Origin of the sequence: Methylocaldum sp. GT1BB (assembly GCF_051027545.1) — a bacterium.
Lineage (GTDB): Bacteria > Pseudomonadota > Gammaproteobacteria > Methylococcales > Methylococcaceae > Methylocaldum.
The window spans coordinates 5,167,664-5,224,885 of record NZ_CP194902.1 but is presented as its reverse complement, the minus strand read 5'-3'; the positions used below and the strand labels follow the sequence as shown (position 1 = coordinate 5,224,885).

Annotated in this window: 49 protein-coding genes; 20 read left to right on the top strand and 29 right to left on the bottom strand. The window is 59.2% G+C overall.

From position 1 onward, the window contains the following. Positions 1-200: 200 nt before the first annotated feature. On the bottom strand, positions 201-2,603 hold the full coding sequence (locus ACR2TX_RS24400; RefSeq protein ID WP_086133121.1) for a DNA translocase FtsK: 2,403 nt from the start codon (positions 2,601-2,603) through the stop codon (positions 201-203). 84 nt (positions 2,604-2,687) lie between these two features. Here ACR2TX_RS24400 and trxB point away from each other — a divergent pair, with 84 nt between their 5' ends. Both trxB and ACR2TX_RS24390 read left to right on the top strand, forming a co-directional pair. Beyond that, positions 2,688-3,647: a thioredoxin-disulfide reductase gene (gene trxB / locus ACR2TX_RS24395; RefSeq protein WP_434130893.1), complete on the top strand. Its 960-nt coding sequence runs from the start codon at positions 2,688-2,690 to the stop codon at positions 3,645-3,647. 102 nt (positions 3,648-3,749) lie between these two features. Then, positions 3,750-3,920, top strand: a complete 171-nt coding sequence (locus ACR2TX_RS24390) for a rubredoxin (protein WP_077729473.1) — start codon at positions 3,750-3,752, stop codon at positions 3,918-3,920. Between the two features lie 175 nt (positions 3,921-4,095). Here the strand turns inward: ACR2TX_RS24390 and ACR2TX_RS24385 are convergent, their stop codons facing one another. Further along, positions 4,096-5,775 carry a GTPase gene (locus ACR2TX_RS24385; RefSeq protein WP_086133122.1) on the bottom strand — a complete coding sequence of 560 codons (1,680 nt, stop codon included), beginning with the start codon at positions 5,773-5,775 and terminating at the stop codon, positions 4,096-4,098. Positions 5,776-5,778: 3 nt separating this feature from the next. Next, entirely contained in the window at positions 5,779-7,686 is a 1,908-nt protein-coding gene (locus ACR2TX_RS24380; RefSeq protein WP_434130891.1) for a GTPase, read from the bottom strand. A 566-nt stretch (positions 7,687-8,252) separates the two neighbouring features. On the opposite strand from ACR2TX_RS24380, the gene ACR2TX_RS24375 reads away from it, so the two are divergent. Both ACR2TX_RS24375 and ACR2TX_RS24370 read left to right on the top strand, forming a co-directional pair. After that, positions 8,253-9,704 carry an alginate export family protein gene (locus tag ACR2TX_RS24375; protein ID WP_434130889.1) on the top strand — a complete coding sequence of 484 codons (1,452 nt, stop codon included), beginning with the start codon at positions 8,253-8,255 and terminating at the stop codon, positions 9,702-9,704. 262 nt (positions 9,705-9,966) lie between these two features. Further along, on the top strand, positions 9,967-12,339 hold the full coding sequence (locus ACR2TX_RS24370; protein ID WP_434130887.1) for a tetratricopeptide repeat protein: 2,373 nt from the start codon (positions 9,967-9,969) through the stop codon (positions 12,337-12,339). Between the two features lie 266 nt (positions 12,340-12,605). Here the strand turns inward: ACR2TX_RS24370 and ACR2TX_RS24365 are convergent, their stop codons facing one another. Both ACR2TX_RS24365 and ACR2TX_RS24360 read right to left on the bottom strand, forming a co-directional pair. Continuing rightward, positions 12,606-14,066, bottom strand: a complete 1,461-nt coding sequence (locus ACR2TX_RS24365) for an arylsulfatase (protein ID WP_077729479.1) — start codon at positions 14,064-14,066, stop codon at positions 12,606-12,608. Positions 14,067-14,239: 173 nt separating this feature from the next. Beyond that, a complete protein-coding gene (locus tag ACR2TX_RS24360) occupies positions 14,240-15,934 on the bottom strand; it encodes a sulfatase-like hydrolase/transferase (protein ID WP_086133967.1) in 1,695 nt (564 codons plus the stop codon). A 251-nt stretch (positions 15,935-16,185) separates the two neighbouring features. Here ACR2TX_RS24360 and ACR2TX_RS24355 point away from each other — a divergent pair, with 251 nt between their 5' ends. The 4 genes from ACR2TX_RS24355 (at position 16,186) to ACR2TX_RS24340 (ending at position 20,840) form a co-directional block, all read left to right on the top strand. After that, complete coding sequence (locus ACR2TX_RS24355; protein ID WP_434130885.1) at positions 16,186-18,633, top strand: arylsulfatase; 2,448 nt, start codon at positions 16,186-16,188, stop codon at positions 18,631-18,633. Positions 18,634-18,818: 185 nt separating this feature from the next. Then, complete coding sequence (locus ACR2TX_RS24350) at positions 18,819-19,649, top strand: substrate-binding domain-containing protein (protein WP_434130883.1); 831 nt, start codon at positions 18,819-18,821, stop codon at positions 19,647-19,649. Positions 19,650-19,777: 128 nt separating this feature from the next. Continuing rightward, on the top strand, positions 19,778-20,029 hold the full coding sequence (locus tag ACR2TX_RS24345; protein WP_156880661.1) for a GlsB/YeaQ/YmgE family stress response membrane protein: 252 nt from the start codon (positions 19,778-19,780) through the stop codon (positions 20,027-20,029). A gap of 220 nt (positions 20,030-20,249) precedes the next feature. Further along, positions 20,250-20,840, top strand: coding sequence for a hypothetical protein (locus tag ACR2TX_RS24340; RefSeq protein ID WP_434130881.1), 591 nt, complete (start codon positions 20,250-20,252; stop codon positions 20,838-20,840). 360 nt (positions 20,841-21,200) lie between these two features. On the opposite strand, the gene ACR2TX_RS24335 is transcribed toward ACR2TX_RS24340, so the two are convergent. Together ACR2TX_RS24335 and ACR2TX_RS24330 are read right to left on the bottom strand one after the other, a co-directional pair. Continuing rightward, complete coding sequence (locus ACR2TX_RS24335; protein WP_434132545.1) at positions 21,201-22,625, bottom strand: amino acid permease; 1,425 nt, start codon at positions 22,623-22,625, stop codon at positions 21,201-21,203. Positions 22,626-23,045: 420 nt separating this feature from the next. Beyond that, entirely contained in the window at positions 23,046-23,495 is a 450-nt protein-coding gene (locus tag ACR2TX_RS24330; protein ID WP_077729339.1) for an SRPBCC family protein, read from the bottom strand. A gap of 768 nt (positions 23,496-24,263) precedes the next feature. Between ACR2TX_RS24330 and ACR2TX_RS24325 the strand changes: the two genes are divergently transcribed. Then, complete coding sequence (locus ACR2TX_RS24325; protein WP_434130879.1) at positions 24,264-24,557, top strand: GNAT family N-acetyltransferase; 294 nt, start codon at positions 24,264-24,266, stop codon at positions 24,555-24,557. A gap of 174 nt (positions 24,558-24,731) precedes the next feature. Next, positions 24,732-25,175 carry a hypothetical protein gene (locus ACR2TX_RS24320; protein WP_434130877.1) on the top strand — a complete coding sequence of 148 codons (444 nt, stop codon included), beginning with the start codon at positions 24,732-24,734 and terminating at the stop codon, positions 25,173-25,175. Between the two features lie 143 nt (positions 25,176-25,318). Here the strand turns inward: ACR2TX_RS24320 and ACR2TX_RS24315 are convergent, their stop codons facing one another. From ACR2TX_RS24315 to ACR2TX_RS24270, 10 genes are all read right to left on the bottom strand, one after another. Continuing rightward, positions 25,319-25,597 (bottom strand): hypothetical protein, encoded by a 279-nt coding sequence (locus ACR2TX_RS24315; RefSeq protein ID WP_156880665.1) that lies wholly within the window; start codon positions 25,595-25,597, stop codon positions 25,319-25,321. A gap of 122 nt (positions 25,598-25,719) precedes the next feature. Continuing rightward, positions 25,720-26,829, bottom strand: a complete 1,110-nt coding sequence (locus ACR2TX_RS24310; protein ID WP_077729344.1) for a CgeB family protein — start codon at positions 26,827-26,829, stop codon at positions 25,720-25,722. A 2-nt stretch (positions 26,830-26,831) separates the two neighbouring features. Next, on the bottom strand, positions 26,832-28,016 hold the full coding sequence (locus tag ACR2TX_RS24305) for a glycosyltransferase family protein (protein ID WP_156880666.1): 1,185 nt from the start codon (positions 28,014-28,016) through the stop codon (positions 26,832-26,834). Between the two features lie 11 nt (positions 28,017-28,027). Further along, positions 28,028-29,164 carry a CgeB family protein gene (locus ACR2TX_RS24300; protein ID WP_434130874.1) on the bottom strand — a complete coding sequence of 379 codons (1,137 nt, stop codon included), beginning with the start codon at positions 29,162-29,164 and terminating at the stop codon, positions 28,028-28,030. A gap of 21 nt (positions 29,165-29,185) precedes the next feature. After that, positions 29,186-30,346 (bottom strand): glycosyltransferase family 4 protein, encoded by a 1,161-nt coding sequence (locus ACR2TX_RS24295; protein WP_205780697.1) that lies wholly within the window; start codon positions 30,344-30,346, stop codon positions 29,186-29,188. Beyond that, positions 30,343-31,371 (bottom strand): Gfo/Idh/MocA family protein, encoded by a 1,029-nt coding sequence (locus ACR2TX_RS24290; RefSeq protein WP_434130872.1) that lies wholly within the window; start codon positions 31,369-31,371, stop codon positions 30,343-30,345. Before ACR2TX_RS24290 ends, ACR2TX_RS24295 begins: the two co-directional genes overlap by 4 nt. Continuing rightward, entirely contained in the window at positions 31,368-32,279 is a 912-nt protein-coding gene (locus ACR2TX_RS24285; RefSeq protein WP_133717463.1) for an MDR/zinc-dependent alcohol dehydrogenase-like family protein, read from the bottom strand. The genes ACR2TX_RS24290 and ACR2TX_RS24285 overlap by 4 nt, the downstream gene beginning before the upstream one ends. 964 nt (positions 32,280-33,243) lie before the next feature. Further along, the gene (locus ACR2TX_RS24280; RefSeq protein WP_434130870.1) at positions 33,244-34,404 is read right to left on the bottom strand and encodes an NAD-dependent epimerase/dehydratase family protein; all 1,161 of its coding nucleotides are present in this window, start codon (positions 34,402-34,404) and stop codon (positions 33,244-33,246) included. Beyond that, positions 34,401-35,516, bottom strand: coding sequence for an NAD-dependent epimerase/dehydratase family protein (locus ACR2TX_RS24275; protein WP_434130868.1), 1,116 nt, complete (start codon positions 35,514-35,516; stop codon positions 34,401-34,403). Before ACR2TX_RS24275 ends, ACR2TX_RS24280 begins: the two co-directional genes overlap by 4 nt. A 114-nt stretch (positions 35,517-35,630) precedes the next feature. Further along, a complete protein-coding gene (locus tag ACR2TX_RS24270; RefSeq protein WP_077729354.1) occupies positions 35,631-36,623 on the bottom strand; it encodes a UDP-glucuronic acid decarboxylase family protein in 993 nt (330 codons plus the stop codon). A gap of 557 nt (positions 36,624-37,180) precedes the next feature. Here ACR2TX_RS24270 and ACR2TX_RS24265 point away from each other — a divergent pair. After that, positions 37,181-38,053 carry an SDR family oxidoreductase gene (locus ACR2TX_RS24265; protein WP_077729355.1) on the top strand — a complete coding sequence of 291 codons (873 nt, stop codon included), beginning with the start codon at positions 37,181-37,183 and terminating at the stop codon, positions 38,051-38,053. Positions 38,054-38,342: 289 nt separating this feature from the next. Here ACR2TX_RS24265 and ACR2TX_RS24260 read toward each other — a convergent pair whose 3' ends face one another. The 10 genes from ACR2TX_RS24260 to ACR2TX_RS24215 all read right to left on the bottom strand — a co-directional run bounded on the left by ACR2TX_RS24260 (position 38,343) and on the right by ACR2TX_RS24215 (position 46,061). Next, positions 38,343-38,765 (bottom strand): CBS domain-containing protein, encoded by a 423-nt coding sequence (locus tag ACR2TX_RS24260; protein WP_434130865.1) that lies wholly within the window; start codon positions 38,763-38,765, stop codon positions 38,343-38,345. A 59-nt stretch (positions 38,766-38,824) separates the two neighbouring features. Continuing rightward, the gene (locus ACR2TX_RS24255; RefSeq protein ID WP_434130863.1) at positions 38,825-39,847 is read right to left on the bottom strand and encodes a YihY/virulence factor BrkB family protein; all 1,023 of its coding nucleotides are present in this window, start codon (positions 39,845-39,847) and stop codon (positions 38,825-38,827) included. Positions 39,848-40,029: 182 nt separating this feature from the next. Beyond that, positions 40,030-41,247, bottom strand: coding sequence for a DUF3618 domain-containing protein (locus tag ACR2TX_RS24250; RefSeq protein WP_077729359.1), 1,218 nt, complete (start codon positions 41,245-41,247; stop codon positions 40,030-40,032). 129 nt (positions 41,248-41,376) lie between these two features. Next, positions 41,377-41,826 (bottom strand): DUF2383 domain-containing protein, encoded by a 450-nt coding sequence (locus ACR2TX_RS24245; RefSeq protein WP_077729361.1) that lies wholly within the window; start codon positions 41,824-41,826, stop codon positions 41,377-41,379. A gap of 48 nt (positions 41,827-41,874) precedes the next feature. After that, entirely contained in the window at positions 41,875-42,297 is a 423-nt protein-coding gene (locus ACR2TX_RS24240; RefSeq protein ID WP_077729363.1) for a phage holin family protein, read from the bottom strand. A 91-nt stretch (positions 42,298-42,388) separates the two neighbouring features. Further along, positions 42,389-42,847, bottom strand: coding sequence for a hypothetical protein (locus tag ACR2TX_RS24235; RefSeq protein ID WP_086134271.1), 459 nt, complete (start codon positions 42,845-42,847; stop codon positions 42,389-42,391). A 620-nt stretch (positions 42,848-43,467) separates the two neighbouring features. After that, positions 43,468-44,499, bottom strand: a complete 1,032-nt coding sequence (locus ACR2TX_RS24230; RefSeq protein ID WP_077729366.1) for an SDR family oxidoreductase — start codon at positions 44,497-44,499, stop codon at positions 43,468-43,470. A gap of 136 nt (positions 44,500-44,635) precedes the next feature. Beyond that, positions 44,636-45,076, bottom strand: a complete 441-nt coding sequence (locus tag ACR2TX_RS24225; protein ID WP_077729367.1) for a DUF2383 domain-containing protein — start codon at positions 45,074-45,076, stop codon at positions 44,636-44,638. 43 nt (positions 45,077-45,119) lie between these two features. Next, positions 45,120-45,638 carry a hypothetical protein gene (locus ACR2TX_RS24220; protein WP_077729368.1) on the bottom strand — a complete coding sequence of 173 codons (519 nt, stop codon included), beginning with the start codon at positions 45,636-45,638 and terminating at the stop codon, positions 45,120-45,122. 231 nt (positions 45,639-45,869) lie between these two features. Further along, a complete protein-coding gene (locus tag ACR2TX_RS24215) occupies positions 45,870-46,061 on the bottom strand; it encodes a CsbD family protein (RefSeq protein ID WP_077729369.1) in 192 nt (63 codons plus the stop codon). 273 nt (positions 46,062-46,334) lie between these two features. Here ACR2TX_RS24215 and ACR2TX_RS24210 point away from each other — a divergent pair, with 273 nt between their 5' ends. From ACR2TX_RS24210 to ACR2TX_RS24175, 8 genes are all read left to right on the top strand, one after another. After that, on the top strand, positions 46,335-46,493 hold the full coding sequence (locus ACR2TX_RS24210; RefSeq protein WP_077729371.1) for a DUF1674 domain-containing protein: 159 nt from the start codon (positions 46,335-46,337) through the stop codon (positions 46,491-46,493). Positions 46,494-46,590: 97 nt separating this feature from the next. Then, entirely contained in the window at positions 46,591-46,959 is a 369-nt protein-coding gene (gene sdhC / locus ACR2TX_RS24205) for a succinate dehydrogenase, cytochrome b556 subunit (RefSeq protein ID WP_077729372.1), read from the top strand. Positions 46,960-46,979: 20 nt separating this feature from the next. After that, a complete protein-coding gene (gene sdhD / locus ACR2TX_RS24200; RefSeq protein ID WP_210024001.1) occupies positions 46,980-47,360 on the top strand; it encodes a succinate dehydrogenase, hydrophobic membrane anchor protein in 381 nt (126 codons plus the stop codon). Between the two features lies 1 nt (position 47,361). Next, entirely contained in the window at positions 47,362-49,149 is a 1,788-nt protein-coding gene (sdhA, locus tag ACR2TX_RS24195; RefSeq protein WP_347258325.1) for a succinate dehydrogenase flavoprotein subunit, read from the top strand. Between the two features lie 10 nt (positions 49,150-49,159). Continuing rightward, positions 49,160-49,942 (top strand): succinate dehydrogenase iron-sulfur subunit, encoded by a 783-nt coding sequence (locus ACR2TX_RS24190; RefSeq protein WP_156880676.1) that lies wholly within the window; start codon positions 49,160-49,162, stop codon positions 49,940-49,942. Between the two features lie 90 nt (positions 49,943-50,032). Next, entirely contained in the window at positions 50,033-50,317 is a 285-nt protein-coding gene (locus ACR2TX_RS24185; protein ID WP_240502445.1) for a succinate dehydrogenase assembly factor 2, read from the top strand. Between the two features lie 25 nt (positions 50,318-50,342). After that, complete coding sequence (locus tag ACR2TX_RS24180) at positions 50,343-50,696, top strand: protein YgfX (protein WP_133717410.1); 354 nt, start codon at positions 50,343-50,345, stop codon at positions 50,694-50,696. Positions 50,697-51,144: 448 nt separating this feature from the next. After that, the gene (locus ACR2TX_RS24175) at positions 51,145-51,837 is read left to right on the top strand and encodes a 2OG-Fe dioxygenase family protein (protein ID WP_077729379.1); all 693 of its coding nucleotides are present in this window, start codon (positions 51,145-51,147) and stop codon (positions 51,835-51,837) included. 478 nt (positions 51,838-52,315) lie between these two features. Here the strand turns inward: ACR2TX_RS24175 and ACR2TX_RS24170 are convergent, their stop codons facing one another. After that, a complete protein-coding gene (locus tag ACR2TX_RS24170; RefSeq protein WP_434130861.1) occupies positions 52,316-54,055 on the bottom strand; it encodes a hypothetical protein in 1,740 nt (579 codons plus the stop codon). A gap of 288 nt (positions 54,056-54,343) precedes the next feature. Between ACR2TX_RS24170 and ACR2TX_RS24165 the strand changes: the two genes are divergently transcribed. Then, complete coding sequence (locus tag ACR2TX_RS24165; RefSeq protein WP_156880679.1) at positions 54,344-55,597, top strand: cysteine desulfurase-like protein; 1,254 nt, start codon at positions 54,344-54,346, stop codon at positions 55,595-55,597. Between the two features lie 176 nt (positions 55,598-55,773). Here the strand turns inward: ACR2TX_RS24165 and ACR2TX_RS24160 are convergent, their stop codons facing one another. Continuing rightward, complete coding sequence (locus ACR2TX_RS24160; protein ID WP_143735104.1) at positions 55,774-56,889, bottom strand: hypothetical protein; 1,116 nt, start codon at positions 56,887-56,889, stop codon at positions 55,774-55,776. Positions 56,890-57,222 lie beyond the last annotated feature (333 nt).

Genomic DNA, 57,222 nt, shown 5'->3' with positions numbered 1-57,222 from the left:
GGTGGGTTAGGCGCGCATCGCACCGACTCTGGAAAGTTCCTTTGGTGTTTCCGCGCGCCGAAACCCACCGGTTCCGCGGCCTTGCCCGGTGGGTTACGGCGCGCAGAGAATCCAGCAGCGACGGCATGGTTGATGGCTGCGCGCGCCTAACCCACCCTACATCTGATACATGCATCGGAACTCTGGCTTCGGCGAGGTGCTCAGACGTCGGGCGGCGGCGGAGCCAAAACCTCGCGGCTTCCGTTGGTTTCGGCGGGACCTACGACGCCGGCCTTCTCCATGTCCTCGATCATCCGGGCCGCGCGGTTGTAGCCCACCTTGAACCGGCGCTGGACGCTGGAGATGGACGCCTTGCGCGATTCGGTGACGAAGCGCACGGCTTCGTCGTACAGCGCATCCAGCTCTTCTCCGTCTCCGCCGCCGGGGGACTTTGCACCGGAAAAATCGCCGCCATCCTCGGAGAAGCGGGTAATCTCGTCGATGTAATTGGCGCGCCCGGTCCGTTTCAGGAACTCGACGACATTATGCACTTCCTGGTCGGACACGAAGGCGCCGTGCGCCCGCATCGGCAGTCCGGTGCCGGGAGGCAGGTAGAGCATGTCGCCGTTGCCGAGCAAGGCCTCGGCGCCGCCCTGGTCGATGATGGTGCGCGAATCGATGCGCGACGACACCTGGAAGGCGATACGGGTCGGGATGTTGGCCTTGATCAGGCCGGTGAGGACGTCCACGGAAGGCCGCTGGGTGGCCAGAATCAGATGCAGTCCGGCGGCGCGCGCCTTCTGCGCCAGGCGGGCGATCAGTTCCTCGACCTTCTTGCCCACGATCATCATCATGTCCGCCAGTTCGTCGATGACGATGACGACATAGGGCAGGGGCGTTAGGGTAGGGGGCTCTTCGCCCTCCAAGGCTTGGTCGGCGGACCACATGGGATCGCGAATCGGTTGACCGGATTCGATGGCCTCGGTGACCTTTTGATTGAACCCCGCGAGATTGCGGACGCCGAGCATGGACATCAGCTTGTATCGCCGCTCCATTTCCGCCACGCACCAGCGCAGGGCGTTGGCGGCTTCCTTCATGTCGGTCACCACCGGCGTCAATAGATGGGGAATGCCCTCGTACACCGAGAGTTCCAGCATCTTGGGATCGATCATGATCAGGCGGATCTCGTCCGGCCGTGCCTTGAACAGCATGCTGAGGATCATGACGTTGACGGCGACCGATTTGCCGGAGCCGGTGGTGCCGGCCACCAGAAGGTGAGGCATGCGGGCCAGATTCGCCACCACCGGCTGGCCGCTGATGTCCTTTCCGAGAACCAGGGTCAGGGGCGAGCCGGAGTGCTGGTAAGGTTCGGACGAAAGCACCGAATGGAGCAGTACGGTTTCGCGCTCCTCGTTGGGGATTTCGAGGCCGATCACGGATTTGCCGGGAATGATTTCCACCACCCGGACGCTGGTGACGGACAAGGCCCGCGCCAGGTCTTTCGCCAGTCCGCTGATCCGGCTCACCTTGACGCCGGCCGCCGGCTGGATTTCGAATCGCGTGATGACGGGGCCGGGATGGACCTCGGTGACCTGGACCTCCACGCCGAAATCCGCGAGGATCGTCTCCACCAGTTGGGACATTTCCTCCAGCGCCGCGTCGGAGTAGCCCCTGACCTTCGGAGCGACATTGTTGAGCAAATCGAGCGGAGGCAGTTCGCCCTCGTTCGGCAAAGGCGTGCTAACCGGCTTCGCAGCTTTTCGGAACCGGAACGGTTCCCTGGGTTCCTTGGGCTCTTTGGTGTCTTTGACTTCCGGGGGCTGAGGTTTGCGTTTGACCGTGGGCTCGATTCGCTTGGGCTTGACCTTATCTCTCGGTGCGTCGATCCGAGGCTCGCTTTCTTCGCGCTGCCGTTCCGGTCGGAATGTTCCGGCAAGCGCTCGGAACGCGGCGAAAAAGCCGTTGGCGACCATCAAGCCGCCTTTCCCCACCGCGTCCAGCAAGCCCAGCCAGGAAAGGCTGGTATAAAGCGATACGCCTGCCAGAAAAAACGAGATGAGCAATATGGTGGCGCCGGTCGTGCCGAACGCGCCGGTCAATAGTCCGGCCGCTTCCTGGCCCAGGATGCCGCCGCTGGTCACGGGAAGAGGAAACGGCAGACGCAGTACGTGAATATCGGCCAAAGCGGAGCCTGCCGCCATCGCGGTCCCGAAACCGAACCAGCGAAACAGGTAGTTCGCGGCGCCGGAGGGTTCTTTCGAGGCGGGGCCTTTGTAGATAGCGTAGCCGTAACCGGACAGCAAAAAAGGAAACAGGAAAGCCGGTATTCCGAACAGGGAAAGGGAGAAATCCGCGAGCCAGGCCCCGACCGCGCCGCCGCCGTTGGCGATGGGATGGCCCGTGCCGGTATGCGACCAGCCCGGATCACTCGAGTCGAAAGTCATCAGGGAGATCAGGAAAAACAACGAAATAGCCAGGTAAATCAAAAAGGCTGCTTCGCGCAGCCCTCTGACCAGTACCGAGCCCAGATCCTGACCGATCGTGAGCTTTTTGTAAAACTGCGACAAAATTCTCACCAAATCAAATAAATAAATGACCGGGGTATTGTTCAAAATCGGCGTCATTTAATCAAGAGCCGGGGTTTACGCCCCAAAAACTTATCGTCATACTTGGTATTTTGTTGTTGCGATAACCCAACCGAGGAGCACATGACCGAACAAAGACATTGCCGGTTGTTGATCTTGGGATCCGGTCCGGCTGGATACAGCGCCGCCATATATGCGGCGCGCGCCAATCTGAACCCGGTCCTCGTCACCGGTATCCAAATGGGCGGACAATTGACCACGACCACGGAGGTGGACAATTGGCCCGGCGACCCCGAGGGACTGCTAGGGCCCGATCTCATGGAGCGCATGCGCCGTCACGCCGAACGCTTCGAGACCGAAATCATCTTCGATCACATTCATACGGCCGATCTGTCGTCCAGGCCGTTCCGGCTGAGCGGCGATTCCGGCGTATATACTTGCGATGCCCTGATCATCGCCACGGGTGCTTCCGCCCGCTATCTGGGCCTGCCGTCGGAGGAAGCGTTCAAGGGCAGAGGCGTATCGGCGTGTGCGACCTGCGACGGATTTTTCTATCGGAACAAGCCCGTGGCGGTCATCGGCGGCGGAAATACGGCGGTGGAAGAGGCCCTTTATCTCGCCAACATCGCATCCCACGTCACCGTCGTGCATCGGCGCGATAAGTTTAGATCGGAAAAGATTCTTTCGGAAAAATTGCTGGAACGTGCGCGATCCGGCAACGTGACCATCGAATGGAATCATGTGGTGGACGAAGTGCTGGGCGACGACTCGGGCGTCACCGGGTTGCGCATCAAGAGCGCACAGGACGGCTCGACCAAGGATTTGAGGCTGGATGGTGTCTTCGTCGCAATCGGCCATACGCCTAACACCGAAATATTCGCCGGGCAATTGGAGATGCGCGACGGTTACATCATCGTGAAGAGCGGACTCGAAGGCAATGCGACGGCGACCAGCGTGCCGGGCGTATTCGCCGCTGGCGATGTAGCCGATCCCGTTTACCGCCAGGCGGTCACGTCTGCCGGTTCGGGATGCATGGCGGCGCTGGATGCCGAGAAATACCTGGACGGTATCGGAGGCGGCTGATCGCCGTCTCGCTTAACTCTTGAAAAAAATGCGAGCGGCCGGACACGTCGGCTGCCCGCAGGATTGCTCGAATAAGAAGATCAATTAATGGAGCCGTTATCCATGTCCCAATATCGAAAGTTCATTTGTTCCGCTTGCGGTTATGTTTACGACGAGGAACTGGGCGATCCCGATTCCGGCATCGCGCCCGGCACGCGTTGGGAAGACATTCCGGACGACTGGGTATGTCCCGAATGCGGGGTGGACAAAAGTTACTTCGATGCCATGGAGTAAGCCGGGCGAACTCGGGCACTTCGTCGGCAAAGGACTGTCGACCTACGAGTTAGCTGTAGTAGGTCGGGAATCCTTTCCCGACATGACGAGGCGGGAAACATGACGGGTCGTCGGCAACGGATTGCCGACCTACAACCTTCCCGATCCACACTGCTAAACCTTGATGAACAACGTTCTAGCCGACGGTCTTCTGGCGCTTTCGGACGGACGCCGGGAGAACCCGTTCCAGCAGTTTCGAACCCTGAACGGCTTCGGGAGCTTGGGTTGGCGATGAAAGGCTGGCGATCCGGCGGCCTTCTTCCATCAAGGCCTGACGTTCTTGCTCCATCTCCCGGAGCAGTTCCGTCACCCTATCGCCGCTCAGATCCAAAGCCAGCCCGATGCCGTCTCTCAGTCCCTTGATCGCGGTGCGTTCGGCCGAGGGCTTCAGCTTTCGATAAAGAAAATAGGGCAGCAGCCAGGACAGGGCGATGAGCAATACGCTGTGTATCGCGAAATCGGTTCCCAGATAGCCCAGGTGGTAAAGCGCGCTTTCGTAATAGCCTTTGACGACTTGGTAGGAAACCCATCCGATCGCGATCAGCGGTAGGAAAACCGTCAGGAAGCCGGAAAGTTTCAGGAAGAAACGTTGCAGCGCGTTTCCCGGATTGGCCAATGCCAGCCGCAGCGACCGCTGCCCCTCCGAGAGAACGGTGCGGCCCACTCCGCCCGCCAACTGGTCCAGCCGCGTCTTGAGCGGGACCACGGCAAGTCCCCGTTCGCCGGCTTCGACAATCAAATGATCCAGCGCGTCCCGATACCGACTTTCCGCCCAGTCATCCCACAAGATCGATTCGGGCGGCGCTTTTTCGGATCGGGGTTTCTCGTCGGGAGATTTGGTCAAATCGATGCGCCGGCGGAGCAAGCTGGTTTCATGGGTGACGAACGCGCGGGAGACCTCTTGGATCGGCCATTCCAAGCCCTTCATCAAATCATCGTGCATTTCCTGCCAGATCCCGGACCAATTCGGTTCCAGGCCGGCGTAACCGTCGCGGTTGCCGAGTTTTTCGAGACAATCGTGCAAAGCGTCCCGAAGCGCATCGAGGCGCAAGGTTTCCGCCCGCATCTCCAACTGATGGATGACATGGCGGTCGGCCATGTCCTGGAGGATGGCCTGCAAAGTCTCGAAATCGTCGGGTTTTCGCTCTCCTTCGATTTCGCGGCTGTCGGTTCGGAGCAAGATGGGATTCCTGAAACCGGCCTTGGTCAGCAGTTTAGCGAAATCTTCGATCTGAGCGGGGTGGCCGTGGTCCCACTGGTTCATGACGAACAGCCAGGCGTGCTCGCCGCCGTGGGCCTGCAGCAGGCGCCAGCCTTTATCGTCGCGATAGCGCTCGGGGCTGACCACGTAAATCAAAACATCGATGTGAGGCAGCCAGTCCAGCACGAGTTCCCGGTTGCTCTGTTCGATGCTGTCGATGTCGGGCATGTCGATCCAGAGGATTTGCCGGCGCCGGTCGTCGTGGTGATAGGCCGTGCGCACCCGGTCGATGGGAAAGTTCTTCGGGAGGTGTTGGATTTTCACCGAATCGTGGAGATAAAGGGACACCTCCCTAGAAGTAGGGCGCTCGACGCCGGTTCGGGCGATACCCTGGCCGGCAAGCCGGTTCAGCAGGGTGCTCTTGCCCACGCCGGTCCCGCCGAAAAAAGCCGCAACCAAGGGGCGGTGTGCGCCGGCTTCGAACAGGGCCGCCGGCGTTCCGATGTCCACTTCGTTTAGGGCGTGGATGTCCCCTGACGTGAGCCATCCTTCGGCTTGGGCTTTTTCCGCCCAGCCCTTTGCAGTCGTCAGCAGTTGTTCGAAGGGTATTTGCATGGCTTAAACCAGTTGCGCTTCGGCCGACTCGATGGCCTCGGGGGAAATGTTGAACTGACGGGAGGTGTCCATCTGCCCCGGTAGACCGTTCAAATAGGCATGAACGGTTCTGTCGAATAATGCTTCCACGGCTTTGAACTGCTTCTGCTTGAGGTCGGCCGCCGCTTTGCTCATGTAACGCCCCAGCGCGCTCTCGGCGAGCATGGTCGTCAGCGAGAGCATGGCCGGTGCGATGATGAAATCCTGCACGCCGATGCCGCCGGTATGCAGGGCCACGGCCAGTGCTGCAGCGTCGGTGGTGACGCGGGTGGCCCTGAGGCCATTCAAGACTGCGGGATGTTCCCGCAGGCGATCGTACAGACTGTGCGCGGTTTTCTCGATCTCCGGTTGAAACGCCCGAATATATTGGTCGACAGCCAATTCGTAGCGGTTCGTCAGGACCGGTCTCGTGGTTCTGAGCAGTCCTGCCATCTCTTTCCACCAGGCTTGCCGGGACGGATCGTCGTCGCGTTTCAGAAGAATGGTTTCGCTGATGCGTATGAACAGGTGTTCGGCGGCTTGGTGCAGGATCGCAGCCTCGCCGCTGATGCTCTGCTGGCGGCGGCCGCCGACGGCCTGGCCGAGTTTTACGATCTGCCGCACCGGCCAGGTCACGATCTTGCGTGCCGTGAGCAGCGTGCCCGCGAGGCCTGGAATTTCCAGCAGCGTCAGGAGTTCTGCCAGCGCTCGCTGGAATGTCTCGTAATGGTGGGGATGGTTGAGATAATCCCGCTTGTAAAGATTCAGGCTGTCGCGGACGGCCTCATCGACCAAGCTGTGCCATTCGGTCTTGAGGCTGTGCTCGGCCTTGACCGGCGCCAGCCAGTCGCGCCAATGAACCTGGACAAAATGCTTCGCATTCTTCGCGTGCCGCTCGCGACGGACTTCCCGGATCGCCCGATCTACGGCGCCGAGAAGTTGTGTGCGCTCGCTGTGCAGCAGGGCAAAGTCGTCGACCTGAATGTTTTCCAGATAAGGGACGGTAATGATGGGCGGAGGCGGGTCCCGCCGGGCGTTTCGCCACTTCTCTTGGAGCGATCCGACCAAAGTCTGGTAGGACGTTTTCTCGATTTTATTCAAGCAGATCACGGTCGGCTGAGACAACGGCTCCAATAGATCGATCAGTTCCCAGACCGACAAGTCGGCGTACTTGTCCTTGCTCAATATTAGCAAGACCACGTCGGCCAAGGCCGCCACGCGCAGGACGGCTTGCCGGTACTCTTCGGCATCGACGGAATCGAAATCCGGCGTATCCCAGAGTACGGACCCGCTCAAGGCATGACGCGCATCGGCTGCGGTCTCCAGTAGCGCGAAGCAGTCGTAGCGGTCGGACGGAAGCACATCCCGAGGGCAGCGCTGGTATTGCCGGAAATAGCCGTCGATCCATTCCACGCGGTCGGGCGGGAGATTGATGCAAAACCCCTGCGGATGAACGGTAAAACCGGCGAGCGGACTGACTTCGGCAAGCTTCTTCTCGAGCAGCCAGTTGATGACCGAGCTTTTTCCCGCTTGCGTGGGGCCTAAAACGGCAATCTGTAGCGGATGATCCTTCCTCGACCGATTCAATTCTCCCTTTTCCAGTACCGCCTCGCCGAAGCTTATGGATTGCAAGTTTCTTCGCAATTCGAGGAAGCGTGCCTCATCGTCCGGCGGGACGTGCTTCGAGACACTTTCATAGCTCTGCTTCAAGCGGCGGATAAAGGAAAGCATGGTCTGGGGAGCTAAAGAGACATCCACGTTGCTGAAAGGCAGATTGTACACGATGGCATTGCGCACGCGCTGGTCCTGAAATTGGAAGGCGCTACCTTCCCGATTGCTGGAGGACATGGGCTGTGTCAGGAAATTGTAGTTCTGTTGGTGAAAGCGTTGCATGTCCACACTATTTTGGCCGAGGAAAACTGTAAGAGTTCGGCTGGTTTCGCGTGGAGACGCATCTCTAAGAAGCTGTCTTCAAACTACTGCGCGCCGCCATGCCGGCGTTGCTCAAGGGCTCAAAATGCTGATGAAAAACATCCCTGTTTTTCACTCACCACATCCCTGTGGTTCGCCCCTACGGGCGGCCGAGCCGTGCAAATCGGCTATCCTGCCGATTTGTCACCCTACCGGGCGCGCTACCGCGCGTCCCATTTCTCTCCTGGAGAAATGGTCATGTACTCCTCGGTACACTCCGGTTTTGACTCGCCCCATCCCTGGGGCTCGCCCTGCGGGCCAGCCTAACGGCTGTTCCCTCCGCGGGTCCCGTGGCTTCGGGTCGCCCTTTCGCGCCTTGGCCTGACGTCGCTCGTGACGTTTGAAGACCGCTTCTAAGCATTCGATTTTACACGTTATTTCGGCGCTGCTCCGATGTTGGTCGTATTGCATCTTTATGTTGTAATTTCATAACAAATTTTGTGCTGGGGCCATTCGTGAAGAGAAGCATAAAAATAGCATGCGGCGTTGTGCTGATCGCAGCATCCCTTCAAGGTCAGGCTGCCGTCGATCAAAAAGAGGAGAAGCCGAAGACGGGCGGTCGTCCGCCGTTCAGTTGCTTCGGCAGCCAAATGAACGATTATTTGGCCGGTGTGGTGCCGGCGCGCCCCGCTCATAATGCGCACGATATGTTGGGTTTGCCGGGCTGGTTGAACTTCAGCATAGAGCATCGCACCCGCTATGAAGTACTGGACGGACAATTCCGTGCCGGAGCCTCGGGCGGCGACCAGCAGATTCCTATGCAAACTTGTGTGTTTCTGGAGGCGAATTTCGAGCCTTTCAGAATCGGCGCAGAATTTTTGGATGCACGGGAATACGGGGCCGACGAAGGCTCGACGCTCAATAACACCCATGTCAACGAAGCGGACTTTTTACAGATCTACGGCGCCTGGTCCGACGAGGACGTGCTGGATTCGGGACTCGGAATGGAAGTCAAGGCGGGACGGCAGACCATGAATTTGGGCAGCCGCCGTCTGGTCGCCCGCAACGTTTTCCGCAATACCATCAATGCCTTTACCGGCGTGACGTTCCGATTGAGGGATGGCGAGGGGAAATGGCAACTGCGCGCTTTCGCCACTCAGCCGGTCAACCGGCTACCCGCCAGCCAGGCCGATCTGCTGGATGGGGTACACGAATTCGACGAGGAAGAATACCGTACCTATTTCTCCGGCTTGTTCTTCGAGGCCTCCGACTTTATTTGGGGCATCAACGGTGAGGCCTACTTATTCCACTTGCACGAAGAGGACCGGCCCAACGGCGCCACCACCAACCGCCGTTTGTTCACGCCCGGCGTGCGCTTAATCAGGCCGCCGCGAAAAGGACAATGGGACATGCAGGTGGAGACCATCGCCCAGGTCGGCGAATCTCGGGCGACGATCGGCCGCAACGACACGCGGGATCTGTCCCATGAAGCCTGGTATCAACACGCCTCCTTGGGCTATACCTTCGATATGCCCTGGTCGCCCCGGTTCTTAGCCCAGTACGACTACGCCACGGGCGATGAAAATCCCAACGACGGCAAGAACCAGCGTTTCGACACGCTATACGGGGCGCGCAGGTTCGAGTTCGGTCCCACCGGGATTTTCGGCGCCTTCGCCCGCAGCAATATCAATTCGCCCGGTTACCGGCTTTTCGTCAATCCGCGCAGCGATTTGTCGGCGTTCGTGTCCCACCGGATGTTCTGGCTCGCATCGGACAAGGATCAATGGACGCCGGCGAGACTACAGGATAGAACCGGCCGCTCCGGCGATTTCATCGGCCATCTGGTGGAAGTCTCGGCGCGCTGGGATGCGTTTTCCAACGTGTCGTTCGAATCCGGCTGGGCGCGCCTGATCAAAGGCGAATTTGCGAAAGATGCTCCGAACGCGCCGGATCCAAAGGACGTGGATTACTTTTACGTACAAACTTTGCTGCGGTTCTAATCCGACGCGTTTGTCGGCTACGGATTGTTTAGCTACGACATCGTATTCGGGTCTATCTCTCGGTCCATGGAAGCCTTGTGCGGAGCGCCCCCCGCTCTAAAATCATTGGTGCGGCGGTCTAACTGACCGTTAAGGAACGGCAATCATAGTGGAGCAAGGAATGCGAAAACGGAGCGACAAACACCGATCAGGCCGGAATGGCCAATCCCACCGAACCCAGTCCCCCGGTCGAACGGTCAAGAACGGATCTTTGATATCCCCAATGAAACCGCGACGCGCGATGTTTCTGCGGGCGCTGGCCGTCGCTGGCACAGTCGCGGTGATCGGCATTGCGCTTTGGCAGGGACGGCCCGAGCAAACCGTTCCGGAACGCTCGAGGAAAACCGTGGAGAAGGCCGTTGCGCCGGCGCCGACTTACGTCGGGGAACAGGTCTGCGCGGATTGCCATCAGGAAGAGAATCGGCTCTGGCGGGGCTCTCATCACGAGCTGGCCATGCGTCCCGCCAGCGAAGAGACGGTTGCCGGCGACTTCGACAATGCCTCGTTCACCTATGCCGGGGCGACTACCATCTTTTTTCGCCGCGATGGCCGCTTCATGGTTCGCACCGACGGACCCGACGGGCAGCTTTGCGACTATGAAATCCGGTACACCTTCGGCGCGACGCCGCTGCAGCAATATCTGATTCCGCTGCCGGGCGGCCGCCTGCAGGCATTAGGGATCGCCTGGGACACCCGGCCCAAGGCGGAAGGCGGGCAGCGCTGGTTTCACCTCTACCCGGATCAGAACGTGACCCATAGCCATCCGCTGCACTGGACCGGCCTAAACCAGAACTGGAACTACATGTGCGCGGAGTGCCATTCGACGAACGTGAAGAAGAATTACGAGCTCAAGGCGCGGCACTATTCGACCACGTTCTCGGAAGTCAACGTGTCTTGCGAAGCCTGTCACGGCCCCGGTTCGAATCACGTCGCGTGGGCAAAGAAGGAAGGCGACGGACAGCACCACGGCGATGGGAGCAAGGGTTTGGTCATTGCGCTCAACGAGCGCAAGTCCGTTCAATGGATGCCGAATCCGGAAAGCGGCAATGCCGTGCGCTCGGCGCCGCGTCGGTCTACGCGGGAAATCGAAATGTGCGCTCGCTGCCATTCGCGGCGTGGTCCGATTTCCGAAGACTATGGTCATGGTCGTCCGCTGGGCGACACCCATCGGTTGGCGCTGCTGGAGGACGGTCTTTATTACCCGGATGGGCAGATGCGCGACGAGGTGTATGTCTACGGCTCGTTTCTGCAGAGCAAGATGTTTCGGCACGGTGTGACCTGTAGCGATTGTCACGAGCCGCACAGCCTTGGGTTGCGTGCTCCCGAGGGCGAGGTGTGTCTCCAGTGCCATGAGGCTGGGAAGTACGAAAGCCCCAAGCACCATTTTCATCCGCTGAATTCCCGCGGCGCGGACTGCATCGAATGCCATATGCCGGCGACGACCTACATGATCGTCGATCCGCGACACGATCATGGCTTTCGCGTGCCGCGGCCGGATCTGTCCGTCAAATTGGGAACGCCGAACGCCTGCAACCGATGCCATGCAGACCATTCGCCCGCTTGGGCGGCGAAGCGGGTAGAGCAGTGGTACGGGCATACGCCCGAGGGCTATCAGCGATATGCCGAAATACTGCACGACGGTTCCACGGGAGCGCCCGGCGTGGTCGAGCGCTTGCTCGGCCTCGCCGAGGATAAAAGTCAGCCGGCGATCGCCAGGGCGAGTGCGCTGGCTCGCCTGGACCGTGTTCCGAATCCTCGCTCCCTCTCGGTAATCGGCAGGCAGTTGCGCGACGACGACCCGCTGGTTCGCGAGGCGGCGGCCGGTGCGTTGGAAGGCGCGGAACCACAAACCCGTTTCCGGTTTCTGGCAGATTTACTCCGGGACCGGGTCCGCGCTGTGCGCATCGAGGCGGCACGGGTGCTGGCCGATGTTCCGGCGGAACACCTGATGTCCGAACAGCGGACTGCGTTGACTCGGGGTATCGCCGAATACATGGCGGCACAGCGGCTCAATGCGGATCGTCCTGAAGCGCACCTCAATCTCGCGCAGGTGCATGCGGCCCAGCGCCGGTTCGATCGGGCCGAGGCGGCCTTGCGCACCGCTCTGGAGCTGGACCCGGGCTTCGTGCCGGCATCGGTCAACCTGGCGGATCTTTATCGCGCGCTGGGCCGCGATACGGAGGGGGAATCGGTGTTGCGGGAGGCGTTGCGACGCAGTCCCGAAAGCGCCGCCCTGCACCATGCGGTCGGATTGCTGCGGGTGCGCCAGAAGCGCATGTCCGAAGCCTTGGCGGAGTTGAAACTGGCGGTTAGCTTCGACCGCGGCAACGCCCGCTATGCCTACGTCTATGGCGTAGCCCTGAACGGCGTCGGGCAGGCGCAAAAGGCCATTGCGATGCTTCAGAGCGCACTCCGGCAACACCCTTTCGATCGGGATTTGCTTTTTGCGCTCGCGAGCATCTACCGAGACAACGGGCAGCCGCACAAAGCGCTCTCCTACGCGCGGACTCTCGCCGAATTGGAACCCGAGAATCCGGAGAGGGCAGCCCTGGTAGCGGAGCTCCAAGAACAGGGGCGGCGCAAGTCGAGGGATTGAGCGGTGGCTTGTTTTTACACACTTTAGGAATATATCGAGACGCTTCCGTCGGCAAAGGATTGCCGACCTACGCCGCTGGTGGAGGTGTTGCGAAAACAGGTTCAACCAAAGCCGAGCGATTGATCTGCGGCCTGTGACTACACACTTGGAAAATGTTTAGTGTTGTCGTCGGCAAGGGATTGCCGACCTACAATCGCTGAGTAGGTCGGCAATCCCTTGCCGACAAATGCGCCTCTTCGTGCGCATTCGAGGCCCTCCCAGCCGAATTACCTCGATACTCCCCCCAAGGCGCATGAGGGAGGCGGTTTGTAGGAGTCCAGGGAGCCCACCGGCACGTTCGGACACTGTTCGACGCTGCGTCGGAAATCGGTCGTGATGGTGTTCGCATAAAAGATCCAGGTGTTGTAGGGCTCGGCGGCCTGCCGCTCTTCCCGCGGATCGCGGGTCAGGTCGACTACCTTCGGCGCGGTCGAGAAGCGCTCGACCGGACTGTATTTCGTCTCCTGCCAGGCGTAGTGGATTTTCCAGTTCCGCCACTTCACCGCCCTCAGGTCGTCGCCCACATAGATCACGAAACCCTCGCGGCCGGAGTCTTCCCGTTTTCCCAGAAAGAAATCGGCCATGTCGATGCCGTCGATGGGGCGGTCATCGGGAACCTTGGCTCCGGCGAACGCCGCCAGCGTCGGGAAGATATCCACCAGGTGCACGATCGCGTTGTTGACGGCGCCGGCAGGCACTTTGCCCGGCCAACGCATGATGAAGGGCACCCGTATGCCGCCCTCCATCGCCGTGACGTAGGTGCCGGCCCAAGGTCCGCTCCAGCCGCTGAATTGGCCGTCTCCGGCATCGGGGTCCTCCACCCCGTTATCGGAGGCGAAGATCACCACCGTGTCGTCCTCGACGCCGAGTTCGGTGAGGGCATCGAGCATTCGGCCGACGTAGTGGTCGGTCTGCACCAGCATATCCGCATAGTCGCCGTGGCCGCTCTTTCCCGCGAAGTCGGGATGCGGGAGAGTGGGATAATGGGTCGCCGTGAGCGGCACATACGCGAAGAACGGCTTTCCGCTTCTGACGTTGCGTTTCATGAAATCGATCGCCCGCCGGGTGAGTTCGGCGTCGATCAGCCGGCGCTCGTTCAGATCGTAGAGCTTGACCCGCTGAGGCTCGCTTCCCTTGCGGCCCTCCATGATCCAGGGCTGGTCGGCTTCCGGAACCTGGGCGTCCGCCGGGACCGAATACTCCTGAAGCACTTCAGGCGTCGTCCAGACGGCTTCGTCGGTACTGTTGGGGATGCCGTACCATTCGTCGAACCCCTGATCGGTCGGCCAGCGTCCGGGCGTGCGGCCGAGGTGCCACTTGCCGAAGGCGCCGGTGGCGTATCCGGCGTCGGACAGCGCCTCGGCAAGAGTCACCTCCCATGGCACGAGGCCGTAGAAGGAAGTCCCGATCGGCACATTCTGCGCGCCGCTGCGGACGGCGAGCCGCCCGGTCATCAGCGCCGCGCGGCTCGGCGTGCACTGGGCCTCGGCGTTGAAATTCTCGAGCCGCATGCCTTCCGCGGCGAGCTGGTCGATCCGCGGAGACGGCGCCCCGCGCAGCGCTCCGCCGCCATAAGCGCCCCAGTCCCCCCAGCCGGTGTTATCGGTGAGAATCAGCAGAACGTTCGGCTGGGCGGCCTGTGCCTCCGCGCAGATGAGGGGCTGGAGCAGAGCAAGGCAAAACGCCATCAGCAGCGGTCGCCTTGTGAGTGGAAACGTGTGGCGTTCAATCATTCGATGCCTCTTATCGGTCGTAGGGCGGCGCCGTTCATCCCCTCGAGAGTGTGGCCGCGACGCCGCCCGTATCGGGAAAAGACCGCTCCCGCCGCATTGTGGCGGGACGCTTCACTATCGAGCCACCTTCAGAAGCCTATCTTGATGTTGGGCGGGTACTTTTCCAGGACGGCTTCGTAGCGTTCGGCTTCCTGGCTTATCACCGTCGTGACGGGGAGGTGCCTGATGCCTTCGCCGACATCTTCGCCCGGGTTGGTGTAGAGATTGACGACCGCGCCTCCGGGGATCGTTTCGACGATGGCACCGGTGAACCCGCCAGTATAGCCCCGGTCGAAGACCGCCTGCTCGAGCTCGACGACCATATACATTTTGAATTCATCGAGGCGAATCGCGGACATTTGATCACCGAGGGTATAGATGATACTGCGGCGATTCGATTCGCCCTCGTCGGCCAGCAGGAACGAGGTCTGGTCGATGCCGTCGATATAGTACCCGGTCGCGGGCACGTACTTGGCCACCTCGGCGCCGGGCGCTCCGGCCAGAGATGCCGCGGTGTTGAAGAGGTCGGTCAGATCGAACAAGCCGTCCGAGATTCTGGGCTTGATCACCCCTTTCCAGTAGGCGAAAGTCGGTACCCGTACGCCGCCTTCCCAGGTCGAGCCCTTGCAGCCGCGGAACGGGGTGCGGCCGTGGGGCGGCACTTCGCATTCGGGTCCGTTGTCGGAGCTCAGGATAATCAGCGTGTTTTCGATTTGCCCACTGTCCTCCAGGGCCTTGTACAAGCGGGCCAAAACATCGTCCATTTCCACCATGCAGTCGCTGTAGACGGTGCGCGCCGGGGACTTGCCCGCGTACTCCTCGTTGGGATAGTTGTCGAAGTGACAGCCTCGGGGCGCATGATAGAGGAACCAGGGCTGGTCGTTGTCGGCTCTATCCCGGATGAATTTTTCGCTGTAGGCGGCCCAGTCCTGATCCAGGTTCTTGATCGTCGTCAGGTTGATCTCGTAGGTGTTTTCGCACTGTTTCTGACCCTTCACGCAGTGCACGTTGTTGCGGTTGAAGGGCAGTTTTTCCATCATCTCGGTCCGCGAAGGACTCAGGGCGATTTCCGGGTTGAAGTACACGTCCCGCCACTCTGTGTACATGTCCGACACCGACAGGAAGCCGTAATAGTCGTCGTAACCCACATTTTGAGGCAGGGACCCTTCGTTCTCGCCCATGTGCCACTTGCCCACGCCCTGGGTGAAATAACCCAAATCGTCGAGCACGTCGGCGATAGTCACCGCCCCGTCCAGTCCGCCGGGTTCGGCGTACAGGGCCGGCCGCAAGAGCCCGTGGTGCAGGGGGTTCTGACCGGTATGAATGCTCGCTCGGGTCGGGGTGCAACTCGGCGTCGAATAGGCCGAGGTCAGGATCAGACCTTCCCGGGCCAGCTTGTCCATGTTCGGGGTGGGGTTGCCGACCGCGGTGCCGCCGCCGTTGAACCCTGGGTCCATCCAGCCCACGTCGTCCATCAGGAAAATAAGGATATTCGGCTTCTTACCGAATTTCTGTTCCAGTTCGTCGAGCTTCTGCCGGGCTTCCCGCTCCTGGTCGGCGTGCGGGATCACCGGTTCCATGTTTTCCGCGATGCTTTCCGCCTGAACGTGAAGGTATTGGTTGGGATGGTCGTACCCCGGGGCGTCGGTTTGGCCCGTGGTCGATCCGCGGGTAATGTCTGCGGCAGTCGCAGCCCCGGCAGTCAGCATCACGCTCGCCGCGAACGCGCATGTCAGCACGATCGAGTTGCCGCCGCTGGGACGTGGTGGTTTCCTACCGTACATGCTGTGCCTCCTTGTCGGCGTGTCATGCTCGTTCGACTCTCTCGCCGCTCAAGAACGATCGAGAGCCAGCCGACGATGCGCAAGATAACGCCTATTTGACAAGGGACGCGGACAACGATTCACATTTGAATCACGTTGTCGAACTTCGAAGGCGAAATCATCCTTGAGAGGAACGCACAGGATCGTTCTTCCGAGGCAATTCCTGTCTAATTGAGGAAGGAAAGGAAGCGAAACCACGAAAGGAGATCGAAATGGACGCACCCCGTTTTCAGAAGCGGCGCTTGGGCATGTTCCCCTGGTTGCCGTTCAGGGTGATCATACTGCTGGCGTTCTCGCTTGCCGCCGCATGGGCAGAGGGCCCGCGCGGCACGGTGCTGCCCGCGCCGGAGCCTGCCTTCAAGGGCAAGATCGGACGCACTTACAAGGACTCTCAGCCGGACAAGATTCCGGTTGTCAAAGCGCCGGCCGGTGCTCCGAACGTCCTGGTGGTTTTGATCGACGATTCCGGGTTCGGCCAGTGGGGCACCTTCGGCGGGCAGATTCCGACGCCCAATCTCGACCGGCTGGCGAAGGCCGGGCTAAGCTACACGCGTTTCCACACCACGGCTCTCTGTTCGCCCACCCGCGCGGCTCTTCTGACCGGACGCAATCACCACTCGGTCGGTACCGGCACGATCACGGAGACCGGCACCGCCTATCCCGGCTACACCGGCCAGATTCCCAAGAGCGCCGCGATGGTCTCCGAGATTCTGCGCCAGAACGGCTATAGCACCGCGTTCTTCGGCAAGAACCACAATGTCCCGGACTGGGAGACCAGCGTATCGGGCCCCTATGACCGCTGGCCGGGACTGCAAGGCTTCGATCATTTTTACGGCTTCCTCGGCGGAGAGGCCAACCAGTGGGCGCCGGCGCTCTACCGCGACCATCAGCGGGTGGAGATGCAGGTTCCGAAGGGCCGAGAAGGGCGCTACACGCTCAACGACGCGCTGGCGGACGAGGCCATCGACTACATCTTTCAGCAACAGTCGGTCACGCCCGACCGGCCGTTCTTCGTCTATTACGCTCCGGGCGCGACGCACGCCCCACATCATGTGCCGAAGGAGTGGCTCGACAAGTTCAAGGGACAGTTCGACCAGGGCTGGGACAAGTACCGCGAAGAGACCTATCAGCGCCAGCTCAAGCTGGGCGTGATCCCGCCGGATACCAAGCTCACACCCAGGCCGAAGGAAATACCGGCCTACGACTCGCTGACGCCCGACCAGAAGCGGGTGGCCGCGCGGCTGATGGAAGCCTTCGCGGCCTACACCGCCCAGACCGACTACGAGGTGGGCCGCGTGCTCGACGCCATCGAGCAGGTCGGCCAGTTGCACAATACCGTCGTCTTCTGGATCATCGGCGATAACGGCGCCTCCATGGAAGGCACTCTCTACGGCGCTTTCAACGAAATGGCGGCCATCGGCGGTTTATCCGAAGATCCGGCTTTGCTGGTGCAGCACCTGGACGAAATCGGCGGGCCCAACGCTTACAACCATTACCCGGTGGGCTGGGCCTGGGCGATGAACACGCCGTTTCAATGGGGCAAGCAGGTCGCCTCGCACCTGGGCGGCGTACGCAATCCGATGGTGGTTGCCTGGCCGGATCGCATCAAGGACAAAGGCGGCATTCGCACGCAATTCCACCACGTCATCGACATCGTGCCGACCATTTTGGAAGCGGCCAAGATCCCGATACCCACGGAGGTGAACGGCGTCAAGCAGAAGCCGATGGAAGGCGTCAGCATGCTGTACGGCTTCGATAATGCGAACGCAAAAGGCACGCGGCAGGTACAGTATTTCGAAATGTTCGGCAACCGGGCGCTGTACAGGAACGGCTGGATCGCCGCCGCCCGTCACGGCCGGCTGCCGTGGACCACCGGGACCTTCGATTTCGACGAGGATCAATGGGAACTTTACGACCTGGATCGCGATTTCAGCGAAGCCGACGATCTGGCCGCGAAACATCCCGACAAGCTCAAGAAGCTTCAGGACGAGTTTTGGGTGCAAGCCAAGAAGTTCCAGGTTCTCCCACTGGACGATCGCTTGACCGAGCGTACCGATCCCGGCTTGCGGCCCAGCCTGATCGAGGGACGGACACGGTTCACCTACTACCCGGGAGGTGCGCGCATTCCGGAAGGCTCGGCCGCTCCGGTCAAGAACCGCTCGCACATCATTACGGCAGAGATAGAAGTGCCCCAGGGCGGAGCGGACGGCGTACTCGTTGCCGAGGGCGGCGTGGTGGGAGGCTTCGCCCTCTACGTCAAGGACGGACGGCCGGTTTACGAGTACAACTACGTCACCCAGGCCCGTTACAGCGTAACCGGCTCGGAGCCGCTGTCTCCGGGACCGAATACCATACGCATGGAGTTCCGCTACGACGGTGGCGGCATAGGCAAGGGCGGCACGGCGGCGCTTTTCGTCAACGACAAGAAGGCCGGCGAAGGCCGGATCGAACATACCACCTGGGGACGTTTTTCCGCCGACGAAACCTTCGACATCGGCGAAGACTCGGGATCTCCGGTAAGCGCCGCCTACGCTTCGCCCAATCGGTTCACCGGCACCTTGAAGAAGGTGGAAATCGATGTTCAGCCCGCGAACCTGAGCGCCGACGATCGGGAAAGACTCCGAAGCATGGCGTCAAAGGCGAGGCAAGTCATGGACTAAGGGCCGGGGAAGGCGGGTCTTGCGATACCCACCCTCGGGGAACGTCATTTGGTCGTTTCAGGCTGGGCGATATTCGTCTGACTTTTGCGTTTTCGCGATGATGAGCAAAAATAGCCGGGACGTGGATGGTGCTCGTCCATGAATTTACCTACGTTTCCGATCGGCTCTTCAAAAAAGGATTCAACATGCTAAGAAATCGTCTTGTTGTTCTCGGCCTGATCGCCTCGGTTGTTTTTACCCCCCTGGCCCTGGCCGAACAGGTGCTGAAAATGGCGACCACGACGAGTACCGAGAACACGGGGCTCTTGCCGGTGCTTAATGCGCCGTTCGAGAAAAAGCACACGGCCAGGATAGACGTGATCGCCGTAGGCAGCGGCAAGGCGATGAAACTGGGCGAAAGCGGCGATGTCGATATCGTCTTCGTGCACGATCCCGATGCGGAAGAGAAATTCATGGCGGCGGGAAACGGTGTGGACCGCAAGCCCGTGATGCACAACGACTTTGTCGTCGTCGGCCCGGAAACGGATCCCGCCGGTGTCAGGAACGCAAAGACCGCGGACGAAGCTTTCAAGAAAATCGCCGCGGCCAAGGCGGGCTTCGTTTCCCGCGGCGACGAATCGGGAACCCATGTCAAGGAAAAGACTCTTTGGCGGAAAGCGGGGCTGCGGCCGGAAGGCGAATGGTATCTTTCGGTAGGGCAGGGCATGGGAGCCGTGCTGCGAATGGCCGACGATAAGGCGTATTACGCGCTGACCGACCGGGGAACCTTTCTCGCGAGCAAGGACAAATTGACCGTGAAGCTTCTATTCGAGGGAGATCCGGCACTGTTCAATCCCTATCATGTCATGGCCGTAAATCCGAAGAAGCATAAACACGTGAATTACGAGCTGGCCAAGAAATACATCGACTACGTCACGGGCACGGAGGGGCAAAAAACCATTGCCGACTTCAAAGTCGCCGATCAGCCGTTGTTTTACCCGGACGCGATCTCGAACGCAGAAAAATCGAAGAAATAGTTCGGAGGAACCAAAACCCTGAAAATGTGCCCAATTTAGAGGATTATCCGAATCCGGATACCGATATCGCGGGAACAGTTGCGCCACTGATGTTCCCGATTTTGTTATCGTAACAGGGAGATATCGATATGTTGCTTTGGATTATTTTCGGCGGGATCGCCGGCTGGGTAGCAAGCCTGATCGTCGGTCGGGGAGACGAGATGGGAATGCTGGGTAATATCGCCGTGGGTATCATAGGCGCCTTTCTCGGCGGCTGGATTGCCGACCGTTTGGGATTCGGAGGAAAGCCGGGTGTGGAGCGTCCGACATCTTTGATAAGCTTCGCGACAGCGGTGCTCGGTGCCGTTATTTTTTTAGCCATTCTCAATGCCTTGATTTAGTGCGGAGTTCCGGAGAATCCGGTGTGTCTTGCCCGCCGATCGTAGGCGGTGGAGTTCTCCAGGACGATGTCGTTTTGGGGCGAGTACGAGAAACGGCTAAGGCGATCGTTGCAACCGGAAGTCTTGATGATTCCGAAGGCGGTGTAAACCGCTGAGCGAGGCAAAGGCCTCATGCCCGAATAGAGAGGCAGACTCGCATAGATTTTCGCGGGGGATGATAGTGAACAATTGGTCAAAGAATGCTTTGGGGGGATTCCTCGTCATATGGGCGTTTTCCGGCCCCGCCACGGCCCAGAAGTTCGGTCCGGAGCCGGACGTTGACGAAGGATTCGAAGAAGTGGAATCGGCCACCCTCAATGACGTCGATCTTGAATTCAGCGAGGACGAGCGGGTGAGGCTGAAGGAGCTGAGAGCATGGCTGCATCAGCGTAGTCGCGAAAGAGCGCGAGCCGCGGCGTTAAGTTCCGGAGACGTGGATGAAGCAAGCCGATTTGATTCGAGTGCCACATACCGAACGGTGCGCCCGCCGCAGCTCCTGCACGATGCACGAAACTGGCAAGGCCGGCCCAGGCTGCATATCGGTCGGGTACCCGACGATCGAGTGCGCGGCAGCTACGAGCCTCTCGATCCGAAAACCATCGTTTCTCCACGGCGGCAACCGACTCTAGACGCGGCCTCCGGGCGTCAAGCCGGCACTGCGGCGCCGCTGGAAACCAAGGCCAAAAAAAGCCGCGTCAGGCTGGTCTGGACCGCCGATGTGGCCCGGCACAAATCCGATTCATCCCCATCCTCCTCCAACGGCCGCCGCTGACATTGGCGCAGTTCTCGATCGGACCGGCTTGTCTATCTCTGGCTATGGCAGGCTAGAGCATTTTCCGATTCGGTGTCAGAGAGTCCAATATGTAGGTCGGCAATCCCTTCCCAATCGCAAACGGTCGCTTCAGTCGCGACCCTTCCAATCGCAAACGGCATCTCTGGGAGCGCCAGAGCTGCCCTTCCAATCGCAAACGGTCGCTTTAGTCGCGACCCTTCCAATCGCAAACGGCCGTCCTGGGAGCGCCAGGACGCCCCTTCCCACAAAGTCCTTTGCCGAGCCGATAAGTCGGCAAGGGATTGCCGACCTACGTTCTTCCCGCCCGACACGAAGCCGTACACCGGGATGAAAAACGCTCTAGATCTCGCTAGTCTGCGCCTCTTCCGCTTTCGCGAGCTTGCTGTGGCGTACCGAGTAGACGAAATAGACGATCAGTCCGATACCGAGCCAGATTATGAACCGGTACCAGGTGGTTGTCGGAAGAAAAACCATCAGTGCTCCGCACGAGAGGACGCCGAGTATCGGGAGCACGGGGTTGGCCGGTGTCTTGAAAGGACGGTGCATGCCGGGGTCGGTGATGCGGAGAATCATGACGCCGAGGCAGACGAGTACGAATGCGAACAGCGTACCGATGTTAACCAGTTCGGCAAGTTCGCTCAGCGGCACGAAACCCGCTACGGATGCGATCAGAAAGCCGCACAGGATGATGACTCTCACCGGCGTTTGGGTTTTCCGGTTGACGGTCGAAAACCACGGAGACAGGAGACCGTCGCGGGCCATCGCGAAAATGATCCGGGTGAGCGCGTAATAGAGCACAAGCATGACCGTGGTCAGCCCGGCAATGACGCCAGTCGCCACCAGTGCGGACGCCCAGTTCAAACCCAATAGCTGGAGCGCGTGGGCCACGGGAGAGGACACGTTGAGTTCCGTGTAGGGAACAACCGCGGTCAGCAGGCCGGCGACCAGGATATAGACCAAGGTACAGAAAGCCAGCGCCGTCACGATGCCGACGGGCACGTCCTTTTTCGGGTTGCGCGCTTCTTCGGTGGCGGTCGAGACGGCATCGAACCCGACATAGGCGAAGAAAACGATGGACGCTCCCGCGAAAATGCCGATAGGTTTGCCCTCGGCCGTGTGGTCGAACCAGCCGAAAGGCATGAAGGGCTGCCAGTTGGCCGGATCGACGTTGAACAGCGCGACCGAGACGAATATGCCTATGGTCAGCAGCTTGATGAAAACCATCAGCGAATTGAGCCGGGCGCTTTCCTTGACCCCGATGATCAGCAGGATCATGAGAATCAGCACGATGCCGGCCGCCGGAAGATTGATGATGCCGCCCAGCTCCGGCGCATGGGTCAGGTAATCGGGCAGCGGCAAACCGATGGCGGTCAAGGCGTTGTTGAAATAGCCGGACCAGCCGTTGGCCACGGCGGCTACCGAGAGCCCGTATTCCAAGATCAGGTCCCAGCCGATGATCCAGGCTGTCAGCTCGCCGAACGCTGCATAGCTGTATCCGTAGGCGCTGCCGCATCCGCCGACGCTCGAGGCCAGCTCGGCATAGGCCAGCGCGGCGAAGGTGCAGGCGAGACCGGCGATCACGAAGGAAATGATGACCGCGGGCCCCGCCTGAGTCGCGGCGGCAATGCCGGTCAGTACGAAGATTCCGGTACCGATGATGGCGCCGATGCCGAGGAGAGTCAGATCCATCGCTCCGAGGCAGCGTCTCAGTCCACTGTCCTGGAAGTCGTCCGTGGTAGTTCTTTTGGTGCGGAAAATCTGCATCATCGAATTCTCGCGGGCTGGTTTTATTAAAGGAATTATGCCTGATAAATTCGACCGATGACGATTTCCGCCGTCCAGCGAGCGGGAAATCTCGATTGGAGCGGAGGGCCGCCCCGCACGCGGTTGTCGTGGCCAAACCTGTCGTTGATCGACAATCCCTTGCCGACAAATGCGTCCGTTCGCCGGGAACGGCCAAGCATTCTCGCCCCGCCCTCCCCAAACTCCTTATTCGGCCAAACAGGAGGGCGAATTGGGGAGGACGTAGCGAGAGGGGACAAAGCGGGTTTGGAATGGAGAGCGCTTCGTCTCGGCTTGCTTGGACTGCGCTCCTTTGGTTTTCAGTCAAAAGGCGATGGCCGATCGGGACTTGAAAGATGACGCGGCAAGCCGTGTTCCGCAGCCATCTCTCGGAGCCTCGCTTTAGTGGATTTCACCGCGCCAGGCGCCGGTTTCGTGTCCCCGTGACTCGAGAAAGTCCCTGAAGTTCTCCAGGTCCTCTTCCACGTTGGAAGACACCATTCCGAGCATATCGCCGACCTTCTCCATCGTGGTCTCGGGCTGATATTCGATATCCACGCTGACACGGGTGCGGTCGCCGCCCACCGGCTCGAAACTCACGATCCCGTGGTTCTCCGGTCCGGCCGTGGTACGCCATGCGATGCGCTGATCCGGTACCTGCTCGACGATTTCGGTGTCCCATTCCTTGTGTTTTCCGCCGATCTCGGCATGCCAATGCACATGGCTATCGTCGATCTGGCGCACCTCCACGATGTTCTCCATGAAACTGGGAAAATCCTCGAACTGGGTCCACTGGTTATACGCAACTCTTACCGGCACGTTGACCTCTATGGATTTGTGCACGCTTGCCATTTCACACTCCTTCGGATCTGGTCTATTCGGTTTGTCCGGAATGCACCGGTCGAACGATGCATGGGTTCAATAAGTCGTTACCGATGGTGCCCAAAGCGCCGCAATCGCCGCCGTTCGATCACTCATCAGCTCAAAAATTAGACACCGGGCGATTGGCACGGTTCGAAAGGAATCCAGAAGCCAAGGGCGGCGTATGCCCGGATCACATCCGTGTGTTTTGGATGCCGGCATCCAGAACAAAGGTCTGCAATTCGGTCCGGCTCCATCCTTGGCTTCTTCGGCCACTTTTCCACAGAACGCCGAACCTTCGGGAAAACCGCTTCGGTCATCGCGTATCAGTCTTATCAGGCCGAGTTCGTAAGCTTTTTCTGACTTGACGCGGGTAACAAGAACAATTCAGCATTCCGGCGCTTAACAGGATGGCGAAAAACTCTGACTGGTGCGCCGGGCGCCAACGGCGTGACCATATGAATGCCCGTCCGGCTTACCTGAAACAGTCCGTAGGGCGGGTTAGGCGATAGCCGTAACCCGCCTTGCCGCGGAATCGGCGGCTATCGCCTAACCCGCCCTACGAGCTGACCCATTCACGATTGGGCTGTGTGGCATAAGCGGTGAACAATGGATTACGAACTTAGACCTGCTACTTCTGATGACTACGCATACTGTTACCGTCTCACCAAGAGGAACATGCATGATTTATTCTGTAAACACTGGGGAGGCTGGGTTTCAACCGAGTTCCGTAACGGATTCGTCGTTGAGAACATAACCATGGTGATCATTGCCGGTAAACGAGCTGGTTACCTCAGCGTAATCAAAGAACCCACATCGATTTACATCGACAACATCCAGTTATCCCCTGCCCGGCAGGGCCAAGGTATTGGCACAAAGCTCTTGAACCGTCTACCTGCTACTTATTCAAAGGTCAGCATTCGTCTTACGACCTTTGAAGACAATCCGGCCAAAAGGCTGTATGAGCGAATGGGGTTTGTCGTCGTAGAAAGAAATGGCATGACAGTTAAGATGGAAAAACAGCCTAACGAGGCGGTGTACCGGAGCTGCTAACGCGGCCCGATTACCGGTGACGTTAGCAAAACGGCCCACGCTTTGGTTATTCGCTTTGATTTTTTTACGCAAAATGACGAAGTTCACTTAGCTGAACCAAGCCGAAGTTAAAACAACAAAAGCTTGACCCAGTCACCAAGCGCCGATTGTTCGGCACATGAGGCCACGTACCATATGTCCATCGCAAAGCTCAGATACTCAGATCTCCTTGATGCCTTCGAATTCGTGAGTTCCGGCGCGCCCTTTGACGGCAGGGCCTTCATCGATCGGGACACCGGAACGATTCACTATTTGTCACCCGAGTTCGACTTCGAAGAAGAAGTTCCCGACGATCTCGAAACATCAGACAGGTACGTCGAAGTTCCTCACAAGCACGATCTGGACTTGGGGCATAACCTGGTATTGTCATTCGTAGAGCAAGAACTCCCCGGCGAATACGAAACCGTTTCCGAGTTTTTTCGAAAGAAAGGCGCTTACGGTCGCTTCAAAGATTTCTTGAATAGCCGAAACCAGCTTGAACGCTGGTACGAATACGAATCCCGCGAGACTGAAAAGGCGTTGCGCCTTTGGTGCGACGAAAACGCCGTTGAGCTCACCGATGATTCATCTGTGGCCTAACCTCTCGGTCAACCGGGCCGTCTGCTGGTTGCGCTTGCAGGTTCCCGCCGCCTTATCGGCTGCTGCCCGGTCCGGGATTCCAATTCCGCGCGGTGCGGCCGGCGACAAAGGAAGGTATTTTCTTCCGTCTTACGGGTCGACGATCAGTCGCGCCGCACCAGCTTGAAAAAACGGCTTACCTCTCCGCTCTGGGTTCTTTCCTGATAAAGAAAAGCCAGCTTTTGCTCTTCGAACTTGTCGAAGAACGCCTCCCAGGAGATCCGCTCCAGCGTTTCACCGCCTTCGGTGAACCGGATGCGCAGGATGCCTGCTTCGTCGCCTTTGCCGGCGGTACCCTTAACGGTGGCGGGCCAGCCTCCCCGTTCTTCCACCCAGCGGCGAATCTCCTCGTGATTCGTCGTTTTTTTCGATTCGTGCGACATGACGACACCTCCTGGCATTGATCATTCGGTAATGAAGCCTTGCGGCGAGAACATTTTTTAGTTCGGTGTAGGGTGTGACGGTTTCGTATGCCGCCCGTTCCTGCACCCTAGTAAAAAACGTTCTAACCGTAGCTATGAATGATGCGGGGTCTAGGGAATCCCCCGCGTGCCCGGCGCACATGGTTTTCCAACTCTATGGCCCGATGAATCGAGGTATGGGCCGAAAGCACCTTGGCACGCGCCCGCTCGCCGATGCGGGTCCGTTCGGCATCCGAGGTCTCCTGGAGATGACGCAGAACGTCCTCGGCGCGTTCGGCCACCAGAATTTCTTCACCGATCTTGAAGAAGCTGTTGAGACCTTGCCAACGATCCGAGATGACCGGCGTCCCGCAGGCGGCGGCTTCGAACAGGCGCACGCTGGGCGAGTATCCGGCGCGCACCATCTCGTGGCGGGTGACGTTCAGCGTGAAACGCTGCGAGGTATAGAAGCGCCGGTGAGCGGCGGGCGGCAAGTGTTCGATGCGGTGAACGTTCGGAGGCCAGGCTATCGTTTCCGGGTATTGCGCTCCGACGATCGCAAATCGCCCCTGTGCCCACTGACGCGCGGGTTTCAGCAGCAATTCCTCGACCGCCGGCTGCCGGTCTTCGCTGTAAGTGCCCATGTAGCCGAGGTCGTACTCGATGGGGCCGAAGTCTGAAGAATGTAGATCCGGGTCTACCGAGCAGTAGAGCGGTTCCACCCGTTGAGCGCGGTACGAGCGTTTGAGCCAGGACAGGAGCGGACCGCCGGTGAAGGATAGATAAAGCTCGTAGCGGGGGATTAGATCCGGGTGCAGATATTCACAATCGCCGTGCACCAGTTTAGCCAGCGTGATCGGCGTATCGATGTCGTAGAAAGCGGTAAGGCCGCGCGCCGTGGCGATCACCCATTGTCCGACCTCGACGCCGTCCGGAACGTACGAGCCGACGATGACCAGATCGGCTTGCGCCACCTCGTCGGTGAACCGATCTTTCAGTTCGTCAAGATCGGCATAAAGGCGGGTCGTGCCGTAAGGCGGGTTGGGCAGGTCGCGGTTTTTCGCATACCAGGGCTGGTCGCGTTCCAGAAACAGTACGCTATGGCCGCGCGCGCTCAAGCCGTGTACCAGCGCCCGATAAGTCGTGGCGTGGCCATTGCCCCAGGATGACGTAATCGAGAGTCCCAGTATGACGATGTTCAATGGCTCGGACATGATCAAGCTCCTGTGTGTGGGTTTAAGGAGGGGTTGAACCGATCGGGAAGAGAGTTCTCCTCAGCATTGGATCGAGGCGCGGGCGTATTGCTCGAAACGCCGCCATCCGCCAGTCCGGTCAGAATACGGTGGACCAGCGCCGCCCGGTGCGCATAGGTATGCTCCGCGATCACCCGCCGCATGGCGGCGGCGCCGATCGCCCGAGCACGTTCTTCGGACGTCGTTTCAAGATGCCGGACGACATCGTCCCCGGTCCGGGCAACCAGAATTTCCCGGCCGGGTTCCAGAAATTGCTCGATGCCCTCCCAGGCGTCGGTGACGATGCAGGCGCCGGCACCCGCCGCCTCGAATACTCGGGTGGCGGGGGAGTAGCCGAAGCGCGCCATGCTGCTGCGGTTGATGTTGAGGACCATGCGCGAGCTGCAATTGAACGCGTTGTGATCCTGGGCATATACATGGCCGAGATAGCGGAGATTGGGGAGTTCCGGTATGTTGCATTCCCACCCGTTTCCGCCGAGCAGGAAATCGGCTTTCGGGAGTTTCGCCGCGGGACTGAAGAAGAATTCGTGCACCCGCGTTTCCCGGTCCGGGAGGCGGTTTCCGAGAAATCCCAAAGTGGCGGCAAACCGGGGATCCGGTGTCACGGGATAATGAATGGCCGGGTCCAGCGCGTTATAGACCGGCACGCAATCGCGTGCGGCCAGTGCCCGGTAAGCCTCTACGACAGGCGGTCCGCCGCCGTAGGTCAGGATCAGGTCGTAATGGGGAATCAGGGTACGGAACGGATCGTTGGGATTCTGGTGAACCCGCTCCAAGGTGGCCGGGGCATCGACGTCCCAATAGATGACCATTCGGTTTGGCGCCCGAAGGCCCGGAATTTCGCGTTCCAGCCAGTCGTCGAACACGCCGACGCCGCTTGCCTTGACCAGGATATCCGCCTGCCGGGCGGCTTCCAGCGCTTTCGAAACGCCCTGTTCCGTGGCTGGATAAACCACGACGTTGGCCCAGGTCGGATTGGCCATATCGCGATGCTGCTGCCGCTCGAAGGCATCCGGCTCGTAGAAGGTGGTGCGGTACCCCAGCACGCTCAAGGCGCGAATCAGTCCGCGGTAGTACGTGGCCGCGCCGTTCCAGTAGGACGAGACCAGACTGGAGCCGAAGAATGCGACTTGCGGCCGGTGTTTCATGAAGACGTCTCCTATGTGACAGCGGGTTCTTTCCTCGATTTGTGTTCCGCGGAGCGGGACAGGCGCAGTTCGCGGCAGATGTCCAACAGCTCGTCGATTCGGTGCGCGCAGGTGTGGCGTCTGAGTATGGTGGCGCGTCCCTGCGCGGCCAGACTCTGCGCGAATTTGCGGTCGTGCAGAACCGCTGCGACGGCTTCCTCCATTTCGTGACGGGTGCGGGCGACCAGGAAATCCCGGCCGGGCGTAAACAAGCCCTCGACATCGTCCCAGGGCGCGCTGACCAGCGGAATGCCGCAGGCCAGCGCTTCGAAGGGGCGTATCGTGGGTATGCCCGGCAGCGCCCTGCGATAAGGCCGCCGCGGAATGTGAACCGTCACCTTGAAACGGGCGAACATTCGGGGAACCTCATAATTCGGCAGCCATCCGCCGTATTCGATTCCGGCGTCGGACAAGACGCCGAGCGCCCGTGCCGGGTAGCGCACGCCGTAAATGCGCGTCCTCAGCTTGAGCGTCTTGACCGGATCGATGAGAAATTCCTTGAGCTCGCGGGTGCGCTCGTCGTCGCCCCAGTTGCCTATCCAGATCAAATCTCCTTCCTCGGGCTCGCGCGGCATCGGACGGAATACGCGGGTATCGGCGGCCTCGTGCCAGGTCCAGGCCCGCGAGGCCCAGCCCCGGTCCAAATAGATGTCGCGCAGTACCTTGCCGAAGGCCAGCACCCCGTCGTAGTGTTCCAGATCGTATCGGGCGATCGATTCGGGATCGGTCACCGCCCGATGATGGGTGTCGTGGAACAGCAAGACGTAGTGCCCCGATCGGGCGCGATGGCGTCCGATCTTTTTGACCAAAGCGGGATCGTTCCACTCATGCACGATGACCACGTCGGCATCCGCCAGAACGGCGCCGATGTCGATATCGTCGACGTTATAAAAGCGGCTGAGCAGCTGTGGATAGGCCTCGAAAAAGCCCATCAGCGAGCCGGGAAGCCGCTCGGCGCGGAGGTTCTGAAGACTCCAGCCGTCGGTCGGTTCGTAAACCTCGACGCGGTGGCCGCGCTGCAGCAGTTCGGTGGCGATGCCCCGCAGGAAATGGGCATTGCCGTGGTTCCAGTCGGAGATCAGAGAGTGATAGAAGAGGACAAATTTCATTCTAAGATTCCATTGTTTTAGTTAGACGTGGCGATCGGGTCGCACCGGCGCTCCCGGCGATGCCGTTTGCGAGTGAAAAGAGACGTTCGTCGTCTTGCCGGCCCGGCGTTTGGTCGTCCGTCGGTCGGCGATCAAATCGTGATAAGCATTCCAGTACGCGGCGGCCATCCGTTCCGGCGTGAACCAGGCCGCTCTGATCCGGGCCTTGGCCGCCCAGTCGTGCCGCAGGTCCGGCCGGTCGATCAGTTCCTGAAGCGTCGAGCGGAGTTGCTCGGTATCGTTCGGCGATACGAATAAGGCAGCGTCCTGCCAGATTTCGCGAAGGCTGGGGATGTCGCCGAGCACCAGGGCGCATCCCGCCGAGGCCGCTTCCAGCGCCGATAAACCGAATGGTTCGTAGCGGGCGGGCAGGGCGTAGATAGCGGCATGGGCGAACCAGTTCGCGAGTTGCTCGGGAGAAAGCCGCCCGAGGCAATGGGTGTCCGCGAAGTCGGACGTTCCGCCGTCGGGATGTCGGGCTTCGCCGGCGATGTAGACGGGCCATGACAGGCGCGGGGCGATTCGGGCGAGAGCGGCGATATTCTTGGCCGGGTCCCATAATCGGCCGGCCGAGAGGATAAAGGGCTTTTTGTTGCTCTCGGGCTGGCCGGCGCGCCCATTGGAGATCACGCGGGCTGTCGGCAAAGGACCGTACAGCCTGCGCAATTCGGCGAGCATGGCCGCGGTCGGTGCGACCAGGCAGTCCGCCGCCCGCAGCCCGGTTCGAACGACGTCCCGATAGCGGTCCAGGCGCTTCGGCGCCGGCTCGCCATATACCGCTTGCCACCACGACAGCACGCAGGAGTGGCCGACCATCAGGACCGGAGCCGGCCAGGCCAGATGGCCGTGGGGGTAATCGTTCAAATGAATCAGCGACGGATTGGCGTCCTTCGCCAGCTTCAGCAGCCACCGGCCGGCTGCTTCGAGATCCTCCCAGGGATCGTCCATCCAGACCAGTTTGTAGCGGCTCTCGGCCACCCGGACATGGTGAAGGGCCGCGGCTTCGCGCCGCTGTTCGGCGGACAGGGGGGCGCCCATCGTGGCCAGCACGATGTCCGCCCCGAAAGCTTCCAATCCGCGGGCCAGCTCCAGCGCGTACCGCCAGACGCCTCCGATCGTGTCGGCCGTCATGAGGATTTTCATCGTCCGTAGATCCTGTCGAGTACGGTTGCGATTTCGACGAACTGCCGGGCTTCCGGGGCGAAGCGCCCTTCTTGGCCGAGCCTCCGTGTCCAATCGATGAGCGCCCTCCCGCCCCAGGGGTCGGGAGGGCTGGCGACGGCTTCGCGCCGGGTTCCGTGGAAGCGTTCGACGATGAAGTCGTAGAAGGAGCCGTCGACATTGCGGAGCGCGGCCCCGCCCCCGGTGCCGTGGAAAGAGAAATCGATCGCCGCATCGCGGCCGGCCGAAAGCCGCCAGGAACAGGCGATGCGAGCGACGGCGCCGCCTCGGAATCCGATCTCCGCGACGGCATAGTCTTCGATCTCGGCAGCCGGTTTTGCCAGGAGCCTCCCGCGGGCGTACAGGCGGCTGACGACCTCGGTGACGTCCGGAAAATCCAGCATCCACAGCGCCAGATCCACGAGGTGGACGCCCAGATCCATGACGCAGCCGCCGCCCGCCAGGGCGAGGTCGTAGAACCACGGCTTGTCCGGGCCATAGGCGTTGTGGAAGGTCAGGTCCACGGCATAGATTTCGCCCAGATCGCCCCGGCGGATGGCGTCGCGAATTTCCGCCATGCCGCGTACGTAGCGGTAGCTCAAATCCACGCCCAACAGCCTGTCCGCACGGCGCGCCGCATCGACGATGCTTCGCGTTTCCTGCCGGGTCCTGGCCAGCGGTTTTTGGCAGAACACCGCAAGGCCTCTTTCGAGAGCGGCCATCGCTTGCCGGGCGTGAGCGGCGCTGGGCGTGGCAATGACTATCCCGTCCACAGAGTTCTCGAAGAGGCTCTCCGGACGTTCGCTCAGGGCGGCTCCGGGCGCGAGGTGCGACGCTTCCTTCAGGGCTTCCGGGGACGGATCGGCGAGGGCGACGATCTCGGCGCAACCATCTTCCGCCAGGGCGGCCATCCGGTTGCGGCCGATCCAGCCGACGCCGAGAAAGCCCAGCCGCGGACGGTTCGGCCGAACTTCCGTAGTCGCGTTTTGTACCGGAGTCGCGCTCATAGCAGCACCACCGCTTTCAGAAAGCCATCCGGGCGCGACCGCATCAGCTCGAAAGCCTGGGGCAGCTCCTTGAGGGCGAATCGGTGGGTGTAAAGCGGCGACGGATCGATGCGTCCGGTGGCCACAGCCGCGATCGCGGCGTGCAGACCGTCGGCGTATCGCTGCGGGTCGCGTTCGTGGGCGTTGATGACGTCCAGGCCGCGCCAGTTCCACAATTGCATGTTCACCTGGCGCGGCCCGTCCTGATGGTAGCCGGCGATCACCAAGCGACCCCGTACTCGGGTCAATTCGGTGGCCAGATCCAGGGTGTACTGTTCTCCCCCGACCTCGATCACGCAGTCGCAGCCGACATCCCCGGTCAGTGCTTTGACGCGGTCGACGGCAGCCTGAAAATCACCGATCGACAGGGTTTCGTCGGCGCCTTGGCGGCGTGCGACATCGAGTGCGTAGGGACGGCGGGACAGTGCGATCACGCGGGCTCCGGCCTTGGCCGACAGGCCGACGAGCAGGGCGCCCAGAAACCCGATGCCGACGATGGCGACCGTTTCTCCGGACTTGATGCCGCTGCGGTGAAACACGTTCATCGCGCAAGCCAGGGGTTCGCCTGGGAAGATCTGGTCGTCGAGCACGGCGGGAAGAGGAATGGCGGCGCCGGCTTCGACCAGATCGTATCCGGCGTAGGCGTGATAGGACAAAACCGCTACCCGAGTGCCCACCGCCGGACGCTCGACGTCCGCGCCCACTGCCTCGACGCGGCCCCAGCCTTCGTGTCCGGGGGCGCCGGGCGGGAAGGGGTAGTCGAACCAGGGGCGTCCTTCCCAGACCGGAAGATTCGAACCGCAGACGCCGCAGCCTTCCAGCTTGACGCGCACCTGCCCAGGACCCGGTGGGGGCACCGAGACGGGCATTACTCGAAGGTCCTTCGGTCCTCTGAAAACCGCCGCCAAGCAGCGAATCTGGGCGACGGTTGCCTGTAAGGGAGCTTGTTCCGTTGCCGGTCTCACGCGTTGATGTCCTCCTTGTGCTCAGCCATCCGTGCTGAGATTGTCCCGTTCCGGAAACGGGCATCGGCCGGCAAGAGATCAGATGTTCATGCTGCTGACCGCTTCGCTATCGTTCCCTGTTTAAGCACTCTCGGATTCCACGCATCGGTCGGATTCCAAGGGGTGTCCAGTGCTAACTGTCGTGTTATTAACCCGGCCTATAAATATAGGCCGGGTTGATCCGGGGCAGGGATGCCCCGGCGCGGCGACAAGCCGCGTGAGCTCAGGCCGGGCGTGTACCGGGCCTGGGCGGCGGCCCGAAATACCAGGAGGGTATTTACGGGCCTGATTAATAAGTAAAGCTTTGAAAAAAGCCATCTCCCTCTGACCAAAGGTATCTACACAAGTCCGCAAAACCGTCATTCCGGCAGGGAAGGGTTGCGACTAAAGCAACCGTTTGCGATTGGATGCCGGAATCCAGAACACATGGATGTGAGAGGCCGTTGCCGTCCTTAGCCTCTGGACCCCGGCAATCCATGCCGGGGTGACGATTTGTACAGATACCTCTACTCTCCGGGAGAGGGTTGGGCGAGGACCCTTTAAGTCAGTCAATTACGCAAGTTTTTTACTCCGAACAGAGATTTACTGCGCGTAAATAAAGTTGCGTAAAGTTAAGCCCTATTCAACTCACCCGCACCCTAGCCCAATCACTCCGCACATTCCCTATGCGGAGCCGCAAGCGGAGCTCGCGCGTGCAAATCGGCCTCGCCACGCTACGCTGTCCCGCTTCGCTCGCGAGTCCGGGGCAGCCCATCCCAGGCCTGCCCGCTCGTCGCGTTGCGCCTCGCCCTGCCGATTTTTCCCAGAGGGAGAGGGAGTGTTTGTGGCTTTACTTTCCCGGCCATTCGTAATCAAAGCTTCCTTTTAGTCCCTTCGACCGCACTGCCGCTGTCTTGCCGGGGTTGTACCGCGTCTTTTGGTCCGAGTACATTAGTAACCATTCGTATGTCGCCGCCACCCCGTCGCGCACGGCGGTTTCCGGTCGCCAGCCGATGGCGCGGTCCAGCTTTCGGATGTCGGAGACGTAGTACTTCTGATCGCCGGTGCGCCACGGCGCGAATGCCAGCTCAGGCCGGCGGCCGTGCAGTTCCTCGATGAGGTCCACCAGTTCGATCAGGCTGGTCGTCCTGGCCGGTCCGCCGCCGACATTGAAGGCCTGTCCGCGCAGCCGGCCGATGTTGTCTCCGGCGAGCCGCAAGGCTCTTACCAAGTCTTCGACGAACAGCACATCCCGGACCTGAAGGCCATCGCCGTAGATGGTAATCGGCCGATCCTGCAAGGCTCGAATCAGAAAGTGAGCCACCCAGCCCTGATCCTCGGTGCCGTACTGGTGCGGCCCGTAGATGCAGCTCATGCGGAACACGGCCGTAGGCAGCCCGTAGCTGCGCGCATAGTCGAGGACGTATTGGTCGGCTCCGCCTTTCGAGCATCCATAGGGGCTATGAAAATCCAGGGGCCGGTCTTCGCCGACACCGTTTCGGGCGGTTTCCTCGTCGCGCGGCATATAGCGATCGCCCTGGCGGCGTACGCCGAGATCGCCGAGATCGCCGTACACCTTGTTGGTCGAGGTGTAAACCAGCGGCGGCGGATTCGAGGCCGAGCGCAAGCCTTCGAGTATGTTGAGCGTGCCGCGGAGGTTTACCTCGAAATCGGCGGCCGGATTTTCGATGCTGGTGGTGACCGCCACCTGCGCGGCGAAGTGGAATACCTGCCGGGCCCGGTGCACGGCGTTCCGGACCGCGTGAAAATCCCGGATATCGGCGATGTCGACCTGGACCCGGTTACCATGGGTGGAGCGGAGCCACTCGAGATTGCGCTCGACGCCCGGCCGGCCCAGATTGTCGAAGATCAGCACCGGAATGCCGTCGTCGAGCAGACGATCCGCGAGATTGGTCCCGACGAACCCCGCTCCGCCGGTGATCAGCACCGGCCTCAGGTCGTTTCCGGTAAAACCTTGTTTCGGATTCAACGTTTGGTGCTTGTCGTTCATAGCCGCAGTCCCCGCTGCGAAAGTTCCTCGTTCGCCGCCTCGAACCGGTCGAAAGCGGGCTGGGTTTGCAGCCATTCCGCCAGTTCGGCCATGCCGTCTTCCAGCTCGATACGGGGGCGATAGCCGAGGATGTTTTGGGCCTCGCCGATATCGGCGAAGCAGTGGCGGATATCGCCGACCCGGTATTGCTCGGTGATTACCGGCCGAATCTCTTCCCTGCCGAGCAACCGACCCATCTGCTCGGCAATCTCGCGCACCGTATAGCTGCGGCCGCTGCCGACATTGAGTGCCCGACCGGCGGCCTCGTCGCGCTCGAGCGCGAGCACACAGGCCTGCACCACGTCCCGGATATTCACGAAATCGCGTCTTTGTTCGCCGTCCTCGAAGATCGACGGGCTGTTGCCGTTGAGATAACGCGAGGCGAAGATGGCGAGCACGCCGGTGTAAGGGTTGGACAAGGCCTGCCGGGTCCCGTAAACGTTGAAGAAGCGGAGCGCGACGGCCGGAATGTTGTAGGCTTGGCCGACCAGCAGGCATAAACGCTCCTGGTCGTATTTCGACAAGGCGTAGACCGATGCGGGCGAGGTCGTCTTCGATTCCGGCGTGGGCAGGGGTTGCAGCGGATCGCCGTTGTTGTCGGTCAGTTCCCACTGGCCGTGCTGAAGCTGCGTCAGCGGCCGTTCCGGGGGGGCGCAGGTCTGACCACTGGTGGTCCGGTAAAGTCCTTCGCCGTAAACGCTCATACTGGACGCCACGGCCAGCTTTTTCACCGGTTGTTCGATCAGAGATTGCAGCAGCACGGCGGTGCCGCGGTTATTGATGTCGGTGTATCGCTCGATCTGATACATGCTTTGGCCCACACCGACCGCGGCGGCAAAGTGGAACACGGCGTCCACGTTCCGTAGCGCCTCTCGGACTGCGCCGGCATCGCACACGTCGCCGTGCATGAATTCGACCGCGGGATTGAGGTATTGCGGCGGCTGTCGGTTATCGCCGTGGACTTGCTCGCTGAGAGTGTCGAGCACCCGGACCCGGTAGCCTTGGTCGATCAACCCATCGGCAAGGTGCGAGCCGATGAACCCTGCTCCTCCGGTAATCAAGATCCTTTCCATGGTCACTCCTGTCGATCCATCGTTTCGGTGATGCTCCGGTGTCGTCGAGACGTGTTGTCGGCAAAGGATTGCCGACCTACGAACCCGTATCGCCGGCCGGGGGCCGGAACGGAATCAGCTTCCGGTCATGGCTTTCGAGGACGTATGTCCCTTCGCCGTCAAGGTGCTCTCGAAATAGTCTATGGTGCGTTTTAAGCCGTCGACGAGAGACGTGGATGGCGTCCAGCCGAGTTTTTCGCGGGCGTGGCTGATGTCCGGACAGCGCCGGATGGGATCGTCCACCGGCAGCGGCCGGAAGGTGATTTTCGAACGCGAGCCGGTCAGATCGATGATAGTGTCGGCCAGTTCGAGCATGGTGATTTCGGCCGGGTTGCCCAGATTGAGAGGGCCCGGCACATCGTCGGACGTCGCCATGAAGCGCTGCATCGCCTCGATCAAGTCGTCGACATAGCAGAAGGAACGCGTCTGGTTGCCGTCGCCATAGATGGTCAGCGGACGGTTCCGGAGCGCTTGCCCGATCAGGTTCGGAACCACGCGGCCGTCGTTGAGCCGCATATAGGGTCCATAGGTATTGAAGATGCGGCCGACTTTGACGCGCACCGTGTGCTGCCGGTAATAGTTGAGAAACAAGGTTTCGGCGCAGCGTTTGCCCTCGTCGTAACAGGCCCGCGGCCCCACGGGGTTGACCGAGCCGCGATAAGCTTCATGTTGAGGATGGGTTTCCGGATCGCCGTAAACTTCGCTGGTCGACGCCTGGAATATCTTGGCTTTCGAGTAACGGGCCATTTCCAGGAGATTGAACGAGCCCTGCACGCAGGTCTTCAAGGTGTGGACCGGATCGGCCTGATAGTGGACCGGCGAGGCGGAGCAGGCGAGGTTATAGATTTCGTCTACGTTTTCGACGTGCAGCGGCAGGGTAATGTCCTGATTGATGATTTCCAAAGCACCCAGGTCCTTGAGTCCGAGGAGAATCTCCTCGCCTCCGGTTCGAAAGTTGTCGATGCAGGTGACCGCATGACCTTGCATAAGCAACCAGCGGCAGAGATTCGTTCCCAGAAACCCGGCTCCGCCGGTCACGACAACGTGTTTCCTTCCACTCTCTGTCATATCCATGATCTCCGCTTTTAGAGTGCATCCTTGACGTTCTTGGACGAATGACCTGCCGACTTCGGGATCAGCGGACCGTTTTGCGGATTTGCCTTATGCGTCGTTGTCCATTCCGGTAGCACACGGCTGTGCTCGATACTGTTCGGCAGCGGATAAACCCACCGCAGCAGTTGCTTAATTGGGCAGCAAAAGGCGTCGCATTCCTTGCGGTCTGTTTATGGTTTGACTGGGTAACTGAAAGCTTGCGGATGACCCTTCCCTGCTGAAAGCTTAAAACTATCCATGTCCCAGGCGTATTACCGGCTACTGATATTTTGGTCCGTGCTGTTTGTCAAAAGTTCAATGACATCTAAGTTGATGCTCGACTTCGGTAGCGGCAGTGTCTATCGGTCGTGCGTTTCGTCACCGGGATATCTATCGCCATGATCTATCGACGGTCTTCGCCGAAATGCCGGATAAACAAGCGACGCTCGGAGTCGAATATTTACATTTGAGGTTGATGTTCTCGGTTTGAGTCCGGGCGAACACGGGCCGATATCAGGCAAAGGAGCAAGCGTATGACGGGCGAGTTGCAAGAACCGAAACCGCCGTTTCCGGAACAACATCTGGAGCGGCCGGAGCTGGAATCCGAGCTGGAGCCCCGGCCGAGATATTCGGCGCCGCTCTACAAAGGAGCGGGCAAGCTCAAGGACAAGGTCGCGCTGGTGACGGGGGGAGATTCGGGAATAGGCCGGTCCGTCGCCGTGCTGTTCGCTCGGGAGGGAGCGGATGTCGCCATCGTTTATCACGAGGCGCATTCGGACGCCGAGGAAACCAAGCAGGCGGTCGAAGCGGAAGGGCGTAAGGCTCTCGTCATTTGCGGCGACATCAAGAACTCGTTGTTTTGCCGACAGGCGGTGGAAAGAACCGTTCAGTCGTTCGGCAAACTGAACATTCTGGTGAATAACGCAGCCTATCAGAAACACTGCGACAGCCTCGCCGAGATTTCCGAGGAGCAGTGGGATCTGACGTTCAAGACCAACATCTACGGTTATTTCCATATGACCAAGGCGGCGCTGCCTCACCTCAAGGGCGGCGATGCCATCATCAACACGGGATCGATCACCGGTCTGGAAGGCAATGCCGGACTTCTGGATTACTCGGCGACCAAAGGCGCGATCATCGCTTTCACCAAGTCGCTGGCGCAGAATCTGGCGGAATCGCGTATCCGGGTGAACTGCGTCGCTCCGGGGCCGGTTTGGACGCCTCTGAATCCCGCCGATCAGCCGGCCGAAAAAGTCGCCAAATTCGGCATGCAGACCAAGTTTCAGCGACCGGCCCAGCCTGAGGAAATATCGCCGGCTTACGTGTATTTCGCGTCCGAGGCGGATTCGAGTTACGTGACGGGCGAAGTGCTGACCTTATTGGGAGGGAATGTTCGCGCCGGTTGAGTTAATGCGGTCTTCACGCCGGTCTCGCGCCATGCACTGGAAAACGTCCCGCCTATTCAAAAGGCAGGCCGAACCGAGTGGTCGTCGGTCGGCCATCGTTTGCCGAGCAATCCGTGATGTCGGGAAAGGATTCCCGACCTACCCGGAGTGATTGCCTGAGTTCGTAGGTCGGCAATCCTTTGCCGACTGCAATGTCGGGAACGGGGCGACTCGAGGTCCGTTTGCTATCGATCCGGCGATACCGACCTTGAATCCAACGGCATCGCCCTCCGTGCTTCGACGGGTCGCTTTAGGGCGCGGCGGAAATCGCCCTGACCAAGTCCCCTACCTTGGAGGTGTCTATGCTCGTGGCCAAGTCGCCTTGGCTCACGACGCCGACCAGCTTGTGCTCCTCGATGACCGGCAAGCGCCTGACTTTATGATCGATCATCTTGCGCAGCGCATCGTCGATGGAGTCGCTGGCATAGACCATGACGGGAGTGCCCTGAGCGACTTCGCCCGCGGTAGTCGTTGAAGGATCCCGATCTGCGGCCAGAACCTTCACCACGATGTCGCGGTCCGTCAGCATGCCCTTGAGGCGCTTGTCGTCGCCGCAAATAGGGAGTGAGCCGATGTCGAGCAGTTCCATTCGCTTCGCGGCTTCGATGATGGTTTCGTGCTCGCCGATGCACTCGGCGCCCTTGGTCATAACATCTCGTACCTGTTTGTTCATACCGTTTTCCTGCGCTCCAGTGATTGACCGGACGTGAGTCGCCGCTGCGAATGCAGGCCTCATCGTCTCGGATGTTGCCTCGAATCGTCCGTGTTGTCCCTTCCTTTGTCCCCATAGGCTTTGCCGATGGTGTCGGCCACGTATGCACGACGTTCGCCCAAAGGCTCGGGTTCGCCTATGGTGGTGTCCTCCTTGGTTTGATGCTCCATTTCGGCGTTGAGCTCGGCGCCCAGGAGCACCACGTAAGCCGTGAGGTAAAACCAAGTGAGCAGAATGACGATGGCGCCGACCGAACCGTAGGTTTCGTTGTAGTTTCCGAAATTGGACACATAAAAAGAAAACAGCCCCGAACCGATCAGCCACAACACTACCGCCAGCACGGCACCGGGGCTGATCCATTGCCAGCGGGGCGCATTGCGGCAAGGGCCGTAATGGTAGACGACGGCCAAACCGAAGATGAAAGCCAGCGCCAGAAGCGGCCAACGCAGGAGAGAAAACAGGAATGACAGAAATCCGCGGAGGCCGGTAAAGCTCAGAAAAGCAGGCAAGCCGGCAATGAGGCCCATGGCGACCAGGGCGAAGAGGATTCCGCCGAAGGTGAAGGCTAGAGCCAAGCCGTTCAATTTCAAGAAGCTCCTTTTCTCCTGCTCGTTGTAGACGATGTTCAGCGCGGTGATCAGGGAGGTGATGCCCTTTGTAGCGCTCCAGATCGCCACCGCTAAACCGATGAGGACACTTAAGCTCAGCGCTGTGTTGGCATGACTGGCGATGTCGTTCAACTGCCGGCTCAGCAGCGCATGGGCCTCCGCAGGGACGATGTTCGCCAGCGCTTCGATCTCTTTCTGAACGTCGGCGGGATCGGCGACCAGACCGTACAGGCCGATCATTGCCGCCAAGGCGGGGAAGATCGCCAGCAGGGCATAGAACGCTACGCCGGCCGCGACGATCGAAATATTGTCGTGGACGACCTCGTTCTTGACACGGTAGGCAATGTCCCGCCAGCCTGCGAGCGGGATATCCCAAGGACGCACTGCCGAGCGGCCTCGGTCGTTGTAAGCGGAAGCGTCAGTCGATGTGGGCATTGGGAAGACCTCCCTGACTGATTCGGGAAAAGCGATTTCCGGCGCGGAGACGGCATCGACTGTGCAATCTCGACGCCGTCGTTCATGGCGCGCTCCGTCGTCGCTTTTTATGCGAATTCGCCATGACGCGTCGAGCGCGCCATGGCGTTTTTCCAACGGTTAACCGGCTTGAGGACCGTCGCTTACGGCGTGTTCGGAGACTCGTAGCCGGGTCCTCGGCTCATGGAGCCGGACATCCGGCGATCGGGCATGCCGTGCCGCCGCTCTCCGGCAGGCGGTACTCGCGTGACGTTTCCGATCGTCTCGGCCAAGAATCCCTTGCGGCGGTCGCTTACGCCTCCGCGGCGCTCGCCCATCGGTGGCACGCCTTTCATGGATTCGGCGGCGGCTGCCTCACCTCCCGTGGCTCGTGTAACTCCGCCCATACCTTCGGTGGTCGTACCGCCGGCCGTGGTGCCTCCCACCGTAGTTCCACCGGTGCCGATGCCGGTTTCGCCGCTTTCCATGCCATGAAGTATTTCGCCCGAACTCGAGCCAGCCGTAATCGGGCTGCTCTCGGCTTCGGTCGGACCCTCGTGCATCGGGCCGGCGGTAGCCGGTTCGCGTTCGGCTTCGACGGCGCCCTCATGCATGATTTCCCGGCCGGTTTCGCGAGCTTGACGCGCCAATCGGTCTCTCGTCTCTCCCATCATTTCGTCTTCCATGCGTGTGCGGGGCACGGCGGCACCGAGCGCCGCTCCGATGGCGATCCCCAACACGCCCAGGACCAAGGGTTGTTCCTGAACGATGTGCTGATACTGGTCTTGGGCCGCATGGCCGAGTCGTACCGCCTGATCCTGCGCTCTGTGAGAGACTTCTCCGGCTTTTTCGCGGACGCTGCTCATGGTGTCGCCGACGGAGTGCCGAACATGGCTCGCCTTTTCGCCGAGCGTTTCCCGGACATGGCCGACGGTCTCCGATACTCTGCCTTTGGCGTGTCCAAGCTTTTCGCTCATGGCGCCTTCGCCCTTGGTTCCGCCCATGCCGTGGGAAACGGACCGTTCTATCTCGCCATGGCTGCTATGCAGACTTTCCATGCCGTGAGAAGGCTTCATGAGCCCAGAAACGGATCGGCCGCCTTTGCCTTTGGTTCGGCCCGACAGCGCCAGCCAAGCGAGCCCGGCGCCGAGCAGAGTCATCGGAATCGGATTTTCCTTGACGACAGTCCCGGCACTGGTGCCGAACCGTCGCAAATTTTCGTTTATCTGCTTCTCGTCCAGATAGTTCAAGGCTTGATCCAGGAGCTGTCCGGGCGAAAATCGCTCTTGAATCGTGTCCAGAGTCTCCGCCATCTGGCTTCGTGTCCGTTCGATATCGGTTTCGATTTGTTCGGGACTTCTGGTCTCGTCATATGTAGCCATAACATTCTCCACTATGCTTGCTAGAGAGCACCCGTCCCAGTCGTAGCCTGGGGGGACGCTCTTTAGAACTATGCTGATAGGATGTCCTCAAAACAGTCGGACTACCCATTAATCGCCATCGAAATACGGTCACATCAGTGTCAATCGCTCTTCGATCCAGGCCCGGTGCCTCCGTTCGTCCGCCAGATTGCGCTCCAGCAGCGGACGGGCTTGAGGCAAGATATCGGTCCGCTGGAGTGCCTGGCTGTACGCCTGGTTGGTGTCGTCCTCATTGGATTTCATGGCCTGGAGAATGCCTTTATCGCCGGCAATGTTGCCGATGATGACCTTGCCTTGCGTCAAAACGGCTTTGAAGTCGGCCTCGGTAGGCGGCATTTGGCCAAGATCGCGTACGATGCGACTCAGTTCCTGGATATGGCGCTGGTGATCGCTCATGAATTCACCGAGCCGATCACCGACGGCACCATCGTCGATCCTTTTAATGGCGGCTTCGTATGCGGCGACGGCATCGAAGTCGAGCTCGATCAAATTGCAGAGCGTTTCGATGAAGGATTCCTCATTTCCGATTAGGGTAGGCATATGGTTCCTCGCTCGTCCGAGCGGTTCTCTTTTCTTAACGATGACGAGTTACTTGATATGCTCACGCAAAACTTCCGAATCTCTGCGGAGTGACTCGCCGGACTTCTTTGGCATCAAGTTTTTCGCCTTGAGATTGCTGCGGCCTTTTTGCAGCAATACCAAGCCGATGATGAGAACGATCGATCCGACGATCAGCGGCGACAGCCACGGGTTGTCGACAGCGACGGCTCCCATGATGTCGTTGAGGGCGGCGACCGCTGCGAGCAAGAGAGTCAAAAACCCTGCAAACACGATCGCACCGCCCACCGTCAGCGAGCCGACCCCGGCACCTGCTTCCGACACTTTCTCGGAAAGCTCCGCCTTCATCAATTGTCCCTCTTGACGGACGAGAGTCGACAACTCCCGCGTAAAGTCCGTTAGGAGTCCGGCAAGCGAAGAATCCTTCTTGCCTGTAACTTCATCTGGTTGCATGACAGCACTCCTCTCATAAATGGTTGTGCCGGCGCCTTTGACGCCGGATGTTTCGCGTGTCGGATATGTAGCCCTTTTGGAATCGGAAACCTCAGTGGGTATATCGGGTTTCGGTTCCCACGCGCTCCGTGGAGCCATACGCCGGCTCGGTTTCTCTCCGTTCTGCCGAGCTCTTGAGAAATCGTGAAAGCATGAAACCCACGAGTACGCTTCCACCGAAGAAGACCCCCGGATTTCGGCGGGCGAAGTCCTCCGTCTTTCTCATCATGGTGCGAAGATCTCCTTCGCGAATGGTATCGACCATTCTGTCGAGAGCTCCCGCCGCACGATCGACATAGCGGGCGGTCGTACCTTGTTCCCGCTCGTTCAACTGTTGAGCGGTTCGATGCAAGGCTTCCGCCATGCCGCCGACTTCCGAGGCCGCGGCGTTGCGCTGACCCCTGAACAATGATTCACCTCTTTGCTTGGCTTCTTCCTTCAGCCGTTGCATTTCGTGCTTGATTTCGCCGGCTACTTCCTTGGCTTCGGTCTTAATATCCGACGAACGCATTTCCGCGCTGCCTGTGGTACCCATTCCAGTACCGGACTGAGTCGAGGAGGCAGGTTTGGTGCTATCTAAATCAGTATCTACGTTAGCCATGACATCACCTCGCCTTCTGATGGTTGATAATTGACAAATTATTCTTCGAGATACCAGGAAAAAACAGTCGTATTAATTCGTATTCTTAGTTAAAAATCATGGTTTTCCGATAAACTAGAACTGCTGGTATATTCCTTTTGGCAAATCGATCTAAATACCTTGACGATCTGTGAGAAGGTAAATAAGACCAGGTTATGAATGTTTTTAAGAAGATGGTCTAAAGCGGCTGGCGAATACGTACTTGAAGGGTGATATGGAATAGTATAAGAACGAATATATTGCCCTTATGAACAACAGGCGGCCTGTTGTTTTGTCTCTTGTCTACAACAAGTTGGGAAAAAGACTAAAAATACAAAGCTAAGTTGCCGATCTCCAATGATGGTTAAACCGAGGCCCGCCTCGATACCGAGTCTTGATATAGGTTTAAGACCATTGATAGGGATTGAATATCCCTGATGTCGAGGTAACGATGGCTCGTACGTGCGGACATCTATTTCCGAATGAGACCCCGCCTCCGGGAGAGGTTCAGGCTATTTATCGGGATTCGGTAGAACGTTGCCGGCTTCGGCAGTTCGTGGCGTCGAGCGTCTGGAGGAGTTCAGGTAAAGCGCCGCGCCAAGACCGGCGAGCAGGGCCAAGGTGCCCGCAGTCCAGGCCGTCTTTCGATAGCGTTGTTGATGGGGTTCCAGCCAGCCGCCGCGCACGGTGTCGAATTCGGGCATGGGTTCGAAAAGGTTTCCGGGCGAATCCGGTCCGGGCCGGTCTTGAAAGTGACGTCGCTCCACCTTTCTTGCCACCATCCGTTCCGCCAGCGGCGGCGCAAGATTCCACATGGCGATCATGCGCCCCGCGTTGCCCACGGTGACCTCCCTCTTCGGATGGCGAATCGTCTCCAAGATCGCCTCCGCTACGTCTTCGGGCGCATAAACCGGCGGCATCGCCTGAACCGCTTTTCCGGAGTAGTTGGCGGCATGTTGGAACAACGGGGTATCGATGGTTGCAGGCAGAATGGTGCACACGTGAATGTCGGGCGTATCGCGAAGCTCCATGCGCAAGCTTTCCGAGAATCCGGTGATGGCGAACTTGCTGGCGACATACGCGCTGGCATACGGCGCCGCCACTTTCCCCACTACCGACGCCACGTTGACCAATACACCGTATCCTTGCTTGTGGAAATAGGGCAGAACCGCCCGTGCACCGTGAACATAACCGAAGAAGTTGGTTTCGATGACGCGTCTAAATGCATCCGCAGGCGCGTCCTCGAACCGGGACAGCATGGTAACGGCGGCATCGTTGACCCACACGTCGATTCGCCCGTAAGTCTCGATGGCACGGCGCGCCAATTGCCTGACTTGCTCTTCGTCGGTGACGTCGGTCCTTACCGCCAACGCGCGTCCGCCGATTTGCTCGCATTCCCGCACCACTTCGTGCAATACGTCCGCTTGGCGGGCCGCCAGCACGACCGTTCCATGCTGTTCGGCGACCTTCATCGCCGTCGCTCTGCCGATGCCGCTGGACGCTCCGGTAATGACGATCACGGAGTCGGCAATATTCAATCGCATGGAAACGTCCTCTCATTCCAGCCGGGCACCGACTCGAAGATCGGTATAAATCGCCGAAACAAACGAGGCGCGGTGGACAGAGCGCCGCAGCGAGATTCCCTCTCTATCGGCTCTCTGCGGCCGCGCCGCAACAGGATCAGGTGGTCCCGATGAGCCTGTTCAGAACGTTGAGGTGTTGCTGTTGTCTCGGCAACAGCGTGGTTTGAATCAAGTTTCGGACATCGGCCGGAATATCCGCATCCAGCAGGGCTTCCTGATAATCCTGAATACCGTTTTCCTCTCCTTGGCGGAGGGCGGTGAGAGCCGCCTTATCACCCAATAATTTGGCGCCGCCCATGACCATTTTGGACCAGGTTCCCCAGGCTCCGGAGTCCTCCGTGGGTTTGCCTCCGGACTGAATGATCCGCTCCCTGAGCTTGTTGGCGGAGTCTCGATGATCTTCGCAAATCGAAGAAATCTGCTGCACTTCTCCAACCTGCGGCTCATTGCGCAATTTATCCAGAGCCTGTTGATAGGTTTCGACGGCGGATATTTCGTCTCGCAATAGGGTATTAAGTTTGGATTCGTCCCATGGCATATACGTCTCCTGATGTTTGCTCCGAAGCGAAGTTGTCCGCTGGTTAGGTGACGCTCGCTTCTCCGCTCACTGCGATGTCTTCCGCATTAGCCTGTTCGAAAATCTCTTTGGCTTTGGACCTTTGGTGGCTGTCAGTGGTATGCACGGAAATCAGAATGTTCCCGCTCTTGATCTTGCCCTCGTAACGTTTGGCTTCGTACTCCGGAATTCCCATGCCGACCAGAGCTCCGATGATTCCTCCGGTTGCTCCGCCGATAGCTGCGCCAGTCAGTGCCGCCGCGATAGGTCCGGCAGCGATAAAGGGGCCGACACCAGGTATTGCAATAGTGCCGATTTCTGCAAGCCAACCGAGCACGGCACCCACGCCCATGCCTGCGACTCCTCCGGCGGTAGCTCCCTCCGGCGCCTTGGTGTGCTGCTCGTGGGCGAAATCTTTGGTCGTGGACTTATCGGGAAAAAGGACGGAGATATCGTTGTTTGAAAATCCCGAGGACCTCAAACGATCGATAATCAACTCGGCTTGTTCTCTCGTCTTGGCGACACAAAATACGGCTTTTTCCATGTCAATCTCCTTATGAAAATTGCGTGATTAGAATATATTGACGCAAGAAGATACCGAAATGGCTTGAGTTATATCTTCAATTTATCAGCAAAAGGTAACTACCTTAAAAGCGGCAATGCCCCACTTATTCTATTCAAGTAGTCGACGCGCTAGCTGACGGTGCATCCCTGATTGGTGGCGCTCGGGGAGCGTGGAAAAACGGCGTTACCGTCAGCTAGCCAAGTATTCGATTTACATCTTCATACCTTCTACTTGCCTTTCCGCTTCTTCACGGGCTATCCCGTATCTTTCCTGAATCTTGCCTATCAGTTTTTCTCTTTCGCCATTAATCTCGTCGAGCTCATCGTCGGTCAACCGACCCCATTGAGCTTTAATCGTGCCTTTGACTTGTTTCCAGTTTCCTTTGACTTGATCCCAGTTCATGACATTTCTCCAAATATTCGCCATCGACAAAGCATCTGCCCTGACTGGCTCATAACGTTGCGTACATATACGTATTGACGAAATATGTACCTTTCTTCGACCGTATTTATTCCACCGGTCGAAAGTTTGTAAAAGTTCGACAAAACCTCTCGCGAAAGATTCCTTACTGATAATATTTTCGGACGCCAGCCGCGAAGAGTGTCGCGAACGGCTTGTGATCACTTCCCTGCCAAGGTATAAAAGCCATAAAACAGGCTTCGGAGGAGTTGTGTCATGACTGAGGAACTCAAGTCCTCAAACAGCGATCAAGAATTGGAGAATGGGCAAGCGACAAAATCCGAATCGCAAGCTGCTCCGCGCAAGGACGCAGAGCGCCCAGAGCCTACCCGCTACGGAGATTGGGAAAAGGACGGACGGTGTATCGATTTTTAGTTTCCATGCACGCGGTTCTCGGCGCGTCCGGCAAAGATTGCTGGGCGCAGGTTTGCCATCGCAGCCAGGAACAAGACCTTAGGTGTTTCGCCAAGTTATGAGTGAGCGTCCGCTGTCGCCCCATCTTCAGATTTACCGCTTGCCGCTGACCGCGGTCTTGTCGATCACGCATCGAATAACCGGAGTGTTATTAAGCGTCGGCCTGGTTTTTTGGGCAGTGTGCCTGATGGCCGTCGCCGAGGGAGAGGCTCAGTTCGCCTGGATACAAGCCGTTCTGCGCTCGTTGCCGGGGCAATTACTGTTGTGGGCCTGGCTTTTTTCTTTGTTCTTTCATTTTTCCCATGGCGTCAGACATCTAATCTGGGACACCGGGCACGGTTTCGATCGTGACACTTTGGATCGGTATGCTTATTTGGAGTTGGTCGCTGCGGTGTTGCTGACCCTGGGGTTATTCCTACTCACATGATCACGATTTTCTAAGGGCCCATGAACTATCGATCACCGCTTGCCCGTGCCCGGGGACTCGGCTCGGCCAAACAGGGAACTCATGAATGGTGGCGGCAGCGGGTGACCTCTATTGCGCTGATTCCTCTGATATTTTGGCTTGCGCCCGTAGTCGTTTCGCTGCCTCATGCCGATTACGAGCAAGTCGTTCGGTGGATAGCGACGCCTTGGAACAGTATCTTCCTGTTGTCTTTCATCATTCTGGTCTTCTATCACGCCACGCTGGGGTTGCAGGTGGTGATGGAGGATTACATTCATACCGAATGGCTGAAAATGCTCAGCATTCTGGGCATGAAGCTGGTTTTTTCCTTTCTGGCGTTGGCGTCGCTCTATGCAACGCTGCGCGTCGTATTCATGGGGTAGCATGACCAAGGCCTACGAGATCATTCGCCATACCTATGACGCCGTGGTTGTCGGAGCCGGCGGCGCGGGTTTGCGCGCGGCGCTGGGACTGGGCGAAAAAGGTCTGAAAACGGCGTGCCTTACCAAGGTCTTTCCGACACGCAGCCACACCGTGGCGGCTCAGGGCGGTATCAGCGCCGCATTGGGCAATATGGGCGAGGACGATTGGCGCTGGCATATGTACGACACGGTGAAGGGGTCCGACTGGCTAGGCGATCAGGACGCGATCGAATACATGTGCCGCGAGGCGATTCCCGCCGTCATCGAGTTGGAGCATTACGGCGTCCCTTTTTCGCGTACCGAGAACGGCAAGATTTATCAGCGCGCTTTCGGCGGCATGACCACCCATTTCGGGAAGGGCTCCGCCCAGCGCACCTGCGCGGCGGCGGACTTTACCGGCCACGCCATTCTCCATACGCTCTACCAGCAATCGCTCAGGCACAAGGTGGAGTTCTTCACCGAATACGTCACTCTGGATCTCATCATGGACGAGGGCGAATGCCGCGGGGTGCTCGCATGGCGCCTGGATGACGGAACCTTGCACCTGTTCCGCTCGCACATGACGATCCTCGCAACCGGCGGTTACGGGCGTTGCTACTTCTCCTGCACGTCCTCGCACACCACGACCGGAGACGGCAACGCCATGGTCCTGCGAGCCGGATTGCCGCTCCAGGACATGGAATTCGTGCAGTTCCATCCCACCGGGATCTACGGAGCCGGCTGCCTGGTCACCGAAGGCGTGAGAGGCGAGGGCGGTTATCTCACCAATTCCGAAGGCGAGCGTTTCATGGAGCGCTACGCGCCCCACGCCAAGGACCTGGCCTCGCGCGACGTGGTGAGCCGCGCCATGACACGGGAAATCCTGGAGGGGCGGGGTGTCGGGCCGGACAAGGATCACATCTACCTGCATCTTGAACATGTCGATCCTGCGGTAGTCGAAGAAAGGCTGCCCGGCATCAGCCAGACCGTCATGATCTTCGCCGGCGTGGATGTTACGAAGGCGCCGATTCCGGTCATTCCGACCGTCCATTACAACATGGGCGGCATTCCCACCAATTACAAGTGTGAAGTGGTCACGCTGAAGGACGGCAACCCCGAGACGCCGGTGCCCGGCTTGATGGCGATCGGCGAGGCGGCTTGCGTGTCCGTGCACGGGGCGAACCGGCTCGGGTCCAATTCCCTGCTGGATCTGGTCGTGTTCGGGCGGGCGGCGGCATTGCGTTGTGCCGAGCTGATCCAGCCCAAGCGGCTCCACAAACCGCTTCCGCCGGATGCTTACGATCCGGCGCTGGCCCGCTTCGACCGGCTGCGCTACGCCAAGGGCTCGCGGAAAACCGCGGACATCCGCCTGGCGATGCAGAGGAGCATGCAGAGCCATGCGGGCGTATTCCGGACGGGCGAGGTGCTGCAGGAAGGCGTCGACCAGTTGAAAGGCGTCATGGACTCCTTTCAGGATGTGCGCGTTTCGGATCGTTCGCTCATTTGGAATACCGATCTGGTCGAAACCCTGGAGCTCGAGAATCTTCTCGCCCAGGCCATGGTGACCATCGCCGGAGCGCTCAACCGCGAAGAGAGCCGGGGAGGGCATACCCGTGAGGACTTTCCCGAACGGGACGACGAAAACTGGCTGAAACACTCGCTGCTGTGGCTCGATGAGCGTCACAATGTCCGTATCGATTATCGTCCGGTCCACCTGTACACCCTGACCGACGAGGTCGAAGTCATTCAGCCGCAAAAGCGGGTGTACTAGAGTAAAGGTTATGGGGCTTTTTTCACTACCCAAGAATTCTACGGTCAAACCCGGCAAGGTATATTCGGCGCCCGAGGGCGCCACCAATGTCAGGCGATTCGAAATCTACCGCTACGATCCCGAGTCCGGAGAAAATCCGCGCCTCGACGTTTTCGAGGTCGATCTGGATCGCTGCGGGCCGATGGTGCTCGACGCCATCATCAAGATCAAGAACGAGATCGACAGCACGCTGGCGTTCCGCCGCTCCTGCCGGGAAGGCGTGTGCGGTTCGTGCGCCATGAACATCGACGGACACAACACCCTGGCTTGCACCATGGCGATCGCCGATTGCCGAGAGGTGATAAGAATTTACCCTCTGCCGCATCAGCCGGTGATCAAGGATCTGGTGCCCGATCAAACCCACTTTTTCGCCCAATATGCCTCGATTCGGCCGTGGATTCAGACTCAAACGCCGCCGCCGGCCGATCGGGAGCGTCTTCAGAGCAAGGAGGAGCGAAACCGGCTCACAGGCTATTACGAGTGCATATTGTGCGCATGCTGCTCGACGGCTTGTCCCAGTTACTGGTGGAACAGCGAACGCTACCTGGGGCCTGCGGTTCTGCTGCAAGCCTATCGGTGGATCGTGGACAGCCGGGACGAGAACACCGGCGAGCGGCTGGACGAACTGGAAGATCCGTTCAAGCTGTACCGTTGCCACACCATCATGAACTGCACGCATGTCTGTCCGAAAAATCTGAACCCGGCCAAGGCCATCGCCGAAATCAAGAAGCTCTTGATCGAGCGGCAGCGTTGAGAGAGGGTGAAAAAAACGTGGCGAGCGGCCCATATTCGCTACGAGAAGCGCAGGCGTACAGGGGGTACGTTGAGCATCGCAGGAGCGAATATGGGCCGCGCAGTAGTTCTGTTCACCCTCTCTGAGCCGATGAAAGCGGCCCAGCTCCGATGGCGCTGCCGCCGCGGCATGCGGGAACTCGATCTGCTGTTGCAGCGCTACCTGGATAGTGCTTACGATCAAGCGCCGGAAACGGAAAAATCGACCTTCATCCGGCTTCTCGATGAACCGGACGAAAGGCTTTGGCGCTATCTTTATACCGACTGCGTCCCCATAGATTCATCGCTGGCCGAGCTTGTCCTCAAAATCCGTTCCGCCTCTCCGTCTTCTTCTTAATCCGTCCCGCAGCCTGGCCGTCGCCGTGACAGCGGTTCACGCATTGGCGGCGTTTGCGTCCCTGGCCAACCCGCTGCCGGCGTGGACGAGGCTGGGGCTGCTCGGCGCCGTGTTGTTCAGTTTGTTCCTTTGTCGTAGGGAATATTCATTGAATCCGGCCGTCAGGGAACTGGTCCTCAAACCGGGAGGCGAATGCGAGATCTTCCTGCGGTCCGGTATGCAATCCGGAACCGTGCTGGACAGCAGCATCGTCACCACGTGGATAGTCATTTTGCACATTAAAACCGAAACGAAGACACACGCCGTTACGGTGTGCCGCGACGGCATGGACGCCGAGTCCTTCCGGATGCTTCGGGTCTATCTTCGCTGTCGGTATTAGTTTGCGATCGATGGGGTTCGCAGGTTCAGCCGATCCTCTACATACTGCGATTGGAAAATCAGAAAGCGCACAAGACATGATGCCGCTAAATTGCCGGAAGAATATTGAAATGGCGCTGATCGAATACGCATCCTGGCACATATTCACGGCAGCCGGTATTTCTTGCAGTAGTCCGGGTAATCTGAAACTTCTGCCGAGTTTATGGGTCGAAGTTTATAAAATCAGGCGCGTAATCTGTTATCGGATATACGTCCGAACGCGTAACATTATGGTTACGATATTCGCATGAAAGTATCTCACGCTCTTATCGTGCCGATAAACACATAAACTGGCGATCTTATGCCATGTTATAAAGTACTAGGCACGCAGAACTGTTCTACGACGACAAACGGTATCAGGAATTCAAGAGAATAGTGGGAGGCCACCTTTTTTAGGGAGAGCGTGCCCTATGCAAAAAGTATTTGGATCGACTGGATTCGAATTCGGTTTTCTGTTCGTCATGCGGGCGGAAAGAGCCATGGATCCGGAGGCTTTTGAGCCGTTTTTCAGCAGTCTTCCCGTCGACCCTTATATCAAGGGTGACTATCGTCTTCGAAAGCTATCACGGTTCAAGGTTTCTGAGGATGGCATCGTTAAAATGCCGCATGGCTTTCTTTTCCAACCCAAAGAATATAATCCCCTGGTCGGCGGTATAAAACGAGAATTTTCCGAATTGGATGAGGAGCTCGTCAATTTCGGAATGTTCAAAAGCCTACTATCGATATTCAGAGATTTTTGCAGTCTCGATATTGGTACCGAAATAGGCGTTCATCAGATACGAACCACATGCTCCCCGGATAACTTTGGAAATCCGGCGCCAGAAGGTATACACAGCGACGGTGCCGACTTTGTTTGTATCTATTCTATTGACCGGAGAAATATTCAGGGTGGGGAAACGCATCTGTACAAAAATAAAACCGGTAATCCTGTTTTTGACAAAATCTTATACCCTGGAGAACTTTTGTTGATCAACGACCGGAAGTTCTTCCACTATACCAGTCCTATCCAACCTATTGGGAAGAGCGCTGGCCACCGGGACGTATTTGTTTTGACATCTCCGAGCTTGCTTATGGATTCCCGAGAAACGGCAGTTGACCGCTGAGATGGAGCGGAAAAGTCCTCGCGCATTTTTCACCGCGGTTTAGCAGTGGGCATCGCAATGTGTAGGTCGGCAATCCTTTGCCGACAAAGGCCCTCGCCGACGGCGGGTGTCGGCAAAGGATTGCCGACCTACTTCGGGCGCTAAGCCAAACTGCAAAAGCGGGAGTTTTGTGAAGCAGGTTTCCAAACGGGAGCATGGGAAACCTGCTTTACCTGCGTAGATTCCGAAGGGGGCGCTTTATTAATCAGGTCCGTAAATACCCTCCTGGTATTTCGGGCCGCCGCCCAAGCCGGTACACGCCCGGCCTGGGCTCACGCGGCTTGTCGCCGCGCCGGGGCATCCCTGCCCCGGATTAACCCGGCCTATATTTATAGGCCGGGTTAATAATCCCGATTCTTCGACGGGGCTCAGGACCCACGGCCTTAGCTTGCCCGAACCGCGACACCCGTGGTCGACTCTGTCCCGTCCGGAAGCCTCGTTAACGTACCAACCGCTCCAAGCGGCGCAGAATCCCGTCGGGTTCGGCCACCGCCATGCCGGCGATGGCATCGGCACGCGCCTGAGTGTCCGCGACCGCGTAGATTCGCAGTTCGTCGGCATTGCCGGAAGGCCGCAGATGGGCCACATCCCCGTTGCCGAATCGTATGCGTACCCCGTCGATGAAATTCAGGGTCGTAATGGCGCCGAAACCGAGATCTGCCGTGAAGAAACCGGTGAGTTCCCGCCGAATCGCATCGAGTTTAGGAATTCCCACATCCGCGGTTTCGAGTTTCCGGCCGTCTGTACTCAGCACCGAGGTACCGTCGGGCGAGAACCGAACTTCGCCGATGGCTGGCTCGGAAGGCGAGAAACGTTTGACGATCTCGAGGCCGACCGATCTCGGAAACTGCTTGAGCAGTGCGGCGCGGCTGTAGCGTTTGGGTAATGAAGCGAACAGCTCGGTTAGACCGAGTCCCTGTTCCCGGCCGGCACAAAGCACGGCGAGAATGGGCAGGACGGCGTCGCGCGTGGGCAGCGCCTTGAGGGTCTTGCCGTTCCTGAGGATATCCGAGCCGGTCAGAAATCCGCCATTGGCTTCCCAGCCGCAGACTGCTTTTTTGCCGCGCGCACGCGCGGCTTCCATGCCGGCAATGACGAACGGCGAACCGATGCGCGTCTTGGGTTCGGTGATGTCCTTAAGTGCGCCTCGGTCTATGCCATCGTTGCAGCTGATCGGCACGACCGCGGCATCTGCCCCCAAATATTCCGCCGTAATCATCCCCACCAGATCGCCCCCGAAAAAGCGTACGGCGGAGGTTTCGGGATCCACGCCGAGAATCAGCGGACGATCGCTGTCGCCATCGGTGGAGACTACGGCATCGATCCGGCCGTGTTTCGCCACGGCTTCGTCGAACAGCGTCTGAATAACCGTGAGCTGTTCCGCATTGATGTTTTCGGTATCGATCGGGACGAAGGTTTCGCTGCGCCCGGCGACGACGACCTCGGCGCCGAGTTCGCGCAGGATTTCGACCACGAGATCCCGTCCCACGGCCGAATGCTGGTACACCAGGAGGCGTAGCCCTTTCAGCGACTCGGCACCGAAGAAATCCGCATAGCGCTTGATGTAGGCGGTGGCGGCCTCGCCGCTTTCGGCGGAGAGTTCGAGGTGGCCAGCCTTGAACTGCCCCTGCTCGTCGAACAGGGAATCGGCAAAAGACTGGCCGTATAGCTTTTCCCGCACCTCCCGCACCTTTTCGTTGATGGGCTGCTCATGCTGTTTCAGCAGTTCCCCGCGCGACGTGTTGGTCTTGTAACCGTTGCGGTCGAAAGGGATGTGGCTGCCCGTCACCATGATGCTGCCCTTGCCGCGTGACACGGCATAGTAGGTCAGTGCCGGCGTCGGAATGCGGCCGAGATTCACCGGCCTCATGCCGGCGGTGCGGATGGCGCGCTCGACGGCCTGGGCAATTTCTCCGCGCCGAGGTTCCCCGTCGATGAAGCGGCTGGAACTGGGGCGCAGATCGTAGGCGAAAAAGAAATCCTCGCCGCGCACGATGCCGCCCTCGGCAAGCGGCAACGACTGCAGGTATTCGAGCTCGGCGAGGGCGTTGATGAAGATTTCCAGTTGGCTGAGGTGAATCAGCAGGCCACGGCGCCCGCTGGTTCCGAATTGTAGTGTTTGCGGCTCATGCTCCAGCCGCGAACGAAGCGATTCTTCTCGAGGAATAACGGATGTCATGTTGGGCAGGTGTGTCCATGGTTCGAATATCGCCTAAGTGTTCCATCAACCGGGCGACTGGGCAAGCCGAGCGCAGATCCGACCGGGGAGAACGACGGACTTTGAAAAACTGGTCACAGGCTGATTTCAAACCAAATCGAAACCACCGCCCCGGATTCGACCGAAACGAGCGTCTCATCCTTCGCCGGCATCCTTTGTGTTAACCTGTCCGCGGCCCAATGCTAAGACCGACGAAAAACCGGTTGGCGCTCCGATGGACAGGCCGACCGTATCACAGAGGAGTCCGCCATGGCATCTTTTGATCTCGAATGGATACGTTCCCAGTTCCCGGCACTCGCTCAAGGCATCGGCAGCCAGCGCCTCGTTTTCTTCGATGGACCCGGCGGAACCCAAGTGCCTCAATCGGTGATGGATGCCATGAGCCGCTATCTGGCAACATCGAACGCCAATGCGCATGGCGCTTTCGTCACCAGCCGGCGGACCGATGAGCTGATCGCCTCGGCTCGCTCCGCAGTCGCGGATTTTTTGGGTTGCAGTGCCGATGAAGTGATCTTCGGCGCCAATATGACCACGCTCGCCTTCGCTTTCAGCCGAGCCATAGGGCGCAGCTTGAAGCCCGGCGACGAAATCGTCGTGACGCGGCTAGACCACTACGCGAATGTTTCCCCCTGGTACGCGTTGGAAGAAGTCGGCGCGGTGGTTCGTGTCGTCGATATCCATTTGGAAGACTGTACACTCGACATGAGCGACCTGGAGCGGCAGCTCAGCGAGCGGACCCGCGTGGTCGCGATCGGATATGCTTCCAACGCGGTCGGCACCGTCAACGACGTTGCTAAAGCGGTACGTCTGGCCCATGCGGTCGGCGCGCTGGTTTTCGTCGATGCGGTTCACTACGCACCGCACGGCCCGATCGACGTACGCGCCCTCGATTGCGATTTTCTCGCTTGTTCCGCCTACAAATTTTTTGGTCCGCATGTCGGCATCCTGTTCGGCAAACGCGAGCATCTCGCCCGCTTTCGGCCTTACAAAGTGCAACCGGCTCCGGATGAAGTCCCTTCGTGCTGGGAAACCGGAACCCTGAATCACGAAGGCTTGGCCGGGCTGATTGCGACGATCGATTATTTGGCGGAACTCGGCCGGCGTGTTTCGTCTTCCCCAGAAAACCGCCGCGACGCCTTGATCGTGGCGATGGAAGCAAGCCGGCAATACGAACGTCGCCTGAGCGAACGCTTGATTCAGGACCTGTTGCAAATAACCGGCCTGAAGCTTTATGGCATAACTGACCCTGCTCGCTTCGACTGGCGAACGCCGACCGTTGCCATAACCCTAGCCGGCCACACGCCCTATGCGGTCGCCGAACGATTGGGCGATCGCGGCATCTTCACCTGGCACGGCAATTTCTATGCGCTCGGCCTTACCGAAAAATTGGGCGTCGAATCGACGGGCGGCCTGCTGCGAATCGGGCTTTTGGCCTACAACACCTTCGACGAGATCGATTGTTTGTTGAATGCGCTGGACGAAATCAGCGCCGCTTCGGCCTGAAGCGGCCGAAGCGGCACTTTTTATTTCCTGGTCAGCGTATCGTTCCGCCATTGCCGGTATGCGGGGCGATTTCTAAAACGATCCCGCGATATCGCCGATTGCTGTTTAGGACGGAATCTTCCCGGCCGTTTGCACAGCGATCACCGTTCGCGATCAAAGGTGCCGCTCCATCGACCCTATCGTCGCCGCTGTCCGTCCGTAGCGCCGTCGTCGTCGCCTTCATCATTATCGTGATCGTTGCCGCCGTCGGTCGGCGTAGCGACGGCTACCCCTGTCGGCTCCACGATATTCGGATCGGTAATGGAAGTCAGCAAGGCGCCGGTGTCGGCGTCGTACACGTTCAGGGCGTTGGCGAAGTATTCCGGGACGTACAGCTTGGTCCTGTTCGGATGCAGTGCCATTTGATCCATCCCGTAGAATCCGAACGTCACCGAAATTGGAATCGACAACTGCGGCCTGGCGCCCAATTCCGCTGTCGCGGCCTTATAAGAGAAAACATCCACGAAACCGTCGTAGCTGCTTCTGGCAAAAACCCGGTCCCCGGCCGGATCGACGAAGCCCGAAATTCCGAAGTTCCCGGATAGGGCGCTTGTATTGACTCGCTTCAACCCCGGCACCGTAAACGAGGTTATATCGCCGGACAAAGTGGTGACGACGAGACCCGAGCGACCGTCCGGGGCGCAAAAGACGTTGTTGGGTTCGTCATTGAGAGACAAGACCTCGCCGGTATCCGTTAAGGCGCCGTCGCCATCGATCGTCAGCCGGCGCACCGTCCCGCTGGTAGAGGTCGCCAGCACCGAACCGTCGCGGCAGATATCCACCGAATTGGTGTCGGAGTCCACCGATAAGGTTTGGATTTCGCGCTGGGCGGCGATATCGATGACCGAAATCGGTTGAACGGCGTTGCCATCGGACGCCACCAAATATTTGCCGTCGGGGCTGATCGACAGATCCTCGCCAAAATTGGAGATGCGAATCGGATTGGTGCCCTCGGCAAGGCGGGGAGGAGATGCGGTCAAGTCGATGACGGAAACTTCATTATTGAAGTTGGTCACAAAACCCCGTTTCTGATCCGGCGTGATGAGCACATCGCCGATGGTGCCCGGAGGTATGGGCACCGTTCCCAGCACGCTATCGGTGTCCGCATCGAATACCGTGACCGTGGATTCGGTGTTATCCGCCACCATACCGAGAGTCCTGGCGGAAACCGCGGGCGACTGTAAGGCCAAGGCCATGACCGCGCCATTGAGTACCGCCATCAGGCGCATCCTTTTTCCGTAATCGTTTGTCATGATTATCCATCCCTGTCGATGTGAGAGACAGCCGCCGTTTATGCGGCCTCCAAGTCCACGCTGCCGCTATGGCGAGACGATCCCCGATAGAAACGCCTATCCGGCACGGCCTCGCAGCCGACACACGAAGTTCGGTCGGAGAAAAAGATGTAAAACCTTTAGACAGGTTTTGCATCGGACCATTCGCATCGGACCCGAGAATTTGCGTAGAGTGCCCGTACCTTGCGGTAGACACATCTTCCAGGCAGTATGGACACCAGCGCTCTTAGGGAAGCTCTATCGTTTCGCTGGTTTTCAGGCACGACGCCGGCGTCTGTATGCGGGACGGAACGA

Excerpts from the sequence above, each read along its gene's own strand:
- ACR2TX_RS24400 (WP_086133121.1), bottom strand. The coding sequence starts at position 2,603 with ATGACGCCGATTTTGAACAATACCCCGGTCATTTATTTATTTGATTTG.
- trxB (WP_434130893.1), top strand. The coding sequence starts at position 2,688 with ATGACCGAACAAAGACATTGCCGGTTGTTGATCTTGGGATCCGGTCCG.
- ACR2TX_RS24390 (WP_077729473.1), top strand. The coding sequence starts at position 3,750 with ATGTCCCAATATCGAAAGTTCATTTGTTCCGCTTGCGGTTATGTTTAC.
- ACR2TX_RS24385 (WP_086133122.1), bottom strand. The coding sequence starts at position 5,775 with ATGCAAATACCCTTCGAACAACTGCTGACGACTGCAAAGGGCTGGGCG.
- ACR2TX_RS24380 (WP_434130891.1), bottom strand. The coding sequence starts at position 7,686 with ATGCAACGCTTTCACCAACAGAACTACAATTTCCTGACACAGCCCATG.
- ACR2TX_RS24370 (WP_434130887.1), top strand. The coding sequence starts at position 9,967 with ATGAAACCGCGACGCGCGATGTTTCTGCGGGCGCTGGCCGTCGCTGGC.
- ACR2TX_RS24365 (WP_077729479.1), bottom strand. The coding sequence starts at position 14,066 with ATGGCGTTTTGCCTTGCTCTGCTCCAGCCCCTCATCTGCGCGGAGGCA.
- ACR2TX_RS24360 (WP_086133967.1), bottom strand. The coding sequence starts at position 15,934 with ATGTACGGTAGGAAACCACCACGTCCCAGCGGCGGCAACTCGATCGTG.
- ACR2TX_RS24355 (WP_434130885.1), top strand. The coding sequence starts at position 16,186 with ATGGACGCACCCCGTTTTCAGAAGCGGCGCTTGGGCATGTTCCCCTGG.
- ACR2TX_RS24350 (WP_434130883.1), top strand. The coding sequence starts at position 18,819 with ATGCTAAGAAATCGTCTTGTTGTTCTCGGCCTGATCGCCTCGGTTGTT.
- ACR2TX_RS24345 (WP_156880661.1), top strand. The coding sequence starts at position 19,778 with ATGTTGCTTTGGATTATTTTCGGCGGGATCGCCGGCTGGGTAGCAAGC.
- ACR2TX_RS24335 (WP_434132545.1), bottom strand. The coding sequence starts at position 22,625 with ATGCAGATTTTCCGCACCAAAAGAACTACCACGGACGACTTCCAGGAC.
- ACR2TX_RS24330 (WP_077729339.1), bottom strand. The coding sequence starts at position 23,495 with ATGGCAAGCGTGCACAAATCCATAGAGGTCAACGTGCCGGTAAGAGTT.
- ACR2TX_RS24325 (WP_434130879.1), top strand. The coding sequence starts at position 24,264 with ATGGTGATCATTGCCGGTAAACGAGCTGGTTACCTCAGCGTAATCAAA.
- ACR2TX_RS24320 (WP_434130877.1), top strand. The coding sequence starts at position 24,732 with ATGTCCATCGCAAAGCTCAGATACTCAGATCTCCTTGATGCCTTCGAA.
- ACR2TX_RS24315 (WP_156880665.1), bottom strand. The coding sequence starts at position 25,597 with ATGTCGCACGAATCGAAAAAAACGACGAATCACGAGGAGATTCGCCGC.
- ACR2TX_RS24310 (WP_077729344.1), bottom strand. The coding sequence starts at position 26,829 with ATGTCCGAGCCATTGAACATCGTCATACTGGGACTCTCGATTACGTCA.
- ACR2TX_RS24305 (WP_156880666.1), bottom strand. The coding sequence starts at position 28,016 with ATGAAACACCGGCCGCAAGTCGCATTCTTCGGCTCCAGTCTGGTCTCG.
- ACR2TX_RS24300 (WP_434130874.1), bottom strand. The coding sequence starts at position 29,164 with ATGAAATTTGTCCTCTTCTATCACTCTCTGATCTCCGACTGGAACCAC.
- ACR2TX_RS24295 (WP_205780697.1), bottom strand. The coding sequence starts at position 30,346 with ATGAAAATCCTCATGACGGCCGACACGATCGGAGGCGTCTGGCGGTAC.
- ACR2TX_RS24290 (WP_434130872.1), bottom strand. The coding sequence starts at position 31,371 with ATGAGCGCGACTCCGGTACAAAACGCGACTACGGAAGTTCGGCCGAAC.
- ACR2TX_RS24285 (WP_133717463.1), bottom strand. The coding sequence starts at position 32,279 with ATGCCCGTCTCGGTGCCCCCACCGGGTCCTGGGCAGGTGCGCGTCAAG.
- ACR2TX_RS24280 (WP_434130870.1), bottom strand. The coding sequence starts at position 34,404 with ATGAACGACAAGCACCAAACGTTGAATCCGAAACAAGGTTTTACCGGA.
- ACR2TX_RS24275 (WP_434130868.1), bottom strand. The coding sequence starts at position 35,516 with ATGGAAAGGATCTTGATTACCGGAGGAGCAGGGTTCATCGGCTCGCAC.
- ACR2TX_RS24270 (WP_077729354.1), bottom strand. The coding sequence starts at position 36,623 with ATGACAGAGAGTGGAAGGAAACACGTTGTCGTGACCGGCGGAGCCGGG.
- ACR2TX_RS24265 (WP_077729355.1), top strand. The coding sequence starts at position 37,181 with ATGACGGGCGAGTTGCAAGAACCGAAACCGCCGTTTCCGGAACAACAT.
- ACR2TX_RS24260 (WP_434130865.1), bottom strand. The coding sequence starts at position 38,765 with ATGAACAAACAGGTACGAGATGTTATGACCAAGGGCGCCGAGTGCATC.
- ACR2TX_RS24255 (WP_434130863.1), bottom strand. The coding sequence starts at position 39,847 with ATGCCCACATCGACTGACGCTTCCGCTTACAACGACCGAGGCCGCTCG.
- ACR2TX_RS24250 (WP_077729359.1), bottom strand. The coding sequence starts at position 41,247 with ATGGCTACATATGACGAGACCAGAAGTCCCGAACAAATCGAAACCGAT.
- ACR2TX_RS24245 (WP_077729361.1), bottom strand. The coding sequence starts at position 41,826 with ATGCCTACCCTAATCGGAAATGAGGAATCCTTCATCGAAACGCTCTGC.
- ACR2TX_RS24240 (WP_077729363.1), bottom strand. The coding sequence starts at position 42,297 with ATGCAACCAGATGAAGTTACAGGCAAGAAGGATTCTTCGCTTGCCGGA.
- ACR2TX_RS24235 (WP_086134271.1), bottom strand. The coding sequence starts at position 42,847 with ATGCGTTCGTCGGATATTAAGACCGAAGCCAAGGAAGTAGCCGGCGAA.
- ACR2TX_RS24230 (WP_077729366.1), bottom strand. The coding sequence starts at position 44,499 with ATGCGATTGAATATTGCCGACTCCGTGATCGTCATTACCGGAGCGTCC.
- ACR2TX_RS24225 (WP_077729367.1), bottom strand. The coding sequence starts at position 45,076 with ATGCCATGGGACGAATCCAAACTTAATACCCTATTGCGAGACGAAATA.
- ACR2TX_RS24220 (WP_077729368.1), bottom strand. The coding sequence starts at position 45,638 with ATGGAAAAAGCCGTATTTTGTGTCGCCAAGACGAGAGAACAAGCCGAG.
- ACR2TX_RS24215 (WP_077729369.1), bottom strand. The coding sequence starts at position 46,061 with ATGAACTGGGATCAAGTCAAAGGAAACTGGAAACAAGTCAAAGGCACG.
- ACR2TX_RS24210 (WP_077729371.1), top strand. The coding sequence starts at position 46,335 with ATGACTGAGGAACTCAAGTCCTCAAACAGCGATCAAGAATTGGAGAAT.
- sdhC (WP_077729372.1), top strand. The coding sequence starts at position 46,591 with ATGAGTGAGCGTCCGCTGTCGCCCCATCTTCAGATTTACCGCTTGCCG.
- sdhD (WP_210024001.1), top strand. The coding sequence starts at position 46,980 with ATGAACTATCGATCACCGCTTGCCCGTGCCCGGGGACTCGGCTCGGCC.
- sdhA (WP_347258325.1), top strand. The coding sequence starts at position 47,362 with ATGACCAAGGCCTACGAGATCATTCGCCATACCTATGACGCCGTGGTT.
- ACR2TX_RS24190 (WP_156880676.1), top strand. The coding sequence starts at position 49,160 with ATGGGGCTTTTTTCACTACCCAAGAATTCTACGGTCAAACCCGGCAAG.
- ACR2TX_RS24185 (WP_240502445.1), top strand. The coding sequence starts at position 50,033 with ATGGGCCGCGCAGTAGTTCTGTTCACCCTCTCTGAGCCGATGAAAGCG.
- ACR2TX_RS24175 (WP_077729379.1), top strand. The coding sequence starts at position 51,145 with ATGCAAAAAGTATTTGGATCGACTGGATTCGAATTCGGTTTTCTGTTC.
- ACR2TX_RS24170 (WP_434130861.1), bottom strand. The coding sequence starts at position 54,055 with ATGACATCCGTTATTCCTCGAGAAGAATCGCTTCGTTCGCGGCTGGAG.
- ACR2TX_RS24165 (WP_156880679.1), top strand. The coding sequence starts at position 54,344 with ATGGCATCTTTTGATCTCGAATGGATACGTTCCCAGTTCCCGGCACTC.
- ACR2TX_RS24160 (WP_143735104.1), bottom strand. The coding sequence starts at position 56,889 with ATGACAAACGATTACGGAAAAAGGATGCGCCTGATGGCGGTACTCAAT.